General features: G+C 58.7%; 53 protein-coding genes (1 of these 53 running past the window's edge). 26 read left to right on the top strand and 27 right to left on the bottom strand.

The window, feature by feature from the left end; translation table 11 throughout:
- Positions 1–772, bottom strand: partial view of a uroporphyrinogen decarboxylase gene (hemE, locus tag AC1ROR_RS18430; protein ID WP_498590306.1) — the 5' portion only. It extends 263 nt beyond the left edge of the window; 772 of the gene's 1,035 nt are visible here — the first part of the coding sequence; it begins with the start codon at positions 770–772; its stop codon lies beyond the left edge, outside the window.
- Positions 773–1,182: 410 nt separating this feature from the next.
- Here hemE and AC1ROR_RS18425 point away from each other — a divergent pair, with 410 nt between their 5' ends.
- Genes AC1ROR_RS18425 through dnaQ form a run of 5 tightly spaced genes read left to right on the top strand, consistent with a single transcriptional unit; the run spans position 1,183 to position 4,787 of the window.
- Entirely contained in the window at positions 1,183–2,004 is an 822-nt protein-coding gene (locus tag AC1ROR_RS18425; protein ID WP_498590305.1) for a pyruvate, water dikinase regulatory protein, read from the top strand.
- Between the two features lie 31 nt (positions 2,005–2,035).
- Positions 2,036–2,635: a Maf-like protein gene (locus tag AC1ROR_RS18420; RefSeq protein ID WP_498590304.1), complete on the top strand. Its 600-nt coding sequence runs from the start codon at positions 2,036–2,038 to the stop codon at positions 2,633–2,635.
- A complete protein-coding gene (locus AC1ROR_RS18415) occupies positions 2,628–3,488 on the top strand; it encodes a shikimate dehydrogenase (protein WP_498590303.1) in 861 nt (286 codons plus the stop codon). The genes AC1ROR_RS18420 and AC1ROR_RS18415 overlap by 8 nt, the downstream gene beginning before the upstream one ends.
- On the top strand, positions 3,488–4,096 hold the full coding sequence (coaE, locus tag AC1ROR_RS18410) for a dephospho-CoA kinase (protein ID WP_498590302.1): 609 nt from the start codon (positions 3,488–3,490) through the stop codon (positions 4,094–4,096). Before AC1ROR_RS18415 ends, coaE begins: the two co-directional genes overlap by 1 nt.
- The gene (gene dnaQ, locus AC1ROR_RS18405) at positions 4,089–4,787 is read left to right on the top strand and encodes a DNA polymerase III subunit epsilon (protein ID WP_035221965.1); all 699 of its coding nucleotides are present in this window, start codon (positions 4,089–4,091) and stop codon (positions 4,785–4,787) included. Before coaE ends, dnaQ begins: the two co-directional genes overlap by 8 nt.
- A 102-nt stretch (positions 4,788–4,889) precedes the next feature.
- On the opposite strand, the gene secB is transcribed toward dnaQ, so the two are convergent.
- Both secB and AC1ROR_RS18395 read right to left on the bottom strand, forming a co-directional pair.
- Positions 4,890–5,372 carry a protein-export chaperone SecB gene (secB, locus tag AC1ROR_RS18400; RefSeq protein WP_035221967.1) on the bottom strand — a complete coding sequence of 161 codons (483 nt, stop codon included), beginning with the start codon at positions 5,370–5,372 and terminating at the stop codon, positions 4,890–4,892.
- 102 nt (positions 5,373–5,474) lie between these two features.
- Positions 5,475–6,023 (bottom strand): FxsA family protein, encoded by a 549-nt coding sequence (locus AC1ROR_RS18395; RefSeq protein ID WP_080836346.1) that lies wholly within the window; start codon positions 6,021–6,023, stop codon positions 5,475–5,477.
- Between the two features lie 141 nt (positions 6,024–6,164).
- On the opposite strand from AC1ROR_RS18395, the gene AC1ROR_RS18390 reads away from it, so the two are divergent.
- From AC1ROR_RS18390 to gyrB, 5 genes are all read left to right on the top strand, one after another.
- On the top strand, positions 6,165–6,863 hold the full coding sequence (locus AC1ROR_RS18390; RefSeq protein WP_498590301.1) for a Tim44/TimA family putative adaptor protein: 699 nt from the start codon (positions 6,165–6,167) through the stop codon (positions 6,861–6,863).
- Positions 6,860–7,972, top strand: coding sequence for a murein transglycosylase A (gene mltA / locus AC1ROR_RS18385; RefSeq protein ID WP_498590300.1), 1,113 nt, complete (start codon positions 6,860–6,862; stop codon positions 7,970–7,972). The genes AC1ROR_RS18390 and mltA overlap by 4 nt, the downstream gene beginning before the upstream one ends.
- Positions 7,969–8,538 carry a Smr/MutS family protein gene (locus AC1ROR_RS18380; RefSeq protein WP_498590299.1) on the top strand — a complete coding sequence of 190 codons (570 nt, stop codon included), beginning with the start codon at positions 7,969–7,971 and terminating at the stop codon, positions 8,536–8,538. Before mltA ends, AC1ROR_RS18380 begins: the two co-directional genes overlap by 4 nt.
- Positions 8,535–8,900: a helix-turn-helix domain-containing protein gene (locus tag AC1ROR_RS18375; protein ID WP_003492812.1), complete on the top strand. Its 366-nt coding sequence runs from the start codon at positions 8,535–8,537 to the stop codon at positions 8,898–8,900. Before AC1ROR_RS18380 ends, AC1ROR_RS18375 begins: the two co-directional genes overlap by 4 nt.
- A gap of 156 nt (positions 8,901–9,056) precedes the next feature.
- Entirely contained in the window at positions 9,057–11,492 is a 2,436-nt protein-coding gene (gene gyrB, locus AC1ROR_RS18370) for a DNA topoisomerase (ATP-hydrolyzing) subunit B (RefSeq protein WP_035221980.1), read from the top strand.
- 105 nt (positions 11,493–11,597) lie between these two features.
- On the opposite strand, the gene AC1ROR_RS18365 is transcribed toward gyrB, so the two are convergent.
- Complete coding sequence (locus tag AC1ROR_RS18365; protein ID WP_498590298.1) at positions 11,598–12,200, bottom strand: nitroreductase family protein; 603 nt, start codon at positions 12,198–12,200, stop codon at positions 11,598–11,600.
- 128 nt (positions 12,201–12,328) lie between these two features.
- Here AC1ROR_RS18365 and AC1ROR_RS18360 point away from each other — a divergent pair, with 128 nt between their 5' ends.
- The 8 genes from AC1ROR_RS18360 to AC1ROR_RS18325 all read left to right on the top strand — a co-directional run bounded on the left by AC1ROR_RS18360 (position 12,329) and on the right by AC1ROR_RS18325 (position 20,582).
- Positions 12,329–13,171 (top strand): fumarylacetoacetate hydrolase family protein, encoded by an 843-nt coding sequence (locus AC1ROR_RS18360; protein ID WP_498590297.1) that lies wholly within the window; start codon positions 12,329–12,331, stop codon positions 13,169–13,171.
- A 123-nt stretch (positions 13,172–13,294) separates the two neighbouring features.
- Positions 13,295–14,527, top strand: a complete 1,233-nt coding sequence (locus AC1ROR_RS18355) for a polyhydroxyalkanoate depolymerase (RefSeq protein ID WP_498590296.1) — start codon at positions 13,295–13,297, stop codon at positions 14,525–14,527.
- A gap of 68 nt (positions 14,528–14,595) precedes the next feature.
- Positions 14,596–15,363, top strand: coding sequence for a M48 family metallopeptidase (locus tag AC1ROR_RS18350; RefSeq protein WP_498590295.1), 768 nt, complete (start codon positions 14,596–14,598; stop codon positions 15,361–15,363).
- Between the two features lie 102 nt (positions 15,364–15,465).
- Positions 15,466–16,128, top strand: coding sequence for a phosphoribosylanthranilate isomerase (locus tag AC1ROR_RS18345; RefSeq protein ID WP_498590294.1), 663 nt, complete (start codon positions 15,466–15,468; stop codon positions 16,126–16,128).
- A 1-nt stretch (position 16,129) separates the two neighbouring features.
- Positions 16,130–17,350: a tryptophan synthase subunit beta gene (gene trpB / locus AC1ROR_RS18340; protein ID WP_003521170.1), complete on the top strand. Its 1,221-nt coding sequence runs from the start codon at positions 16,130–16,132 to the stop codon at positions 17,348–17,350.
- A 4-nt stretch (positions 17,351–17,354) separates the two neighbouring features.
- A complete protein-coding gene (gene trpA, locus AC1ROR_RS18335) occupies positions 17,355–18,194 on the top strand; it encodes a tryptophan synthase subunit alpha (RefSeq protein WP_080853285.1) in 840 nt (279 codons plus the stop codon).
- Positions 18,195–18,221: 27 nt separating this feature from the next.
- Positions 18,222–19,118, top strand: a complete 897-nt coding sequence (gene accD, locus AC1ROR_RS18330; protein WP_035221996.1) for an acetyl-CoA carboxylase, carboxyltransferase subunit beta — start codon at positions 18,222–18,224, stop codon at positions 19,116–19,118.
- Between the two features lie 84 nt (positions 19,119–19,202).
- Complete coding sequence (locus tag AC1ROR_RS18325; protein WP_498590293.1) at positions 19,203–20,582, top strand: bifunctional folylpolyglutamate synthase/dihydrofolate synthase; 1,380 nt, start codon at positions 19,203–19,205, stop codon at positions 20,580–20,582.
- Positions 20,583–20,629: 47 nt separating this feature from the next.
- Here AC1ROR_RS18325 and trxA read toward each other — a convergent pair whose 3' ends face one another.
- The 12 genes from trxA to chvI form a co-directional block, all read right to left on the bottom strand.
- Positions 20,630–20,950: a thioredoxin gene (trxA, locus tag AC1ROR_RS18320; protein WP_003492832.1), complete on the bottom strand. Its 321-nt coding sequence runs from the start codon at positions 20,948–20,950 to the stop codon at positions 20,630–20,632.
- Positions 20,951–21,026: 76 nt separating this feature from the next.
- Positions 21,027–24,581, bottom strand: a complete 3,555-nt coding sequence (addA, locus tag AC1ROR_RS18315) for a double-strand break repair helicase AddA (RefSeq protein ID WP_498590446.1) — start codon at positions 24,579–24,581, stop codon at positions 21,027–21,029.
- Complete coding sequence (addB, locus tag AC1ROR_RS18310) at positions 24,574–27,759, bottom strand: double-strand break repair protein AddB (RefSeq protein ID WP_498590292.1); 3,186 nt, start codon at positions 27,757–27,759, stop codon at positions 24,574–24,576. Before addB ends, addA begins: the two co-directional genes overlap by 8 nt.
- Complete coding sequence (locus tag AC1ROR_RS18305; RefSeq protein ID WP_498590291.1) at positions 27,756–28,493, bottom strand: nucleotidyltransferase family protein; 738 nt, start codon at positions 28,491–28,493, stop codon at positions 27,756–27,758. Before AC1ROR_RS18305 ends, addB begins: the two co-directional genes overlap by 4 nt.
- 23 nt (positions 28,494–28,516) lie before the next feature.
- The gene (gene tsaE / locus AC1ROR_RS18300) at positions 28,517–30,022 is read right to left on the bottom strand and encodes a tRNA (adenosine(37)-N6)-threonylcarbamoyltransferase complex ATPase subunit type 1 TsaE (RefSeq protein WP_498590290.1); all 1,506 of its coding nucleotides are present in this window, start codon (positions 30,020–30,022) and stop codon (positions 28,517–28,519) included.
- On the bottom strand, positions 30,019–32,601 hold the full coding sequence (locus tag AC1ROR_RS18295) for a sensor histidine kinase (RefSeq protein WP_498590289.1): 2,583 nt from the start codon (positions 32,599–32,601) through the stop codon (positions 30,019–30,021). Before AC1ROR_RS18295 ends, tsaE begins: the two co-directional genes overlap by 4 nt.
- Before the next feature lie 208 nt (positions 32,602–32,809).
- Positions 32,810–34,210, bottom strand: coding sequence for an adenosylhomocysteinase (gene ahcY / locus AC1ROR_RS18290; RefSeq protein ID WP_035222009.1), 1,401 nt, complete (start codon positions 34,208–34,210; stop codon positions 32,810–32,812).
- 129 nt (positions 34,211–34,339) lie between these two features.
- Positions 34,340–34,615, bottom strand: coding sequence for an HPr family phosphocarrier protein (locus AC1ROR_RS18285; protein ID WP_003492846.1), 276 nt, complete (start codon positions 34,613–34,615; stop codon positions 34,340–34,342).
- A gap of 11 nt (positions 34,616–34,626) precedes the next feature.
- Positions 34,627–35,028, bottom strand: a complete 402-nt coding sequence (locus tag AC1ROR_RS18280) for a PTS sugar transporter subunit IIA (RefSeq protein ID WP_035222011.1) — start codon at positions 35,026–35,028, stop codon at positions 34,627–34,629.
- A 119-nt stretch (positions 35,029–35,147) separates the two neighbouring features.
- Complete coding sequence (locus AC1ROR_RS18275; RefSeq protein WP_498590288.1) at positions 35,148–35,618, bottom strand: HPr kinase/phosphorylase; 471 nt, start codon at positions 35,616–35,618, stop codon at positions 35,148–35,150.
- Positions 35,608–37,398 (bottom strand): two-component system sensor histidine kinase ChvG, encoded by a 1,791-nt coding sequence (gene chvG / locus AC1ROR_RS18270; RefSeq protein WP_498590287.1) that lies wholly within the window; start codon positions 37,396–37,398, stop codon positions 35,608–35,610. Before chvG ends, AC1ROR_RS18275 begins: the two co-directional genes overlap by 11 nt.
- A 56-nt stretch (positions 37,399–37,454) precedes the next feature.
- Complete coding sequence (gene chvI, locus AC1ROR_RS18265; protein ID WP_080600208.1) at positions 37,455–38,183, bottom strand: two-component system response regulator ChvI; 729 nt, start codon at positions 38,181–38,183, stop codon at positions 37,455–37,457.
- Positions 38,184–38,521: 338 nt separating this feature from the next.
- On the opposite strand from chvI, the gene AC1ROR_RS18260 reads away from it, so the two are divergent.
- The 3 genes from AC1ROR_RS18260 to lysM all read left to right on the top strand — a co-directional run bounded on the left by AC1ROR_RS18260 (position 38,522) and on the right by lysM (position 41,216).
- Positions 38,522–40,132: a phosphoenolpyruvate carboxykinase gene (locus AC1ROR_RS18260; RefSeq protein WP_498590286.1), complete on the top strand. Its 1,611-nt coding sequence runs from the start codon at positions 38,522–38,524 to the stop codon at positions 40,130–40,132.
- 112 nt (positions 40,133–40,244) lie between these two features.
- A complete protein-coding gene (gene arfB, locus AC1ROR_RS18255; protein WP_498590285.1) occupies positions 40,245–40,679 on the top strand; it encodes an alternative ribosome rescue aminoacyl-tRNA hydrolase ArfB in 435 nt (144 codons plus the stop codon).
- Between the two features lie 84 nt (positions 40,680–40,763).
- Complete coding sequence (gene lysM / locus AC1ROR_RS18250; protein WP_035222026.1) at positions 40,764–41,216, top strand: peptidoglycan-binding protein LysM; 453 nt, start codon at positions 40,764–40,766, stop codon at positions 41,214–41,216.
- A 49-nt stretch (positions 41,217–41,265) separates the two neighbouring features.
- Here lysM and coaA read toward each other — a convergent pair whose 3' ends face one another.
- Genes coaA through hisB form a run of 7 tightly spaced genes read right to left on the bottom strand, consistent with a single transcriptional unit; the run spans position 41,266 to position 45,886 of the window.
- Positions 41,266–42,267, bottom strand: coding sequence for a type I pantothenate kinase (gene coaA, locus AC1ROR_RS18245; protein WP_208612399.1), 1,002 nt, complete (start codon positions 42,265–42,267; stop codon positions 41,266–41,268).
- Positions 42,264–42,587 (bottom strand): phosphoribosyl-ATP diphosphatase, encoded by a 324-nt coding sequence (locus AC1ROR_RS18240; protein WP_498590284.1) that lies wholly within the window; start codon positions 42,585–42,587, stop codon positions 42,264–42,266. The genes coaA and AC1ROR_RS18240 overlap by 4 nt, the downstream gene beginning before the upstream one ends.
- Positions 42,588–42,602: 15 nt before the next feature.
- Positions 42,603–43,379, bottom strand: coding sequence for an imidazole glycerol phosphate synthase subunit HisF (gene hisF, locus AC1ROR_RS18235; protein ID WP_035222031.1), 777 nt, complete (start codon positions 43,377–43,379; stop codon positions 42,603–42,605).
- Positions 43,376–44,119, bottom strand: a complete 744-nt coding sequence (gene hisA / locus AC1ROR_RS18230; protein ID WP_498590283.1) for a 1-(5-phosphoribosyl)-5-[(5-phosphoribosylamino)methylideneamino]imidazole-4-carboxamide isomerase — start codon at positions 44,117–44,119, stop codon at positions 43,376–43,378. Before hisA ends, hisF begins: the two co-directional genes overlap by 4 nt.
- A 1-nt stretch (position 44,120) precedes the next feature.
- A complete protein-coding gene (hisH, locus tag AC1ROR_RS18225) occupies positions 44,121–44,771 on the bottom strand; it encodes an imidazole glycerol phosphate synthase subunit HisH (RefSeq protein WP_498590282.1) in 651 nt (216 codons plus the stop codon).
- Between the two features lies 1 nt (position 44,772).
- Positions 44,773–45,267: a DUF2628 domain-containing protein gene (locus AC1ROR_RS18220; RefSeq protein ID WP_498590281.1), complete on the bottom strand. Its 495-nt coding sequence runs from the start codon at positions 45,265–45,267 to the stop codon at positions 44,773–44,775.
- Between the two features lie 22 nt (positions 45,268–45,289).
- Positions 45,290–45,886 carry an imidazoleglycerol-phosphate dehydratase HisB gene (gene hisB / locus AC1ROR_RS18215; protein ID WP_035222041.1) on the bottom strand — a complete coding sequence of 199 codons (597 nt, stop codon included), beginning with the start codon at positions 45,884–45,886 and terminating at the stop codon, positions 45,290–45,292.
- A gap of 201 nt (positions 45,887–46,087) precedes the next feature.
- On the opposite strand from hisB, the gene hslV reads away from it, so the two are divergent.
- From hslV to AC1ROR_RS18195, 4 genes are all read left to right on the top strand, one after another.
- Positions 46,088–46,612, top strand: coding sequence for an ATP-dependent protease subunit HslV (gene hslV, locus AC1ROR_RS18210; RefSeq protein ID WP_498590280.1), 525 nt, complete (start codon positions 46,088–46,090; stop codon positions 46,610–46,612).
- 75 nt (positions 46,613–46,687) lie between these two features.
- Positions 46,688–47,995 carry an ATP-dependent protease ATPase subunit HslU gene (gene hslU / locus AC1ROR_RS18205; RefSeq protein ID WP_035222046.1) on the top strand — a complete coding sequence of 436 codons (1,308 nt, stop codon included), beginning with the start codon at positions 46,688–46,690 and terminating at the stop codon, positions 47,993–47,995.
- A 197-nt stretch (positions 47,996–48,192) separates the two neighbouring features.
- Positions 48,193–49,158, top strand: coding sequence for a DUF1402 family protein (locus AC1ROR_RS18200; protein ID WP_498590279.1), 966 nt, complete (start codon positions 48,193–48,195; stop codon positions 49,156–49,158).
- Between the two features lie 121 nt (positions 49,159–49,279).
- Positions 49,280–51,448: a malate synthase G gene (locus tag AC1ROR_RS18195; protein ID WP_498590278.1), complete on the top strand. Its 2,169-nt coding sequence runs from the start codon at positions 49,280–49,282 to the stop codon at positions 51,446–51,448.
- Between the two features lie 76 nt (positions 51,449–51,524).
- Here AC1ROR_RS18195 and AC1ROR_RS18190 read toward each other — a convergent pair whose 3' ends face one another.
- Positions 51,525–52,238, bottom strand: coding sequence for a L,D-transpeptidase (locus tag AC1ROR_RS18190; RefSeq protein WP_080836382.1), 714 nt, complete (start codon positions 52,236–52,238; stop codon positions 51,525–51,527).
- A 183-nt stretch (positions 52,239–52,421) separates the two neighbouring features.
- Here AC1ROR_RS18190 and AC1ROR_RS18185 point away from each other — a divergent pair, with 183 nt between their 5' ends.
- A complete protein-coding gene (locus AC1ROR_RS18185) occupies positions 52,422–52,907 on the top strand; it encodes an MmcB family DNA repair protein (protein ID WP_142174383.1) in 486 nt (161 codons plus the stop codon).
- Positions 52,908–52,966: 59 nt separating this feature from the next.
- Here AC1ROR_RS18185 and AC1ROR_RS18180 read toward each other — a convergent pair whose 3' ends face one another.
- The 3 genes from AC1ROR_RS18180 to hrpB form a co-directional block, all read right to left on the bottom strand.
- The gene (locus AC1ROR_RS18180; protein ID WP_003492893.1) at positions 52,967–53,554 is read right to left on the bottom strand and encodes an ActR/PrrA/RegA family redox response regulator transcription factor; all 588 of its coding nucleotides are present in this window, start codon (positions 53,552–53,554) and stop codon (positions 52,967–52,969) included.
- Positions 53,555–53,619: 65 nt separating this feature from the next.
- Positions 53,620–54,927, bottom strand: coding sequence for a two-component system sensor histidine kinase ActS (gene actS / locus AC1ROR_RS18175; RefSeq protein ID WP_142174401.1), 1,308 nt, complete (start codon positions 54,925–54,927; stop codon positions 53,620–53,622).
- Positions 54,928–54,956: 29 nt separating this feature from the next.
- Positions 54,957–57,443 (bottom strand): ATP-dependent helicase HrpB, encoded by a 2,487-nt coding sequence (gene hrpB, locus AC1ROR_RS18170; protein WP_498590277.1) that lies wholly within the window; start codon positions 57,441–57,443, stop codon positions 54,957–54,959.
- Positions 57,444–57,671 lie beyond the last annotated feature (228 nt).

Here is a 57,671-nt window from a genome sequence, read left to right as displayed (position 1 = left end):
CACCCGTCTTGCGGCGATAATCCTTCAGAAGATAACCCGCCCCCTTGGCGAAAGCGATGATCTTTGCGGACGGACGACGGGCGCGCACAGAGGCAATAATCCGCGCAACCGGTTTTACCGCATATTCCTCGAATTCCTTCTCGCCGAGCACGCCAGCCCAGGAATCGAAAATCTGAACCGCATCTGCCCCAGCATCGATCTGCGCCACCAGATAGTCTGCAGAAATATCCGCGAGGAAAGCGAGAAGCTTCTCCATCGCAACCGGCTCCTGATAACCGAAGAGCCGCGCTGGCGCCTGGTCAGGCGTTCCGTGCCCAGCAATCATGTAGGTGGCAACCGTCCAGGGCGCGCCGCAAAATCCAAGAAGGGTCGTCTCATCCGGCAATGTCGTGCGCAGGCGGGACACAGTCTCAAAAACCGGCGAAAGATGCGCAATGACATTCGCAGCATCCAGCCTGTCGATACCATTGACATCGATCGGGTCCATCGCCGGACCCTTGCCTTCGCTGAAGGATACGTTCCGATCAAGTGCGTCCGGTATCACCAGAATATCGGAAAAGAGAATGGCGGCGTCGAGCCCGAACCGACGAATGGGCTGAAGGGTCACTTCGGTCGCCAGTTCGGGATTATAACAGAGATCGAGGAAACTGCCGGCGGTCTTGCGCGTTTCCCTGTACTCGGGAAGGTAACGCCCTGCCTGCCGCATCAGCCATATGGGCGGCGGTGTGACCGTTTGCCCGTTCAACACCTTTAAAACCTTGCGCTCGCTCATTCCACCCAACTTCTCAAAAAATAAAATCAAAGAGATTTAAAAGATTTTCTATTTCTTAGAGTCTGTGGGTAGCAAGGATTAAAATCATTCCAGTCGAAATGCCGCAGTCGAGGAGTGTGACTGGTCTTTTCGGATATCATTTGATAGCCAGTTCTCCGACAACAGGGAAAACTAAGATTTATTGAATGATTTCATTTATTTACCGCCTATGCGGAAAATATCCAGATCTGTGGATAGCCTGGGGAAAATTCTGGACAAGTCTTCATTCTTCCAACAATTCACAGGCACGCCGATGGTGATTGAAGCCACTTGCGGATTGTGGAAAAACACCACCTTATTCACGTCGCGGCTCGGCCTTCAGGACAATTCGGAAGTTTGTCCCGGTTTATCAACAGCGGGAGAAAAACAGCGTGGAGAACAAAAAAAGCTTCTTCCATTTGCACCTGATTTCGGACTCGACGGGAGAGACTCTCATGTCGGCGGGTCGCGCCGTCTCGGCTCAGTTTCATGCCTCCATGCCCGTGGAACATGTTTATCCGATGATCAGGAACCAGAAGCAGCTCGCCCAGGTGGTCGACCTTATCGACAAGGAACCCGGCATCGTCCTCTATACCATCGTTGACCAGCAGCTGGCTGAGTTCCTGGACTTACGCTGCCATGCGATCGGAGTACCCTGTGTCAACGTCCTCGAGCCGATCATCGGCATTTTTCAGACCTATCTCGGTGCGCCTTCCAGACGGCGGGTCGGAGCGCAGCATGTCTTGAATGCGGATTATTTCGCACGGATCGAAGCGCTCAATTTTGCCATGGATCATGATGATGGGCAGATGCCGGAAACCTATGACGAGGCCGATATCGTCATTATCGGGATCAGCCGCACATCGAAAACACCGACCAGCATCTATCTCGCCAACAGGGGAATAAAGACCGCCAATATACCCGTCGTTCCGAACGTGCCTCTGCCTGAAAGCCTTTATGCGGCGACAAGGCCACTGATCGTCGGCCTCGTTGCAACATCTGATCGCATATCGCAGGTGCGTGAAAACCGTGAACTTGGCGTCACCGGCGGATTTGACAGCGGGCGTTACACGGATCGCGCCACCATCATGGAAGAGCTGAAATATGCGCGGTCGCTCTGTGCCCGCAACAATTGGCCACTGATTGATGTTACGCGACGCTCCATCGAGGAAACGGCCGCGGCCATTCTTGCCCTTCGTCCGAGGACACGATAATCCGGATCGCACCATTCGGAGCAGACAGTCGATGAAACAAGAATTGATCCTCGCCTCGTCCAGCGCATCACGCCAGATGCTGATGCGCAATGCTGGGCTGACATTCTCGGCGATTCCCGCGGATATAAACGAGCGCGCGCTCGATGAAGAACTGGAAAGAAATGGCGCCAGTCCCGAGGACGTGGCACTCGAACTTGCCAGGGCCAAGGCGCTTGCGGTCAGTGCGCTCTATCCATCAGCACTGGTTCTTGGATGCGACCAGACAATGGCGCTTGGCACCCGTGTTTATCACAAACCGAAAACCATGGCGGAAGCCGAGGCGCACCTGCTGTCATTGTCCGGCAAAACTCACCGGCTGAACAGTGCGGCCGTTCTTGTCCGGGGAGGGGAAGTGTTATGGCAGACTGTCTCCTCCGCCGAACTCTCCGTACGGAATCTGAGCACTGAATTTATCTCCCGTCACCTGCAACGGGTCGGGGAAAAAGCCTTGAGCAGCGTTGGCGCCTATCAGCTCGAGGGTGAGGGAATCCAGCTATTTACTTCAATCGAGGGGGATTATTTCACCATTCTCGGTCTTCCGCTTTTGCCCCTATTAACGAAACTGCGCGACATGGATGTCATCGATGGCTGATTCACGTGAAACATTAACCATAAATGCCTTCGTTGCCGGTTACCCGATCAAGCATTCCCGCTCGCCGATCATCCATTCCTATTGGCTGAAGAAATTTGGCATTTCCGGCTCCTATAAGGCCGTGGAGGTCACGCCGGACGACTTTCCCAATTTCATTGCGACAATAAGGGCGCAGGGGCCGGGGTCCGCCGTCGGCGGAAATGTCACCATCCCGCACAAGGAAGCCGCCTACAGGCTCGCGGATAGTCCTGATGAGGTGGCTGAAGAACTGGGTGCCGCAAACACCATCTGGATGGAAGAGGGCAAGCTTCGCGCCACCAATACAGATGGCTACGGTTTTGTCTCCAATCTCGATGAGCGCCACGCGGGGTGGGATAAAACTGACCGGGCAGTGGTGTTCGGAGCTGGCGGCGCCAGCCGCGCCGTGGTCCAGTCCTTGAGGGACCGCGACATTGCTGAAATCCATATTCTGAACCGCACGGTGGAGCGGGCCCGGGAACTGGCAGACCGTTTTGGCCCCCGAGTCTTTTCCCATCCGCAGGGCGCACTTCACGAGGTCATGCAGGGTGCCGGCCTTTTCGTGAACACCACGTCGCTCGGAATGGATGGGAGCGAAGCGCCAGACCTCGATTTCTCACCGCTCGCAGAAAATGCCGTCGTGACGGATATCGTTTATGTGCCCTTGATAACGCCCATCCTCCAGATGGCGCAAGCGCAGGGCGTTGCGACTGTTGACGGGCTTGGCATGCTTCTTCACCAGGCTAAACCCGGCTTCGAGAGATGGTTCGGCCAGATGCCGGAGGTGGACGAAACCCTCCGCTCCCTCATCATCGCGGATATGGAAAAACATTGATGATTGTCATCGGTCTTACCGGCTCGATCGGAATGGGAAAAACAACGACGGCAAAGCTGTTTGCTGAAGAAGGCGTTCCAGTTCTCGATTCCGATGAGGTCGTGCACGCGCTTTATCGGGCGGAAGCCGTTGGCCTGATCGAAACCGCTTTCCCGGGTACGACCTTTTCCGGTGCGGTGGATCGCCAGAAGCTCGGCGAGGTTCTGCGGGAGAATCCGGCTAATTTTGGCAAGCTCGAAGCGATTGTCCATCCGCTTGTCCGGGAGAAACAGGAAGCCTTTCTCGCAAATGCTAGGGAAGAAGCTCGGCAGTTCGCCCTTCTCGATATTCCCCTGCTGTTTGAAACCGGGGCTGAAGAGAGGGTCGATAGAATAGTGGTCGTCAGCTGCGCCCCTGACATACAGCGCCAGCGCGTTTTATCCCGGCCGGGCATGACGGAAGAGAAGTTTGAAATGATCCTCGCCCGGCAGATGCCAGATGCTGAAAAGTGTAAACGCGCCGATTTCGTCGTCGATACCGGAAATGGTGTCGAAGCAGCGCGGGATCAGGTAAGAGGAATCTTGCAAAGATTGGCCGCCGGTTCGGGCCACGGAGAAAACAATGCGTGAGATCATTTTCGATACGGAAACCACGGGCCTTGAGTCGAAACTGGACCGTGTTATCGAAATCGGCGGGATTGAGCTGATCAACCATTTCCCAACCGGGAAAACGCTGCATCTCTACATCAGCCCGGAAGACCGCAAGGTTCACCCCGATGCGCTTGCTGTTCACGGCATTACCGACGACTTCCTGAAAGACAAGCCGAAATTCGCCGATGTCGTCGACCAGATCCGTGATTTCTTCGAGGGTGCTCGCTGGGTGGCGCATAATGCGACATTCGATATGGGCTTCATCAACGCTGAATTCGCCCGTCTGGGCATTGAGCCGGTCGCGGCCGATCTGGTGACGGACACGCTTTCGCTCGCCCGCCGCAAGCACCCGATGGGACCAAACTCTCTCGATGCGCTCTGCCGGCGTTACGGTATCGACAATTCCCACCGCACCAAACACGGCGCGCTCCTCGACTCCGAACTGCTTGCGGAAGTCTACATCGAGATGATTGGTGGGCGTCAGACGGCGCTCGGTTTCGGTTCGGCGGCCAAACAGGAAACGGTCGTCATCGAGGATGACGTACCGCTTGAGCCGCTACAACGGCCAAGCCCTTTGCCCTCGCGACTGGATGCGGAGACCGTCGCGGCTCATGGCAAACTTGTTCTCGGCATGGGCGACAAGGCGATCTGGAACCGTTACCAGAATTGACGCCTGCCTGGACGCTGAAATGGAAAATGCGGTCAAAGAAAAACCCGGGCGAATAACCCGGGTTTTGTTTTGTCAGAGATTCTGAAACGCGATATGCGCCGTTCAGTTCGGTACGGCCTGAACCTTGGCTCTCGCCTGTTCTTCGGCAACGCGCTGAGCGAACATCTGCGCGAAATCGATCGGATCGATCATCAGCGGCGGGAAGCCACCGTTGCGGGTGACATCCGCGATGATCTGGCGCGCGAAGGGGAACAGCAGGCGGGGGCATTCGATGAACAGCACCGGCAGCATATGTTCCTGCGGGAAACCGGCAATGCGGAACACGCCGCCATAAACCAGCTCGGCCGCAAACAGAACCTTGTCGCCATCCTTGGCTTCCGCATTCAGCGCCAGAACAACGTCAAAATCCGAACCCGAGATCGGGTTTGCGTTGACATTGACATTGATGTTGATCGACGGCGCGTTTTCACGGGCCTGAAGCGAACGAGGAGCGCCCGGATTTTCGAAGGAAAGATCCTTGATGTACTGGGTAAGAATATTCAGGGAAGGACTTACTGCGCCCTGTGCACCATTTTCAGCGGTCATTACGTTTCCTCGCGGCGTGAATTCGTGGAAGGCGGTCTATCATTTCGACCCGAGCCTTACAACCCTTCGCGAGCCGGCCCCGGCGTCCGTTCCGCCGCGCCTTCAGGGTTTGGGCAGGTCGCGATCATCCGGCTTGCTCGACCAGGGAGAATCCTTTGGCCCTTCGCGGTGAAACTCTTCCTCGTCGAGGTCTACGACCTTGGAATTCCCGCTCTGTCTTTGATCATTGCGGAACCCGGAAAAATCGCCGGGCTGAGGACCGGACTGGCTGCCGGACTGGCGAAACGACCCCGCAACCACGACACGCGGCCCGAAGGCTTTCCAGAAAAAGCGCCGCACCGTTTTCGACAACAGCAGAAGGCCGAGGATGTCGGTGATAAAACCGGGAATGAAAAGCAGGATACCGGCGACAACCCGCATGGCGCCATTGACCAGTTCATCTGCCGGCTGGGCACCGGTACGTCCGGCGGCCTGGAGATTTCTCACCATGCCGATGCCACCGAGACGCAGGATCAAGAGCCCGAGAAACGACGTGAACAGGACGAGCGCCAATGTCAGCCATAAACCAATCGCCTTGCCGACAATGATGAAGCCGGCAATTTCGAGGATGGGCATCATCAGGATGACGATGGGGAGAAAGGAAAAACGCATCTTCTAGCCTTGCGTGTGCATCTCTGGCAGATTGCCGGTTCGCGAGAACACCGATGATTGAATCTGCACATTTGAATGATGGTAAGATGCAGACTATATGATGGTGTGGTTTTCGAATTTAAATGGCGGTTTTGGTGAAAGATGGGCTTTAGCGACTTTATCACATTGTTTTTTCTCGTTGCAGCGGTGCTGATCTTCTTTCAGCTGCGTAGCGTTCTCGGTCGCCGAACGGGCAATGAGAAGCCGCCATTCGATCCCTATAGCCCGCGCGACGTCGCGAAAGGTCCCGTCACGGACGATAACAAGGTCGTGACCCTGCCGAAGCGCGGCGAGGCGGAGGATGAAAACCGCTTTGCCGAAGCTGATGCCCTTGCGCCCGCGGACTCGGCATTGAATACCTCCCTCAGAGAGGTGATGACCAAGGATCCGACATTCCGCCCGAAGGAGTTCCTGAACGGCGCTCGTATGGCCTATGAAATGATTGTCATGGGTTTTGCCGATGGCGACCGCAAGACGCTGAAGAACCTTCTGTCGAAGGAGGTTTTTGACGGTTTCGATGCAGCCATTTCCGAGCGCGAAAGTCGCGGCGAGGTCGTGAAGTCCACCTTCGTCGGCATCGAAAAGGCCGATATCACCCAGGCGGCCGTCCGCGATTCCGAAGTGCAGATCACGTTGAGGCTGGTCAGCCAGCTCATTTCGGCCACCTATGATAAAGATGGCAAGCTGGTGGATGGCGATCCGGACGCGGTTGCGGAAGTGGATGACATCTGGACCTTCTCGCGTGACATTCGTTCGCGCGATCCGAACTGGAAGCTGATCGCTACCGAATCCGAGCAATGAGCACGCCTTTTTCAATCGACGAAGTGTCTTTCCGCGATCTGCCAGGGTGGCGGGAGGACGATCCCAGCGAGCTTTTTGCAGCCATGGGAACGATCCTGTCGCATCTGCGTAATGCGAAACCCTACAGGACCGGCGCGCTCGGCGTCACCGCTGGGGAACTGGTTTCACTTCTGGAAGCCGCCGAAGGCTTCGAAGCGGATAGCCCCGAACAGGCGCGCCGCTTTTTCGAAACCAATTGCGTTGCCTTCAAGATTTCTCCTGCTCAGGGAAAGAGCGGTTTTGTTACCGCCTTTTACGAACCGGAACTGGAAGTGTCTTCCACCCCGGACGAAATCTGGCGTTATCCAATCTATCGCAGGCCACCGGAACTGGTGGATATCGGCGACGATAATCGTCCCGCCGGTTTCGATCCGACCTATGCTTTTGGCAAAGAAGGCGAAGACGGGATTTCCTATTTTCCCGACCGTCGCGCCATGGATGAAGGATATCTGGAGGGCAGGGGTCTTGAGATCGCCTGGGCGAAATCAAAGGTCGACCTGTTCTTCGTCCACGTTCAGGGCGCCGCCCGTCTGGTGTTTCCAGATGGTGCGGTAAAACGGGTAACCTATGCGGCGAAAGCCGGGCATCCGTTTTCGCCGATAGGCCGGCTGCTTCTGGATCGCGGAGAACTCGATCCCAAAACCGTCTCGATGCAGACGATCCGCAAATGGCTCGCCGATCATCCCGACGACGTGGATGGCGTGCTCTGGCATAACCGCTCCTATATTTTTTTCCGGGAAGCGGATGTTGCCGAAGAGGATATGGGACCCATTGCCGCCGCCAAGGTGCCGTTGGTCGCCGGCCGGGCGCTTGCGGTGGACAGGCTCATCCACACATTCGGTTTTCCCTTTTTCATCCATGCGCCGTCATTGACCCATCTGGATGACGGAAAACCATTCGCCCGGCTGATGCTGGCGCTCGATACGGGGTCGGCCATCGTCGGACCGGCGCGCGGTGATATTTTCACCGGCTCCGGTTTCGAAGCCGGTGAACTTGCCGGTACGGTGCGCAACGACGCCGATTTTTATATACTGCTGCCACGTGTTGCTGCGGAAAGGTATCGGCGATGAAGGGCAGTCGAAAGCTTGGCAAGGAAGAACGCATCCTGTGGGGTAAGGTCGCACGGACAGCGCGGCCGATTTCCGGCAGGCTGGAGGATTTGCTGGCTTTCGACGATCTCGAGGAAACCCCGGCCGAGCCTGTGGTTCCGCAAACGGGCAAGGGTCTCTTTCCGCGCATGCTCGCAGAGCCGGCGGAGGTGCCGCCCGCTTCGCCGGACAAGAAACCCCGAATTCATCAGCCGCTGGAAAAACCGGTCAAGCGCAAGCTCACCCGCGGCAGGCTGCCGCTGGAAGGGCGGATCGATCTGCACGGCATGTTTCAAAGCGAGGCCCATGCGGTTCTGCTTGATTTTCTGCTGCGCGCACATGAACGTGGTCTCCGGCATGTGCTGGTCATTACCGGCAAGGGCCGTTCCATCGGCAGCGACGGCGCGCTGAAGAGGGCGGTACCCATGTGGTTCTCCAAACCCGAATATCGCCATTTGATTTCGTCCTACGAGGATGCATCTGCCAATCATGGCGGCGACGGCGCGCTCTACGTGCGGCTGGCACGCCGCAGGGGTGACAAATCATGACGCCCTTTGCCGAGGCGGTGCGACAGCTTCGCGAACGCAAGGGCGTAACGCAGAAGGAAATGGCGGCGGCCATCGGCGTATCGCCAGCCTATCTCTCGGCACTGGAGCACGGCAAGCGTGGCAAGCCGAGCTTTGATCTGCTTCAGCGCATTGCCGGATATTTCAATATTATCTGGGACGAGGCGGAGGAATTGTTCTTTCTCGCCGGCTCGTCCGACCCGAAAGTGGTGATCGACACGATAGGCCTTCCGCCGCAATATACGGCTTTCGCCAATCGTCTGGCGCGGGATATTCGCAAGCTGCCGCCGAGTATGATAGAGGAACTGTCAGCGGTGCTGCAAAAAAGCCGTTCTTGCGATTGAAACCCCTCTATCCCCTGCTTTATGCAGCATCCGGAAGCATGCGGCCTTTGGGATTGGGTGTAGAATTTCTATAGTCGCATGTCGGATTTGAGTGATTCGCTGGCTTCAGGCCTTCTCACTGAAAACTTGGCCAGGAAAACTTTGGAAAGAGTACTTATGACCGAAACATCGTCAAGCGAAGTCGGCGCAAACACGGAATATGGAGCCGATTCGATCAAGGTCCTCAAGGGTCTTGATGCCGTGCGCAAACGGCCCGGCATGTATATCGGCGATACCGATGACGGTTCCGGCCTGCATCACATGGTCTACGAAGTGGTCGACAACGCCATCGATGAAGCACTCGCGGGCCACGCCGATCTGGTGACGGTGACGCTGAATGCCGACGGATCGGTGACGGTGACGGATAATGGACGCGGTATTCCGACCGACATCCACTCCTCCGAAGGCGTTTCCGCAGCCGAAGTCATCATGACCCAGCTGCATGCGGGCGGAAAATTCGACCAGAACTCCTACAAGGTTTCCGGCGGTCTGCACGGCGTGGGCGTCTCGGTGGTGAATGCGCTTTCCGTCTGGCTGAAGCTCAGAATCCGCCGCAATGGCAAGCTGCACGAAATCGGCTTCACCCACGGTGTCGCCGATGCGCCGCTCTCGGTCATCGGTGAATATGAAGGCCGCTCGGGAACGGAGGTCACTTTCCTGGCCAGCCCGCAGACCTTCACCATGACGGACTACGATTACGGCACGCTGGAGCATCGCCTGCGCGAACTCGCATTCCTGAATTCCGGCGTGCGCATCCTGCTCACCGACAAGCGCCATTCCGATATCAAGCAGGAAGAGCTGCTATATGACGGCGGGCTTGAAGCCTTCGTCCGTTATCTCGACCGTGCCAAGAAGCCGCTGGTGGATAAGCCTGTTGCCATCAAGGGCGAGAAGGACGGTATCACTGTCGAGGTCGCACTGTGGTGGAACGACAGCTACCATGAAAACGTGCTCTGCTTTACCAACAACATTCCCCAGCGCGATGGCGGCACCCATATGGCCGGTTTCCGTGCGGCGCTGACACGCCAGGTGACTTCTTATGCCGAAACATCAGGCATCCTGAAAAAGGAAAAGGTAAGCCTGCAGGGTGAAGACTGCCGTGAAGGTCTGACGGCCATTCTCTCCGTCAAGGTTCCCGATCCCAAGTTTTCCTCGCAGACGAAGGACAAGCTGGTTTCGTCCGAAGTGCGCCCGGTCGTGGAAAGCCTCGTCAACGAGGCCCTGTCTACCTGGCTGGAAGAACATCCTTCCGATGCAAGGATCCTTGTCGGCAAGGTCGTGGAAGCGGCCGTCGCCCGCGAAGCCGCCCGCAAGGCGCGCGAACTGACGCGTCGCAAGGGTGCGCTCGATATCGCCTCTCTGCCCGGCAAGCTAGCCGACTGCTCCGAGCGCGATCCCGCGAAATCTGAACTCTTCCTCGTCGAGGGTGACTCCGCCGGCGGTTCGGCCAAGCAGGGCCGCTCGCGCGAAACCCAGGCCATCCTGCCGCTGCGCGGCAAGATCCTGAATGTCGAGCGCGCGCGTTTCGACAAGATGTTGTCCAGCCAGGAAATCGGCACGCTGATCACCGCGCTTGGCACGTCGATCGGCAAGGACGAGTTCAACGCCGACAAGCTGCGTTACCACAAGATCATCATCATGACGGACGCTGACGTTGACGGCGCCCATATCCGTACCCTGCTTTTGACCTTCTTCTTCCGCCAGATGCCGGAACTGATCGAGCGCGGCCATCTCTATATCGCCCAGCCACCGCTTTATAAAGTGACGCGCGGAAAGTCCGTGCAGTACCTCAAGGATGAGAAGGCGCTGGAAGAATACCTCATTTCCATGGGTCTTGAGGAAGCATCGCTGACCCTCGGCACCGGTGAGGTTCGCGTTGGCGCCGATCTTCGCGAAGTTATTCTCGATGCGCTGCGCATGCGCTCGCTGATCGATGGTCTGCATTCCCGCTACAGCCGCTCGATTGTGGAACAGGCCGCCATTGCCGGCGCGCTCAACCCCGAGCTTTCGGCAAATGCGGCGCGTGCCGAGGAAACGGTTGCCGAAGTTGCCCGCCGTCTCGACATGATTGCGGAAGAAACCGAACGTGGCTGGACTGGTACGGTGCTGGATGATGGCGGACTGCGCTTCGAGCGCATGGTTCGCGGCGTCAAGGAAGTTTCGACGCTGGATATGGGTCTCATCGGTTCGGCCGATGCCCGTCACATCGATCAGCTTGCAGCCCGCACGCGCGACATCTACGTGACGCCGCCGGTTCTGCAACGCAAGGACGGCACCATGGAACTGCCAGGTCCGCGTGCGCTTCTGGATGCGATTTTCGCTGCCGGCCGCAAGGGGCTTTCCATGCAGCGTTACAAGGGTCTTGGCGAAATGAATGCCGAGCAGCTTTGGGAAACGACGCTTGACGCCAATGTCCGCTCGCTTCTGCAGGTCAAGGTCAATGATGCGACCGATGCCGATGGCCTGTTTGCCCGCCTGATGGGTGACGAGGTGGAGCCGCGCCGTGACTTCATTCAGGAAAATGCCCTGAGCGTTGCCAACCTCGACATTTAATACTGTGGAGCGTCTCACGTAACGATTCACGTGAAACGAAACTTTAGCAAAAGGCCCGGCGGTCGTTTTCCGCCGGGCCTTTTTGTTAATATGGATGCTCGGATATCAATCGGCCTTACCGGTAAAACGCCCCTTGAAAGCGACGTCCGAAAGGGGAAGGCGCTTGCTCGGCACTTCCCGTTCCGCCAGATCATCGGGAAGAACGGTCTTGTCGGTCAGCGTGCCGATGGCAACCGCCGCCTCCACCTTGTACCCATCAGGAATATTGAGCTTTTCCACAATCTGGTCTTTGAATATGCCGGCCATGCCATGGGCATGGTAACCGAGCAGATGCGCCTGCATGGCGAGCGAAAACCATGCTGCACCCGCATCGAAGGAATGGGTCGCCGACGGTTTTTTCTCGCCTTCGCGCGAGACATTGTGGTCGCGGGAAATGACGAAAAGCAGCACGGAGGCATTTTTCGCCCAGCGCTGGTTTCCTTCCATCAGAAGTTCCACGAAGAGAGGCCAGTCCTCGCCATCTTTGTGTGCGTAGACAAACCGCCATGGCTGATGATTGGATGCCGAGGGCGCCCAGTGCGCCGCATCGAGAATGGTCAGCAGATGCTCTTGCGGCATGGCATTGCCGTCGAAGGCGCGCGGAGACCAGCGATCGAGGAAAAGTTGATCGACGGGATATTCTGATTGTCGGGAATTGCTGTTCGTCACGGGCCATGTCCTTTTGATTGCCGGGAGAGAAAAGGTATTTTTCGAAAGTCGGAGCAGTCAAGGGGTGACAAGTATGAATGCATCGTTCATATATGCATCACCTTGTCAGACAACCGGGAGAGAGTTCCATGAAATTGATGCGCGTTGGCCAGCCTGGCCAGGAAAAGCCTGCGATCCTCGACGCGGAAGGAAAAGTCCGCGATCTGTCCGCCCACGTGAAAGACATTGGCGGCGACGCCATCTCTCCCGAGGGCCTCCAGAAGATTGCCGCCATCGATCTTGGCACTCTTCCGGTCCTCAACGAAGAGCGCATCGGCGCCTGCGTTACGGGAACCGGAAAATTCATCTGCATCGGCCTTAACTTCTCCGACCACGCCGCTGAAACTGGTGCGACCGTACCGCCGGAACCGGTCATTTTCATGAAGGCGACCTCGGCGATCGTCGGTCCGAACGATGACGTCGTCATTCCGCGCGGTTCCGAAAAGACCGACTGGGAAGTCGAGCTTGGCGTGGTCATCGGCAAGACGGCAAAATATGTTTCGGAAGCCGATGCTCTCGATTACGTCGCCGGTTATTGCGTCTCGCATGATGTTTCCGAACGTGCCTTCCAGACGGAGCGTGCCGGGCAGTGGACCAAGGGTAAGTCCTGCGACACTTTCGGTCCGATCGGCCCCTGGCTTGTCACGAAGGACGAAATCACCGATCCACAGAACCTCGGCATGTGGCTGAAGGTGAACGGGCAAACGATGCAGGATGGTTCCAGCAAGACCATGGTCTACGGTGTCGCCCATGTCGTTTCCTATCTCAGCCAGTTCATGTCGCTACATCCCGGTGACGTCATCTCCACTGGCACACCTCCCGGCGTTGGCATGGGCCAGAAGCCGCCGCGTTATCTCAAGACCGGCGATGTCGTGGAACTCGGCATTGAAGGCCTCGGTTCCCAGAAGCAGACTTTCGTCGCCGACATCTGATCGCAAAGGCGTTCAACGGAAAGTGAGGCGCTGGCGGGAAACCGCCAGCGCCTTCGATTTTGTGCACCTGCGAAAAGCTGCTATGGTTGAAAAAAGAGCGTGATCGCGAGGGAGGCGTCATCAGTGTTCTACCACCTCTATGAAATGAACCATGCGGCCATGGCGCCGCTGCGCGCCGGTGCCGACATGATGCGCCAGGCTTGCAACAATCCGCTCAATCCGCTTTCCAGCACGGCTTTCGGAAGAAGCCTCGATGCCGGTTTTGAAGTCTTTGAGCGCATGACGCGCCGTTACGCAAAACCGGAATTCGCTCTCGGCAGTACGATTGTCGATGGCCAGACCGTCAATGTTGTCGAAGAGACCGTCTGGTCGCATCCGTTCTGCAATCTGCTTCATTTCAAGAAGGAACTTGATCCAGCCCGCCAGTCCGGTCCGAAGGTGCTGCTGGTGGCGCCGATGTCCGGCCACTATGCCACTTTGTTGCGGGGGACGGTGGAGGCCCTGCTGCCTTCGGCGGATATCTACATCACCGATTGGGCCGATGCCCGCACGGTGCCGGTGAGTGAGGGCACTTTCGATCTCGACGATTACATCAGCTATGTCATCGAGATGCTGCGCGCAATCGGGCCGGGGGCGCATGTGGTTGCCGTCTGTCAGCCATCTGTGCCGGTGCTGGCCGCCGTCTCGTTAATGGAGGCGGATGGGGATAAATTCGCGCCGGCATCCATGACGCTGATGGGCGGTCCGATAGACACCCGCATCAATCCCACAGCCGTTAATGATCTTGCCAAGGCGAAACCCATTGAATGGTTCCGCGACAATGTCGTCATGCAGGTGCCGTGGCCGCAGCCCGCTTTTGGCCGTAATGTCTATCCCGGCTTCCTGCAACTCTCCGGTTTCATGTCGATGAACCTCGATAAGCACATGACAGCGCATAAGGATTTTTACCTCAACCTCGTCAAGAATGATGGCGATTCCGCTGAAAAGCACCGCGAATTTTACGATGAATATCTGGCCGTCATGGATCTGACGGCGGAGTTCTATCTGCAGACGGTGGAAACGGTCTTTATCGACCATGCGCTTCCGAAGGGGAACATGCTTCACCGGGGCAGGGCGGTCGATCCTGCGGCCATTCGCAACGTCGCATTGTTTACGGTGGAAGGCGAGAACGACGATATTTCCGGCGTTGGCCAGACAAAGGCGGCCCATGATCTCTGCCGGAACATCCCTGAAGACAAACGCGCCCATTACATGCAGCCGGATGTCGGGCACTACGGCGTTTTCAACGGTTCGCGCTTCCGCAAGGAAATCGTGCCGCGCATGCTGGACTTCATCCGCAAACACCAGACAGCTTAAGGGCAGACGGCGGGCCATGCCGCGCATTTGCATGGCCAAGCGACGGACGAATCGGTTATGAAGAGTTCATGTTTTCGCTCCTCAGAAAATCCTTGAAGTCGCCGGCCCCAAAGAAGGTCGCGCCGAGCCAGCGCACCGTTGCGGTGGCGGGCAGGCAGGTGCCGATTACGGTCAGGGAAAATCCGCGCGCCACGCGCATTACGCTGCGCATCGAACCGGGTGGCAGGGCACTGAAACTGACGATCCCGATGGGTTTGCATCACCGCCAGGTGGATGATTTTCTCGAGAGGCATCAGGGTTGGCTGGAAGGCAAGCTTGTGAAATTCAGCCCAGACGACGGTTTGCGTCCGGGTGCGACCATCGATATTCGTGGCATATCTCACCGCATTGACCATACTGGCAGCCTGCGAGGGCTGACACATGTCACGAAAGACGCCGATGGGGTGGCCGTTCTGAAGGTCAGCGGCGCGCCGGAACATCTGAGACGACGGATAGCGACATTCCTCAAAAAGGAAGCGAAGGCGGATCTGGAACGGCTTGTGGCTGTTCATGCCCGCACCGCTGGCCGGCCGGTGCGCTCCATCAGCATGAAGGATACGCGCAGCCGCTGGGGCTCCTGTTCCCATGATGGAAATTTGAGCTTCTCATGGCGTATCGTCATGGCCCCCGAAAAGGTCATCGACTATCTCGCCGCCCACGAGGTTGCGCATCTGAGCGAAATGAACCACGGCCCGAAATTCTGGGCATTATGTGAAAAGCTCTGCCCGCACACGGAAGAAGCCAAGAGCTGGCTGAAACGCCATGGTTCCAAACTCCACGCCATCGATTTCGATTGAAACCTGCAGCGCGGATCGCCATCTGGATTCACGTGAAACATTCCATCGGAAATGGATGCGATTTGGCTCGACTCTTGTCGCATTTCATGTCAGGTCGCGGGTATGAAACCGGATATCAAGATTTGCGGATTGAAGACACCGGAAGCGCTGGAGCGCGCCGTCAGGCGTGGTGCGTCCCATGTCGGTTTTATTTTCTTTGAAAAAAGCCCGCGCAACATCGAGCCCGATATTGCCGGCAGGCTGGCGGAAGGTGCCCGTGGCGCCGCCAAGGTGGTTGCCGTCACCGTCGATGCCGACAATGATTATCTCGATGAAATCGTCGATCTCGTCAAACCGGACATCCTGCAGCTACATGGCAATGAAAGCCCGGAACGGCTACTGAATATCAAGGCGCTGTATGGCCTGCCTGTCATGAAGGCGATTTCCATTCGCGATGCCGCTGATCTTGCCAAAATCGACCCTTATATTGGAATAGCCGACCGTTTTCTGCTGGACGCCAAGGCGCCCGCCAATTCCGAGCTTCCGGGCGGCAACGGCGTCTCCTTCGACTGGACCATCCTGCGATCACTTGACGGAAGTGTGGATTACATGCTTTCCGGGGGATTGAACAAGGACAATGTCGCTGAGGCGCTGGCGGAGACCAGGGCAAGCGGACTAGATTTATCGTCCGGTGTGGAAAGCGCGCCGGGCGTCAAGGATCTGTCCATGATCGACGCATTTTTCGATGTGGTGAATGATTGGTCGAAAGGCCCAAAGGGAGCTTGAAGTGAACGACGCGCCAACACCCAATTCTTTTCGCGCTGGTCCCGATGAGGACGGCCGTTTCGGCATTTACGGAGGTCGCTTCGTTGCCGAAACGCTGATGCCGCTCATTCTGGATTTGCAGGCGGAATGGGACAAGGCCAAGACCGATCCCGCGTTTCAGGCGGAACTCAAGCATCTCGGCGCGCACTATACCGGTCGTCCGAGCCCGCTTTATTTTGCGGAACGCCTGACGGCGGAACTTGGCGGCGCGAAGATCTATTTCAAGCGCGAAGAGCTGAACCACACTGGCTCGCACAAGATCAACAATTGCCTTGGCCAGATCCTGCTTGCCAAGCGCATGGGCAAGACCCGCATCATTGCCGAAACCGGTGCCGGCCAGCACGGCGTTGCCTCCGCTACCGTCGCTGCACGCTTTGGCCTGCCCTGCGTCGTTTATATGGGCGCGACGGACGTTGCCCGTCAGGCCCCGAATGTGTTCCGCATGAAGCTTCTCGGTGCCGAAGTGAAGCCGGTCACGGCCGGCCACGGCACCCTGAAGGATGCCATGAACGAGGCCCTGCGCGACTGGGTCACCAATGTCGAGGATACCTATTACCTGATCGGCACCGCGGCCGGCCCGCATCCCTATCCGGAAATGGTCCGCGATTTCCAGGCCGTCATCGGCGAGGAAGCCAAGGCGCAGATGCTGGAGGCGGAAGGCCGCCTGCCGGATCTGGTCGTCGCGGCTGTCGGCGGTGGCTCTAACGCCATCGGTATCTTCCATCCTTTCCTCGATGACAAGAATGTCCGCATCGTCGGCGTCGAAGCCGGCGGCAAGGGTCTTTCGGGTGATGAGCATTGCGCTTCCATCACCGCCGGTTCGCCGGGCGTGCTGCATGGCAACCGCACCTATCTGCTGCAGGATGAGGACGGTCAGATCAAGGAAGGTCATTCCATCTCCGCCGGCCTCGATTATCCCGGCATCGGCCCTGAACATTCCTGGCTGAACGATATCGGCCGCGTGGAATACGTACCGATCATGGACCATGAGGCGCTGGACGCATTCCAGATGCTGACCCGCCTTGAAGGCATCATTCCGGCTCTGGAGCCGAGCCACGCCCTGGCCGAGGTCATCAAGCGCGCACCGAAGATGGGCAAGGATGAAATCATCCTGATGAACCTCTCCGGTCGCGGTGACAAGGATGTCCACACCGTCAGCAAGTTCCTTGGAATGGATGTATAAGATCATGACTGCACGTATGGACAAGCGCTTTGCCGATCTGCGCGCTGAAAATCGCCCGGCCCTGATTACCTATTTCATGGGCGGCGACCCGGATTTCGAAACCTCGCTCGGCATCATGAAGGCCCTGCCGGAAGCTGGTGCCGACGTCATCGAACTCGGCATGCCCTTTTCCGACCCGATGGCGGATGGTCCGGCCATTCAGCTGGCCGGTCAGCGTGCGCTGAAGGGCGGCCAGACGCTGAAAACGACGCTCGATCTCGCCCGCGAGTTCCGCAAGGGAGATGACGCGACGCCGATCGTGATGATGGGCTATTACAATCCGATCTATATTTACGGCGTCGAAAAATTTCTGGACGACGCAATCGCGGCCGGCATCGATGGCCTGATTGTTGTCGATCTGCCGCCGGAAATGGACGATGAACTCTGCATCCCCGCACTTGCGCGCGGCATCAACTTCATCCGTCTGGCGACGCCGACGACGGATGGCAAGCGCCTGCCTGCCGTCCTTAAAAATACCTCAGGTTTCGTTTATTACGTCTCGATGAACGGTATTACCGGTTCAGCGCTTCCCGATCCCTCGTTGATCTCGGGCGCTGTCGGTCGTATCAAGGCGCATACGGAACTGCCGGTCTGTGTCGGTTTTGGTGTCAAGACGGCCGATCATGCCAAGGCGATCGGTGCTGTGGCGGATGGCGTGGTGGTTGGTTCCGCCATCGTCAACCAGATTGCGGGCAGCCTGACCAAAGACGGGCAGGCGACCGCCGATACCGTACCGGCCGTTACGACGCTGGTAAAAGGACTTTCAACGGGCGTGCGTGCATCGCGCCTTGCCGCTGCGGAATAAGCGCGCGGCCCAGTCAGGAGTAGACAGTTGAACTGGATCACCAATTACGTACGGCCCCGGATCAATTCCATGCTTGGCCGCCGTCCGGAGGTTCCCGAGAACCTGTGGATCAAGTGCCCGGAAACGGGCGAGATGGTCTTCCATAAGGACCTCGAGGACAACAAGTGGGTCATTCCGGCTTCCGGTTACCACATGAAGATGCCTGCAAAGGCGCGTCTCGTCGATCTGTTCGATGGCGGCGTCTATGAGGCTCTGCCGCAGCCCAAGGTGGCGCAGGATCCGCTGAAGTTCCGCGATTCCAAGAAATACACCGATCGCCTGCGCGACAGCCGGACGAAAACCGAGCAGGAAGATACCATCCTTGCCGGCGTCGGCCTGCTGAAAGGCCTGAAGATCGTTGCCGTCGTGCATGAATTCCAGTTCATGGGCGGTTCTCTCGGCATTGCGGCGGGCGAAGCCATCGTCAAGGCATTTGAGCGCGCCATTTCCGAGCGCTGCCCACTCGTGATGTTCCCGGCCTCCGGCGGCGCCCGCATGCAGGAAGGCATTCTGTCATTGATGCAGCTGCCGCGCACCACCGTTGCGGTGAACATGCTCAAAGAAGCGGGAATGCCTTACATCGTGGTTCTGACGAACCCGACGACGGGTGGTGTCACTGCCTCCTATGCCATGCTGGGCGATGTGCATATCGCTGAGCCAGGTGCCGAAATCTGCTTCGCCGGCAAGCGTGTGATCGAGCAGACCATCCGCGAAAAGTTGCCGGAAGGCTTCCAGACCTCGGAATACCTGCTGGAGCACGGCATGGTCGACATGGTGATCGATCGCCGCGAAATTCCCGATACGCTCGCCAGCCTTCTCAAGATCATGACGAAGGCGCCTGCGGCGGAAGCAAACGCGGTCGTTCCGCTTGCGGCTTCGGCCTGATAAAAATATCTCCCCCGAAGGCGACAAATCGCTTTCGGGGGATGCTATACGTTGCATGATTTCATCTCGAATGCGGCGGACAAAATGGCCAAGACAACGCCTGAAAGGCGGACAGAAGACATGACGAAGCCCGCAATCGGCGAGGCCGAAAAGATCATCGAAGAGCTGATGCAGCTTCACCCCAAGGGTTTTGATCTTTCTCTGGATAGAATTTCCCGTCTTCTCGAAAAACTCGGCAATCCCCACAAAAGGCTGCCGCCGGTCATTCATGTCGCAGGCACCAACGGTAAGGGTTCGGTTACGGCCTTCTGCCGTGCATTGCTGGAGGCCGCAGGCCTTTCCGTCCACGTTCACACCTCTCCGCATCTCGTCAACTGGCATGAACGCTATCGCATCGGCGTTTCCGGCGAAAAAGGCCGTTATGTCGACGATGCCGTCTTTGCGGACGCGTTGCGCCGCATCGAAGCCGCCAATGGCGGCCAGATGATAACGGTTTTCGAAATCCTGACTGCTGCCATGTTCGTGCTCTTTGCGGAACAGCCAGCCGATGCGGCCGTTGTCGAGGTCGGCCTGGGTGGTCGCTTCGATGCGACGAATGTGATCAATAATCCCGCCGTGTCCGTCATCATGCCGATCTCGCTGGATCATCAGGCCTATCTCGGTGACCGTGTGGAGCTGATTGCTGCCGAAAAGGCCGGCATCATGAAGTCGGGTTCTCCCGTCGTCATTGGCCACCAGGAATACGACGCGGCGCTGGAAACTCTGGTTGCCACAGCGGAGCGGCTCGGTTGCCCGGTCTCAGTCTACGGGCAGGATTTTTCCGCCCATGAAGAGTTCGGCCGCATGGTCTATCAGGATGAGTTCGGCCTGACCGATGCGCCGCTGCCGCGGCTTCCCGGCCGTCACCAGCTTGCCAATGCCGCCGCCGCGATCCGCGCCGTCAAGGCTGCCGGTTTTGAAGTGACGGAACGGATGATCGAAAAGGCCATGACCTCGGTGGAATGGCCCGGCCGTCTTCAGCGCGTCCTGACCGGAAAGATCGCTGAAATGGCCCCGAAGGATGCGGAAATCTGGATTGATGGCGGCCACAACCCGGGCGCCGGCGAAGTCATTGCCGAAGCCATGGCAGGGTTTGAAGACAAGGCATCACGCCCGCTCTTCATCATTGCGGGCATGATCAACACCAAGGATCCAGTGGGCTATTTCAAGGCTTTCGCCGATATCGCCGAATATGTCTTCACAGTGCCGATCGGCGGCACCGATGCGGCGATCGATCCGGTCGTGCTCGCCCACGCCGCCTTCGATGCGGGCCTTGTGGCCGCCCCTACGTCGTCGCTTACCGAAGCGCTGGATGAATTGTCACGCCGCTTCGATCCCGAAGGGCCGGCACCGCGCATTCTGATCGGCGGTTCGCTTTATCTTGCCGGAAATGCGCTTGCCCTGAACGGTACGGTTCCCCAATAAAAAAGCCCGGCAAATATGCCGGGCTTTTTTCATTCCATAGAAATTACTTATGCGGCGCCGGAAATCCAGGCGGAAAGCGCTGTCTTGGGAGCAGCACCAACCTTGATATCTGCCACTTCGCCGCCCTTGAACATGGCGAGCGTCGGGATCGAGCGAACGCCGAATTTGGCGGCCAGTTCCGGGTTCTCGTCGATGTTGAGCTTTGCAACCTTGACCTTGCCGGCAAGCTCCGAAGAAATTTCTTCAAGGCTCGGGGCGATCATCTTGCAAGGGCCACACCATTCGGCCCAGAAATCCACCACAACGGGTTCGGCGGATTCGAGGACTTCGGACTGGAAGTTGGCGGCATCGACTTTTACGGTAGCCATATCTGGCTCTCCTTTCAGCTAAACTTTTCCGCTATGATGTGATGCGGGCGCGGCGAAATTTCAATGCCCCGGTATCTCACTTTGTCTTTATTGCGGCAAGGGCCTGCTTCATGGCATCGTCATCAACCGTCACAAAAGCAGCATTTTCCGTGTAGATCAACGCGCAGACAAATTCCTTGCCGGGATAAAGCGGTGCGAGGATTTCGCGATAAATGGCAAGCTGCGCCGTGTGGGAAAAGGGTATTTCGCGCGCCTCGCGCGGCGGGACGCGGTTGGTCTTGTAATCGACCAGAATGACCCGGTCGCCATCCACCGCCAGACGGTCGATACGGCCGGAAACGGCATAATGCTGCCTGCCGATCGTCATGGTTCCCATGATGGCAACTTCAGCGCGACTATTCGGCGAAAACGCCGGTTGCACCGCCGGTTCGGACATGACCCGCAAAACAGCCCGTATCAGGTGCTCGCGCTCCTTGGCCGGCCAGAAACGGGCCGCGCGTTCCGCATAACGGCGGGCTGCCTCTTCCCGTTCACTCTCGGCAAAATCGGGAAGGGCCTGCAGCATGCGATGCACCAGCCGGCCGCGCTGCAGCGCGAGCGAGGAGACATCGGCCTTTTCGCCGAACAGCGGCGAACGCACGGCAAGGTCGTCGGCGCCATCATCGATGATGGTGCCCGCACCGGAAGGGCTGAGCGGCCTCGGCAGTGGGGGCAGGGCAGGCAAGGGGGCAAGAAGTCCCGCCGGAAGAGCGTATTCTTCTTGCCCTTGCGGTTCCGGCGCTCTTTGCGGGGCAGATGCCGGGCGAGCCTCGGATTTGCGCCAGACAAGCCCCTGCCATTCCTCGCCATCCGCCATGAACTGTTGCGGCTGGCAATGATCCTGATTATCAGCCAGCGCCGCCTTCACGATGGCATGCCAGCATTCGGGATTTTCTTTCTGTCCGCGATAGCCGCAAACCACCAGATGATCGGCAGCACGCGTCATCGCCACATAAAGCAGCCGGCGATATTCGTCTTCGGCGGCCGTCTTCAGGCGGTCCTCGTCGGCGCGAATGAGATGGTTGGAAAAGCCGCTGCCGGGTAGCCAGACGGGGAAGGCGTCCCCATCCGCTTCGATGAAGCGTAGTTTCGGCACATGGCTGTGGTTGAAGGCTTTCGAACCGCCATCGACGACAAAAACCACCGGCGCTTCAAGACCCTTGGAAGCGTGCACGGTCATGATGCGTACTTCGCCGCGATCCTTGTCCTGCTCGCGCTTCACTTCCGGCGAATCCGTTTCCAGAACGGAGAGGAAGGCCTGCAGGCCGGGCAAACCGGTTCTTTCATGATCGAGTGCAAAGGACAGGAACTCGTCCAGAACATCGCTCGCCTCGTTGCCGAGCCGGCCGAGAAACTTCTTGCGCCCATCGTGCAGTGTCAGGACCGCGGCGAAGAAGTCATGCACCGTCGCCGTTTTTGAAAGCGCGATGAAGTTTTCCAGCTTGTTGACGACGACCGAGAAGCGGCTGTTTTCCTCTTGAGAAAGCGTTTGCAGTCTTTGCCACACGCTCTCCTTCTCGGATCGCGTGGCGGCGATATCGAACACGTCGTCTTCGGAAAGATTGAAAAGCGGGCTCTTCAACAGCGCAGCGAGGGAAAGATCATCCTCGGGCAACACGACAAAACCGCCAAGCGCCAGAAGATCCTGCACGGCGATATGGTCGGTCAGGCGGAGACGGTCGGCACCGGCAACGGGAATGTTCTTGCGTCGTTTCAGCTCACGGGTCAGTGCGTTGACGAAGGCGTGGCGTTTTCTGACCAGCACCAGAATGTCGCCCGGCTCGACGGCGCGTTCAACGCCTTTTTCAATGACGGTCTCGTTCCCGATCATCCCTGCGATGCGCGCCGCGATCCGGCGGGCGACGATGGTGGCCGGTGCGCTTTCTCTCAACGCATCGAAGGGTGCAGTCCAGTCATCTTCATCCTCGGCGGTTTCCGACGCCACCATATCCCAGACTTCCACGGTACCGGGATGGCCAGCGCGGTTGGAACGGTGTTCGACAGGCTCGTTATCGGCGCTGAGGCCGCTGGCATTCTTGGGGTCGGAGAAGACCTGATCGACGGCGGCCAGCACATCTTCCGTGGAACGGAAGGACAGTGGCAGGCGGATGCGGTGAAACGCCTGCTCCACCGAATCGACGCGCCTTTTTGTCTCGTCGCGTTCCTGGGAGAACCGTTCCGGCCGGGCACCCTGAAACGAATAGATCGACTGCTTTTCGTCGCCGACGGCAAAAAGCGTGCGCCGGCCCATGCGGGCGCTCTCGCCGGAAAAGAAATCCGCCGCCAGCGACTGGATGATCGACCATTGCACCGGGCTGGTATCCTGCGCCTCATCGACGAGAATATGGTCGATACCCTGATCGAGCTTGTAATGCACCCAGGCGCCTGCGGTATCGCGGTTGAGGAGATTGGCGGCGCGTTCGATCAGATCTTCGAAATCGAGCTGGCTTCGCTGCTTTTTCAAATCCTCGAAATCGGCGATCAACCGCTCGGCCAGAACAAGGGCGCATTTTGTCGCCGCCAGCATCCTCATCAGACGATAGCGGTTGCGGCAGGCGACGACATGGTCCCGCGCCAGCGTCAGCGCGTCGAGGAGATCAGGTGCCGATTTCTGCATGCCTTTGTTGATGACATAGGCATCGGATTTTTTCTCACCCTTGGCCGTCAACAGCGCGGCCTCGATGAATTCCATACGCCGCACGGGATCCGCCTGCCGTTTCGCTTCCCTGAGCGCATAAGCGACATCGATGACGCGCGATCCGCCCACTTCATCGGCAAGCGTCAGATAGGTATCGAGGGGAAGCCCCGAAAGACCGGGCAGGGGCCAGAACGCCGCCGCCGCCGTTTCCTCGGTTTCGTCCCGTTCGATCTGCATTGCCTGCCGCAATCGCGCATCGATGCTACCGAACTGACTTGCTTCAAGCAGAAAACTTCGAAGGGCACTACGATTGGCGATGATGGCGGAGAGCAGCGATTCCAGCCCGCTTTCATCTGCAAGATCAAGCACATAGGCGAGAGATTGGGCGAGCTCCGTGTCGCCCTCTGTCGAAACTGCCGTCAGAAGAGAGCGGCGTGCCTCAGCCAGCAGGGTGGTTGCAGCGCGGTCATCGAGAACGGAGAAGTGGCCGGCGACATTGGCTTCCAGCGGAAACTGATGCAGCAGCGCCTCGCAGAAAGCGTGGATCGTCTGGATTTTCAGCCCGCCCGGCGTTTCCAGCGCCTTGGCAAACAGCCGGCGCGCTTCGGCAAGCTTGAGCCGATCCGGTGCCTTTCCTTCGATGGCGGCGATGCGGTCCTTGAGATCGTTATCCGGCAATGTCGCCCATTCCGCCAGACGGTCGAAGACGCGGCTCGACATTTCGGATGCGGCGGCCTTGGTATAGGTGAGGCACAGGATCGCAGAGGGTCGGCACCCTGCCAGAAGCAGGCGGATGACGCGCTGGGTCAGAACATGGGTCTTGCCGGAGCCCGCATTGGCCGAAACCCAGGCGGAACTGGCCGGATCGGAGGCGAGCCGCTGCCGGTTGCTTGTCCAGTCAATCCAGCTTTGAGGCGTGTCCGTGGCGGGCCCGTGATCGACAGGATCAATCATCGTCGCCATCTCCCGGTTCCGCTGTCGACCATTCCGAAACGCGGGCGAGGTGGTCATATTCCCCGCCGTAGGACTGTTGCTCCTCCGGTACCAGCCGCGAGGCAAAACCATTCTCGCCCTCGCGTAGCGAACGCACGAATTTGGCCAGCTGGTCGATGGATTCGGTCGCCAGTTCGATTGCCGATTTCGGTGCTTTCTTGCCGCCCCGGCTGGAATGCTCGTTATTCACCTGGTCGGCAAAAAAACGCTCCCCTGGGCGCAGGCGAACATAGATCAGGTTTTCCGGCGTCTGCGAACCGGCCTCGCGGAAGGCGCCGCGCATGAGTGCTGCCGCTTCCAGCGCAAGCTGCGGGTCGAGCAGCGCGCGTGCCTGATTGACCGAAGGCGCAAGTCCCGTTTTGTAGTCGATAATATCCGCCTGACCACCGGTCTTGATGTCGATGCGGTCGGCAATACCGGTCAGCCTTATACCCGCCTCGGGGATTTCCTGTCCGGCACGCGCTTCGAAAAAGCTGTGGCGGATGGACGGATAACGTTCCTTCTCCCAGTCGATGAAGGCGCGCGCCACGGCCTCGAAACGCGGCCGCCAGATGACATCGATATGCAGGGGAAGGTCCTGCGCATCGAAACTCTCATCCAGAATACGCTGCATGGCTTCAAGCGAGGCAGGTGTGCCGGGAATATGGCCCTCGCGGGAATAGCGCTCGATGATCGCATGGTAGAGCGTGCCACGGTCAGCGGCGTTAGGATCGCGGTTGAACGGATGGAGAGGATCGAGCCGCAGGATACGCCGCGCATAAATTGCGTAAGGGTCGCGGCGCAGCCAGCCCACCTCGCTGAAGGAATAGCTTTTCGGCTGCAACTCGGCCGGTGGTTTCGGGGCGGGGCGCTTTGCCGCTTCCTGGTCGATGCTGGCATCCATCAGGGCCGCCCAATGGCGATAGGTCTCCCCGCGCTTCTTCAACTGGCTGGCAAAATCCTCGCCGCCCAACGCCAGAAGCCGTTGCAGCCAGCGAGAGGCGACGGCAGGTGTGGAACCCTGCCGCAGGGCGCGCGTGTAAAAAATCTGTCGGGTGCCGTTCGCCATCTCGAAATCATGCGCCAGCTGGCCGATGCGTCGTTCCGGCGGCTCCAGCCCGATGGCTGTCTTCATGTTGCGGGATAGAAACGGATTATTTGCCGTCTGGCCCGGCCAGAGCCCTTCGTTCAGGCCGCCGATGACGATGGTATCGACACTCTGCAATCTTGCTTCAAGTGCGCCAAAAATGAAAATGCGTGGATGGCGCATGGATCGCGGCTTGATTGATTCTCCGGCCACGAGTGCCGCGAATATATCGACCCATTGCGGCCCGTCGGCATCGAGAACGTCGCCGCTTTCCATCAATTCGCCAAACAGGCCGGAAAGTTTGTCGCCAGCCTCGCCGGACCAGAGCGCGGCAAGATCGTTGTTGTCATCCGCGCAGATGGCTTCGATCACGCGGCCCGTCCGCGCCGCCCAATCGGAAAGTGGCAATTTATCCGTGAAGGACCGGCCTGACCGGTCGCGGCGGACGAATGTAGCGCCGAGCGGGTCTATCGAAAGAGTGATCCTGCGCGCCAGATCGCGCGCGGCATCCACGCTTCCGTCAGGCAGTGCGAGCCGCCATGCGGGCGGGTGCCGGTCATCGCGCTGTGCGGCCAGTTGCGCATCGACAATCGCTTCAAGATTGCCGATTTCGGTTTCGACGCGGCCTCCTCTGAGTGCGATCAACTCCAGCGCTTTTGACGCTTTCGTAAATGCCGCCTCTGAAAGCCCGAAGCGGCTGAGCGGATGTTTCAGGAGAGAAATAACCGGTACCGGGTCTCCAGGTCTGAGGATCGCTTCCAGCACCAATTGCGTCAGTCCCGCCTGTGGCGTGGCGGATAGTGGCGTGCCGGCCGAATCGTCCGCTTCAATGCCGAAACGCTGCAACTCGGTCGCCACGCGCCGCGCCAGTCCGCGATCCGGCGTTATCAGTGCTGCCTGAGAGGGGCGGCCAGCGCCCGGTGTTTCAAGCGCCAGTCTGAGCGCCACAGAGATTGCGGTTGCCTCTTCGCGTTCGTTGGCCGCCTCTATCAGGGTTGCTGCTGCGAAGGCATCCTCGAAAAAGTCGGGTTGCCTGTCCTCGCGCCAGCGGTTCCAGTCACTTGTGGATTTGGCCGGTGCGAGTGCGGCCGAAAACACCGCCGCGCGCCTTTCGAGATCACTATCGATGGCTCCGATCTGAATGACGTCGTCACGCAGGATGCCGAGCTTCTGCAACAGCATGTAGAGCCCATATTGCGAGTGGGTGCGGCTCGAAGGATCGGTGGGGTCCTCGGCAATCGCTTCCCATTGTTCCTCCGGCATCGAAAGATCGAGGCCGGGAAGTACGACGACGCCCTGGGGCAGAGAGGCGACGGAGGCAATGAGGTCTGCCGCGGCCGGAATGGAACCCGTGGAGCCGGCAACGATGATCGGTCCGGTATCCGGCAAATTGGCAAGCCGGTTCGCTTCCGCCCTCAATATGCCGTTGCGATGCCGGCCTGCGGAAGAACGGTTGAGTTCGGCAAGGCGGGCTGGCCAGAAAATACTGGCGATCTTCAGGAAATCCGCGGTCAGCTGCCACCATTGGGCGTGATCACCGGTATCGAGATGTTGAAGAGCCTCCCATTCCTTTTCTTCCGTATCCATCGCATCGATCACTTCGCCAAGCGCGCGCGCCAGCCATATGGCGTCGGCGGGGCTGGCGGGTGCAACGAGCGGCGAATCGGAATGGATCGCCCGGATGGCATCCGGCAGGCTGTTGCGCCATGCCAGAATGAGGCGCGCCAGCTCGATGAGCCGGCCGGTGCCGGAAATAGGCGGCGCCAGATCCATGATTTCAGGGTTTTCGATCTCGAAAAAGCCGCTGTCGTCATCCGTTTCGCCGAGCGGCCGGATCAGCGGCAGAATGGCGGAGCGGCCACCCAGGAGATCGACGAATTCGGAGCGCAGCACGCGGGCGGAGCGCCGCGTCGGCACATAGATGGTCACCTTGGCGAGTGAAAGCGGATCGGCCGGATCGTATTTATAGCCTGATGTCAGTGTCCCGTCACACAGCGTTTCCGCGAGCGTTTTGAGGAACGGTGTTCCCGCAGCGATCGTCAGGACGCGCTTTTCGTGGTGGGAGAGCGTCATGCAGAGCGTTTTTCCCTGAATTGCCGGATGATGTTTTCGGCATCGTCAATCGCATCAGGCGTGCCGACGGTGATCCAGTGGCCGTCCAATGAAAGTCCGAAAAGCCGGTCTTTTTCGATGGCACGGTCGAAATAAATATTGAGGTTGAAGGCGTCCGCCGGCGCATCATCGAGCAGACGCGAATCCATGGCGATGGCGCCGGCATAAACCACGGGGTTCGGGTCACCGTCGCGATATCGCGCCAACGTCGCGTCACTGGAGAGATTGAAATCCCTCTTGCCGTTATGCCCGGTGGTGCGGTCCATGTCGACGCAGAGCAGGGCCATATCCATGCGTGCGGGATTGAAGAAATGCCCGAGCTTGCGCAGATTGCTGACGGCGTTCAGCTGTTCACCAATCCAGAAAAGATCGGCGTTCATGACTAAAACTGGACCGGGCTCCAGGAGCTTGAGACCCTTGGCAAGTCCGCCACCGGAATTCATCAGTTGCGAGCGCTCGTCGGAAATAAGGATTTCGGCGTCGGTGCGGTTTTCGAGATGGGCAATCATCAGTTCGGCGTGGTGATGCACGTTGACGACAATTCTTTCCGCCCCGGCTTCGACAAGGGCGTCGAGCGCGTAGTCGATCATCGGCTTGCCGGCAATCTTGACGAGCGGCTTCGGAATTGTATCCGTAATCGGGCGCATCCGCGTGCCGAGCCCTGCGGCCAACACCATCGCATTCTTGATCGTCATCGTGGTCAACCGTTTTTCAGTCTTTAAAATTCCATGCCCATACGGACGCACCAGTCTCTGAGCGGCGCAAGTTCGGGATGCGAAAGCGCCGTAGCGAGATAGCGAAGCGTCCTCGGCATATGTTTCATATAACCGGGTTTGCCATCGCGTTCCAACAGCCTTACCCAGATGCCGGCCAGCTTGCAGTTCCGCTGCGCCGACATGATGGCGAAAGCCTTGAGAAAGGACGCCTCATCGAAAGACGGCTCGATTCGTCTATTGTCGAGATAGCGCGAAAGCAGGCGTGCCTGCAGCTCGGGCGAAATGGTGACCCGCGCATCCTGCACGATGGAGGCGAGATCGTAGGCCGTCGGCCCGATCATCGCATCCTGAAAATCGATCAGGCCGACCTGTCGGACGCCGGAATTCTGCTGTTGCCAGAGAATGTTCGGCGAATGAAAATCGCGCAGCAGAAGCCCCGTTTCGCACCCGCCAAGCGCATCGATCAACTCGTCCCACAGGGCGTAATAATCGCTCTTCTCGCCATCGGACAGTGGTTTGCCGCGTTTGTGGGGCAGATACCATTCTACCAGCAGAGAGACTTCGATCTTCATCGCCTGCCGGTCGAAGGGAGGAACCTCGTAGGTGCTGCCGTCACCCACCTGCAGCACGTCAGGCTGCGGAGATTGATGAAGGGCGGCGAGGCAGGCGACGCTTTGCAGATAACGTTCCTCTATCGGCGCTCCGTCCGGCGCAAGCACGCCATCCCGCCCAAGGTCTTCCAGCAGGAGAATACCCTGATTGATATCCGCCGCGAGAATCTCCGGTGCGCAAAAGCCGCTGTTTCGCAGATAATTGCCGATCGCGACGAAAGAACCTGCATCCTGAGCAAGATGGGCGATTTCCGCATAGGTCTTACCGTCCGCAATGATCGCCCCTTTCAAGGGACGTCGCCAATCCATCAGGATGAGGTCCGGACCGTCGGTGGAAATGGTCTCATAGGCGCGTGTAGACGCATCGCCGCTCAGAAAACGGCGGGCCGCATCGCCTTTGCCGTTTTTCGTTAGGAATTCGCGAATGGCGAAAACACGCTCGAGCCGCGCTTTGAGTTTTGCCGGGGCCTCGATGACGGCCAGACGGCCTTCACCCGAATGTGTCAGCGTGAGGGTGATGGTCTGCTCTGGCGGCAGAACCTCGGCGGCGATATCCGGCCATTCGATCAGGCAGATGCCGTCCTCCAGCATTTCGTCGATGCCAAGCTCATCCAGTTCCGAAACATCCGAAAGCCGGTAAAGATCGAGATGAGCGACAGGAGTACGAGCGGAATAGGTCTGGATGATCGTGAAGGTGGGGCTTGGAACCTCGAGATCGGGCTCATCCGCCATTGCCCGGATAAAGGCGCGGGCGAGGGTGGATTTGCCGGCACCGAGATCGCCGATGAGCGCGAGGCAATCGCCAGCCTTCAAAGCCAGAGCGAGGTCCTCACCCAACCGGATGGTATCTTTTTCTCCCTCTAGGGAAATGGTGATCGGCAAGATGTCTTCGCTCATTCTGCAGCGATGGAATGCGGGCGTGTGCCGGAAGGGATGCGGCAGGTGACGGTGGTGCCGTTGCCCGGCCGGCTGTCGATGCTGACGGTGCCGTGATGGAGGCTGACGAAGCTTTCCACGATGGAAAGGCCAAGCCCTGCGCCGGTCCGCCGCCCGCCATTACCGCGCGTCTCGAAGCGGTCGAATACGCTCTTCAGCATGTCTTCCGGAATGCCCGGCCCCTTGTCCGCCACCGAGAACAGGAAGTCACCTTCACTACGCTGGCAGGAAAGCTGAACGGCAGAGCCTTCCGGCGCGAAGTTGATCGCATTGGTCAGGAGCTTGATGAGGATCTGCTTCAGGCGCTGATGATCGGCCACCAGACTGCCAAGATGGGCAGGGGCGATGATCTCGAGCGAAATGCCGCTCTCCTGCAGCCGGTCGGCAATCTGCACCGAAACGTCTTCGAGCAATTCGTTCAGATCGTTTTCCGAATAATTCAGCTGCATGATGCCGGCATCAACGGTCGCGAGATCGAGAATATCGTTGACGATGGTGAGCAGAACCGAGGATGAGGTGGAAATATGGTCGAGATATTCCGCCTGCCGTTCCGTCAATTGTCCGAGACCCGGCGTTTTCAGAAGGTCGGTGAAACCGATGATATTGGTCAGCGGCGAGCGCAATTCGTAAGAGACATGCTGCACGAAATCGTTCTTCAGCTCGTCGGCCTTGAGCAGCGCGTCGTTCTTTTCCTTGAGTGCCCGCTCGGCGCGCACGCTGTCAGTCATGTTGACGAAGGTCAGCATGGTCTGCGCATCCGGCAGCGGGATGATGGCGAAGTCGAGCACGAGACCTGAGAGCAGCTCCAGCGTGCCCTGTTTGGACGGACGTTCATCGTCGAAGCTGGTGATGAACTGGCTGAAGGCGCGCCAGCCGTCCGGCCTGTCATAGGATGGTGTGCAGGCCGTCTCAATGGCGCGGATATGCGTTCCCGTCTCAGCCTGTTCAGCAGTCACGCCCCAGAGCGCCCGGAACGCCGGATTGGAAAGGCGAATGCGGCCATCCGCACCGAACACGGCGACACCTTCTGCCAGATGGTCGATGGTTTCGCCCTGCACCTTTACCAGCGTGTTGTAACGCATCTGCAGATCGACCTGCTCGGTCAGGTTTTCGAATACCCAGGTTGCGCCACCCTGCGGATGGGCGGTCGCGATGACCCGCAAGGTCTGGCCGTTGGGCAGATGCCAGAGATCGGTCTTGGTATCGAGTGAGCGGTAGACGGAGAGCGCCGTCTCCTTCCAGTTCTTCCAGTTCAGCTGCTCGGGCAATTTGCCGGCGGTCCTTAGCCTGTCCAGGAGCTCGGAATTATCAGGCCCGGATTCGAGGAAAACCAGATCGAAACCCCACAGGGTGGCGAAAGCCTGGTTGTAGAATTGCAGCCGCTGCCGGCCGTCGAAAATGGCGACGGGCGTTGCCAGATGATCGAGCGTTTCGGCGTGGCTTTTCAGAACCCGCTTGAGTTCTTCGCCAATCGTCTCCGCTTCGGTGGCATCAATGGCGATGCCGGCCGAACCGCCCGCCGTCTTGATATCGACGACATCGAAGAAGGTGCGGTTTCCGGAAACGACTGTCGAAATACGGTCGTGATAGGGTGATTCCGGCGTCGCAGCCGCGCGTATCTTCTGCCGGGTGACAGTGTTCAGAAGCTCGCGTTTCTCATGAACGGCCTGTTCGGCATCACGCGCATCCACCGCCTGCGAATAGGCATGGTTGACCCAGGTGAGCTCGCCTTCGCCATTGCGCCGCCAGACGGGTTGCTCAATGGAATCCAGAAGTTCCTGAAACGTGGAGACAGAGGCAATCAGGCGCTCGCGCTCCACCTGCAATTCGGCAAGCTCAGCACGCAGATTGTTAAGCGCGATGAAACGCGCAAAGGCATTGCCGCCGGAAACCCGGCCTTGAACTTCAATGACCTCGCCGCGCTGCGTCTCAATGGTCAGATCGAAACTCTGCGCATGGCTGCGCAATTTTTCCAGCGATTTTTCAAGCTGGCTTGCGGATGAGGGTTTCAGCCAGCGCCCGAAGGCCAGAAAATCATGGTCGGCCTGTGGCGCGCCCGTTTCCACCGGCAATTGCCCGAGAAATTCGGGACGCTTGTCAGCACCGTCCCAGATGACGATGCGTCGGCTTTTGTCCGAAATCAGCGCTTCGTATTTAGCGATCTTGTGGTGGGACTGGGCAAGTGCTTGACGGTATTCGCTGCTTTCCGCCTCTATATTGCCGCGCTGGCGCACCAGCCAGACGACGGAGAACAGCGTTGCCGAAAGCATGCCGACAAAGAGCGAATAGGTGATGGTTTCCCCGGACGAAAACAGCCGTGCACCCGTCTTGGCTACAATACCGTCCTGCGCCAGTGCCGCACTTGCAGAGCCAGCCAGAACCGTACCCGACATCAGGACGGGAAGCCGTGAAAAGCCTGTCCGAACCGCACTGACGACCCGCTGGCAACGCGCAAGAGCCGCGCTCAATGCCACGCCAGCATGCGTGTTTTCAACGCGTTGAACTGTCTGCTCGCGCAGATCCGAATTGTGAACCGTCATCCCCGGTCTGTCTCCGTCCTATGTGCCGCATCTTCGACAAGACATCCCATTTCGTCCCCGCCGCCCTTTGGCGTGTCCGAATCAAGTCTGATGACAATACCGCCTTCATAAATCTGCGGAAAGGGAGCGCGCAAAAAAGATGCCGCGCGCTTTGTCAAGCGCGCGGCATCTATATATTGTGTAATTTCGGTGGATATTAACTATGAAATTAATATCTGTAGTGTTCCGCCTTGAACGGACCCTGCTTGGAGATGCCGATATAATCTGCCTGCAGGTCGGTCAGTTCCGTCAGGCGCACGCCGAGCTTCTCGAGATGAAGGCGTGCGACCTTCTCGTCGAGGTGCTTCGGCAGCACATAAACTTCGTTCTTGTATTCGCCCTGCTTGGTGAAGAGCTCAATCTGGCCCAGCACCTGGTTGGTGAAGGACGCAGACATGACGAAGGACGGGTGACCGGTGGCGTTGCCGAGGTTCAGCAGGCGGCCTTCGGAAAGAAGAATGATGCGGTTGCCCTTCGGGAACTCGATCATGTCGACCTGCGGCTTGATGTTCGTCCACTTCAGGTTACGCAGCGATGCGACCTGAATCTCGTTGTCGAAGTGGCCGATATTGCCGACGATCGCCATGTCCTTCATCTCGCGCATATGCTCGATGCGGATGACGTCCTTGTTGCCGGTGGTGGTGATGAAGATATCCGCCGACGAAATGACGTCTTCCAGGCGAACGACTTCAAAACCGTCCATGGCGGCCTGCAATGCGCAGATCGGATCGATTTCGGTGACCTTCACGCGGGCACCGGCGCCCTGCAGCGATGCTGCCGAACCCTTGCCCACATCGCCGTAACCGCAGACCACGGCGACCTTGCCGGCCATCATCACGTCGGTTGCGCGGCGAATGCCGTCGACGAGCGATTCCTTGCAGCCGTATTTGTTGTCGAACTTCGACTTGGTGACGCTGTCATTGACGTTGATGGCAGGGAAGGGCAGCAGGCCCTTCTTGCTGAGGTCGTAAAGACGGTGAACGCCGGTCGTCGTTTCTTCGGTAACGCCCTTCAGCGCGTCGCGCTGCTTGGTGAACCAGCCGGGCGAAGCCTTCAGGCGCTTGTTGATCTGCGCGAAGAGGATCTCTTCTTCTTCGGAGCCGGGATTGGAAAGAACGTCCTCACCGGCTTCGGCGCGCGCACCGAGCAGGATGTACATGGTGGCGTCGCCGCCATCATCGAGGATCATGTTGGAGAGACCGCCATCGGTCCACTGGAAAATCTTGTCGGTATATTCCCAATATTCCGTCAGGCTTTCACCCTTGACGGCGAAGACCGGAATGCCGGCTGCTGCAATGGCCGCTGCCGCATGGTCTTGCGTCGAGAAAATGTTGCAGGACGCCCAGCGGATATCCGCTCCGAGTTCCTTGAGGGTCTCGATCAGAACGCCGGTCTGGATCGTCATGTGAAGAGAACCGGTGATGCGTGCACCCTTCAGGGGCTTGCTCTCGCCGAATTCCTTGCGGCAGGACATCAGGCCAGGCATTTCGGTTTCGGCGATGTCCAGTTCCTTGCGGCCGAATGCGGCAAGATTGATATCGGCGACGATGTAGTCCTTCTCAAGGCTCATGAGGTTCTCCAGATCAGAAATGCCGCGCCTGTCAGCCCGGCTTTTAAACGTAGCAGGGGTTTAGCAGGCCACAAACGATCTGGCAATGATGATATAAAGAAGTCTTTATGTCTTTATATGGGGGATAGGTTAGGCTTCTTCGCCGAAGCGGTCGGCGACAAGTGCCTCGAGTGCGGCAAGCGCTTCTTCCGCCTGGTTGCCGCTTGCCTCGACATAAACGCTGCAGCCGGGGCTGGCCGCCAGCATCATGAGACCCATGATGGAGGTGCCGCCAACGGTCATGCCATCCTTGGAAACCGTAATCGTCGCGTCGAACCCCTCGACCATCTGCACGAACTTCGCGGATGCCCGGGCGTGGAGACCGCGTTTGTTGATGATCGGTAATTCCCGGGAGAATGGCGACATGGGCTGACTTCTCACTTGCCGCTCAAAACGCGGCTGGCGACGTTGATATATTTGCGGCCGGCGTCAGATGCATCCTGGAGCGCCTTGTCCATGTTGTCTTCGCTGCGAACGCCGGCGAGCTTTATCAGCATGGGAAGATTGACGCCGGCGATGACTTCGACATTGCCGTTATTCATGACGGAAATCGCGAGATTCGAGGGCGTGCCGCCGAACATATCCGTCAGGATAATGACGCCATTGCCATCATTGGCGCGTGTGACGGCGTCGATGATATCCTGCCGGCGCTGATCCATGTCGTCTTCGGGACCGATACAGACCGTCTCGATCAATTTCTGGGGACCGACGACATGCTCCAACGCATGGCGAAACTCCTCAGCCAGCTTGCCATGGGTGACAAGCACTAGTCCGATCATGAAATGCTCCCTTGCACACGCACTCTCATTGCCGACTATCGCAACGCGGCAATCCTGTCCATCGGTGGGATTTCATCTTGATGAGGAAAATGCGAATCGCAAGCCTAAAATCGCCCGAATCACGGTCGCTTCACATTCGTTTTAAAAAGATTTTGAGCAAGTGCAGCAAATTTTCCATAGGGCGTAAGACTGGAAAGCGGAATGCGCAGAAGCGGAAGATGCCCGCCGCAGGGTAGCAACACCACCTCGTCATCTTCGGGAAGTCTGGGATTTTCGGGTGAAAGAACTGTCGTGACGGCGAAATCTAGTGGCGCACTCGCAACGCTTTTGATTGAAACAATGCCGCTGCCGCGCAGTTCCAGCAATCCGGCGATCGCTTCCGGCCGCTCCGCAATGATGGTTTCGCCGTCGCGATACACGAAAATCTGATCGTCCGCGATCAGTGCTGCCGTCAATCCGCAGCGTTCAGCCTCGACCAGGAAGCTGAAGGCAAGCTCGCTTTTGCCGCTGCCGGAGGGTCCGGTGAAGAGGATGCCGGTCTTGTCTACGACGATGGCGGTAGCGTGCAGGTTGAAGCGTTCAGCGTTCATGGGTCTCGGCCGCCGGCAGCGACAGGGTGAAGCGCGCGCCGGAAATCACACCGTATTTGTCGACGACATTTTCCGCCCTGAGGCTGCCGCCATGGGCTTCGGCGATCTGGCGGCTGATGGAAAGGCCAAGGCCGGAATTCTGCCCGAAGCCTTCGCTGGCCGGCCGGTCGGTGTAGAAGCGCTCGAAAATCCGGTCGATATCTTCTGCCTGAATGCCCGGTCCGTTGTCTTCCACCTGCACAAGGCAACGATCCTTGTGGCGGGAAAGGCGCACAGTGATGCGGCCGCTTTCCTCCGCGACGAAAGAGCGCGCATTCTCGATGAGGTTGGTAACGATCTGGCCTATGCGAAGATCGTGGCCATTCACCACGAAAGAGATCTTGGTACCTGCCTTCCGGTCGACGACATAGTCGATCGTCACGCTTTTCTTTTTGGTGCTTATCTGGCGGGATATATCCACCAGACCCTTCATCAGCACATCGAGATCAAGCGGCGAAGCATCGGCGCGCGCCAGCTCGGCATCGAGCCGCGACGCGTCCGAAATATCGCTGATGAGGCGGTCGAGGCGGCGCACATCGTGGAAAATGATCTCGGTCAGACGCTGCTTGGACTCTTCGGTCTTGGCGCGCGGCAGCGTTTCAACGGCGCTGCGCAGCGACGTCAGCGGGTTCTTGAGCTCGTGGCTGACATCGGCAGCAAAACTTTCGATCGCATCGATACGGTCGTAGAGTGCGGTCGTCATTTCACGCAACGCTATCGAGAGGTTGCCGATCTCGTCCTGACGCGCTGAGAAATCCGGTATTTCCTCACGGGTCCTCGCCCCGCGGCGCACGCGGATCGCTGCAGCCGACAGCCGCCGGAGCGGCGTGGCGATGGTGGAGGACAGGAGCAGAGACAGCACGATATTGACCAGCGTGGCGATGCCGAACACACGCATGATCGCAAGGCGTTCCGCATGCACGATCTTGTCGATATCGCCCGCCTGCGTCGAAAGCAGCAGCACGCCAAGCACAGCCCGGAAGCGCTGCACCGGCACGGCGACCGAAACGATCAGCTCGCCCTTTTCGGTCACGCGCACCACAGCACCACGAACGCCGGTCAGCGCATTCATCACCTCCGGATAGATGGAGCCGTCGCCGCCCGGCGCTTCTTTGTATTGCGGTAGGCTGCTTGGTTGCAGCATGCGGTTGAACATGCTGGTGAACCATTCGCCCCAGGTCTGGGTTTCCGGTGTCACCGGCGGCAGATCGAAGCGCAGGACCTGTCCGCGCGAATAAAGATGGCGGGAATCGAGAAGCAGGTTGGCATCGGCATCGAACAGCCGGGCGCGGGTGCGGGTCGGCGAAATCAGCCGGCGCAGCACCGGGGCTACTCGTTCCGGATTGATCGGAAAACTCAGGTCCTCGTCATTGGGGGCAGGAGTAATGCTCTGCCCCGCCTGCAATTCGAGAAGCTTTTCCGGATTGATGGTGATCGAGTTGGTGTCAACCGAGGCGGAGGCGGAAATGGCGCCGGCGATGATTTCGCCCTGCGTCAGAAGGCTTTCCACCCGCGCGTCGATCAGCCCCTCGCGGAACTGGTTGAGGTAAAGAATGCCACCGACCAGAACCACGGTCGCTGCAACGTTGAAGAACAGAATACGGCGCGTGAGGCTGGAAAACACCGCATTGCCGAAAATGCGCCGGATGATCGTCAGCGGATGGATACGATGGCGGCGTTCGCTGCCGCGTTCTTCGGCATCGTCACTATCCGAGACGGTTTCCGGCGTTTTCTTCAACACGTATTTAAGTCCTCGCCACCACTTTTCGGGTGGTCTCTTCCGATTTGCGTGCCGATTCAGGCCGCTTCGCGGAAGCGATATCCTACGCCATAAAGCGTTTCAATCATATCGAAGTCGCCGTCGACCAGTTTGAACTTCTTGCGAAGGCGCTTGATGTGGCTGTCGATGGTGCGGTCATCCACATAGACCTGCTCGTCATAGGCGGCATCCATCAGCGCGTCGCGGCTTTTCACCACGCCCGGCCTCTGTGCAAGCGAATGCAGGATGAGGAATTCAGTAACGGTGAGCGTTACCGGTTCGCCCTTCCAGGTGCAGGTATGGCGTTCCTGGTCCATGGCGAGCTGCCCGCGTTCAAGCGTGCGCGCCTGCTGGTCCGCAGTCGGTTTCGCCGCGCCGCCACCGGCAACGGGGGAGGCGTCGCGGCTGCTGGCGCGGCGCAGGATGGCCTTGACGCGCTCCACCAGAAGACGCTGCGAAAAAGGCTTTGTGATGAAATCGTCAGCGCCCATCTTCAGGCCGAACAATTCGTCGATCTCTTCGTCCTTGGACGTCAGGAAGATAACGGGAATATCCGATTTCTGGCGAAGACGCCGCAAAAGCTCCATGCCGTCCATGCGGGGCATCTTGATGTCGAAAATGGCGAGCTGCGGCGGGCGGGCGATCAGCCCGTCAAGCGCGGACGCGCCGTCCGTATACGTTTCGACCCGGTACCCTTCGGCTTCGAGCGCGATCGATACCGAAGTGAGAATGTTCCGGTCATCGTCGACAAGCGCGATAGTCTGCATGTAGTTGGTCTCCATCGTCATTTTCTCGTAACTCCCGACATTCACCCAGCCAAGGTTGTGCGCCGTGAGCCACTCTCTTGAGTATAAAGGTGGAACAAATTGTGGCAAAGGAAATCTCGCAGCCAAATCCGCAGCGCGATCAGGGGATTTCGGTGAAAACGCCGCAGCCGGATTTTAATGCGTCTTCAACCGATTTAAAAAGAAATAAAATCTTTTAAATCGATTAATATATTGAAATCACTAAGTTTTTTAAAGTTCGGCTCTTGCGTTTCTAAAAGCCGCCACGTATTTTCCGAGGAAATTTCAACGTCCTTATCGTCACTAACAAGGAACGCGTCATGAACGAGCTTGGGGTTCATAATCCTGCCAATGGAGTTGCAGAACTCGGACTGGGCGAGGCCTCCCGCGTCTTTTATAACCTCAATGAGAGCGAATTATACGAAGAGGCGATCCGCAACGGCGAGGCTGAACTGACCATCGATGGTGCGCTGCGCGCCGTCACCGGTCAGCATACGGGCCGCTCGCCGAAGGATAAGTTCGTCGTTCGTGATGCCTCCACCGAGAACACCATCTGGTGGGATAACAACAAGCCGCTGTCGCCGGAGAATTTCGAGTTGCTGCGTCAGGACATGCTGGCTCACGCCGCCGGCAAGACCCTTTATGTTCAGGACCTGATCGGCGGCGCCGATGAGGAAAATGCGCTGCCGACACGCGTCGTCACCGAACTTGCCTGGCATTCGCTGTTCATTCGCAACCTGCTGATCCGTCCGAAACGGGAAAAACTGGCGGGTTTCAAACAGAAGCTGACCATCATCAACCTGCCAAGCTTCAAGGCTGATCCGGCCCGTCACGGCGTCCGTTCGGAAACCGTCATCGCCTGCGATCTGACCAACGGTCTCGTCCTCATCGGCGGCACGTCCTATGCCGGTGAAAACAAGAAGTCGGTCTTCACGGTGCTGAACTACCTGCTGCCGGCCAAGGGCGTCATGCCCATGCATTGCTCGGCCAATGTCGGTCCGCAGGGTGATTCCGCTGTGTTCTTCGGCCTTTCCGGTACCGGCAAGACCACGCTTTCGGCAGATCCCGCACGCACGCTGATCGGGGATGACGAGCACGGCTGGGGCGAACACGGCATCTTCAATTTCGAAGGCGGCTGCTATGCCAAGGCGATCAAGCTTTCGGCCGAAGCCGAGCCGGAAATCTACGCCGCGACCCGCCGTTTCGGCACGGTTCTCGAAAACGTCGTGCTGGACGAAAACCGCGTTCCCGACTTCAACGACAATTCGCTGACGGAAAACACCCGCAGCGCCTATCCGCTGCACTTCATTCCGAATGCATCGGAAACGGGCATTGCCGGCCATCCGAAGACGATCATCATGCTGACGGCGGATGCTTTCGGCGTGCTACCGCCGATCGCCCGGCTGACACCGGAACAGGCCATGTACCACTTCCTCTCCGGTTACACCGCAAAGGTTGCCGGCACGGAAAAGGGCGTGACGGAGCCGGAAGCCACATTCTCCACCTGCTTCGGCGCACCCTTCATGCCGCGTCACCCGGCGGAATATGGCAATCTGCTGCGCGAGCTGATCGGCAAGCATGGCGTCGATTGCTGGCTGGTCAACACCGGCTGGACCGGCGGTGCCTACGGCATCGGCAAGCGCATGCCCATCAAGGCGACCCGCGCGCTTCTGACGGCCGCCCTTACCGGTGAGCTCAAGGGTGCCGAATTCCGCACCGACGCGAATTTCGGTTTCGCCGTGCCGCTGTCGCTGGATGGCGTCGACAGTGCGATCCTCGATCCGCGTTCGACCTGGGCCGATGGCGCAGCTTACGATGCGCAGGCGAAGAAGCTGGTTTCCATGTTTGTCACGAACTTCACCAAGTTCGAAGATCACGTCGACAGCAAGGTTCGCGACGCTGCACCGGGCCTTTTGCTCGCAGCTGAATGAATGAAGCCTCATTTGTGAGGAGGAGGGGACCCGGCCTTGTGCCGGGTTCTTTCGTTTGGCCTGCTGTTTTCATTTTTTGCGATCTGTGGCATCACCGGCGCGGAGAAAGATCATGGCCAGCGACGCGCTTTACATCAGCAACCGTATCACCATCGCCGGCTGGGAGCTGACGGAGCAATTTGTGCTGGCCGGCGGTCCGGGCGGCCAGAACGTCAATAAGGTCTCGACGGCGGTCCAGCTGTTTTTCGACATTGCCAATTCACCCTCCCTGCCTGACCGGGTGAAGACCAATGCCCTACGGCTGGGCGGCAGGCGTGTTTCGAAAGACGGCGTGCTGATGATCGAGGCGAGCCGGTTTCGCAGCCAGGAGCGCAATCGCGAAGACGCGCGCGAAAGGCTCAAGGAACTGATACTCGAAGCCGCCGCGCCGCCGCCGCCCGTGCGCAAGGCTACCAAGCCAACCAAGGGTTCCGTCGAGCGCCGCCTCAAGGCAAAGTCCGGACGTTCGGATGTCAAGAAAATGCGCGGCAGGCCGTCAGGTGAATAGGCTTTGGGCCGGCGAAATGTTTCGCCCTTGTCATAGAGCCTCAAATATCGTCTGGTAAGCCTCCCTACAACCAAGGAGGGTGCTATGGGTCTGTTCAATTTCATCAAGGAAGCGGGAAAGAAGCTTGGTATCGGCGGCGGCGATGATGCTCCCGATGTCGAAGCGGTCAAGAAGGAACTCGCTTCTCACGATCTCGGCACGGACAAGGTTCAGGTCGAGGTGGTGGACGACAAGGTCGTCCTGAAGGGCGAAGTGGCCGATCAGTCGGTTTTCGAAAAGGCGGTCATCGCGGTTGGCAATACGCTCGGCATTTCCAAGGTCGAGGCTGGCGAGCTGAAGGTGACTGAGGCGCCGGCGAAGGAACCCGTCTTTTATACGGTCAAGAAGGGCGACAACCTCTGGAAGATCGCAGAGGCCCAGTACGGCAAGGCCAATGGCGCGAAGAACAATATCATCTTTGAAGCCAACAAGCCGATGCTGACCCATCCAGATAAAATCTATCCCGGTCAGGTCCTGCGTATTCCTGAGCTTGCGTAATAACGGGTTTTAACTATCGCAATGGAGATGCCGCGTTGCGCGGCATCTTTCACAACTTGCGAAGCGCCACCGTGTCGATCAGGTGGTTCTTCCCCTTGCGCAAGATAAGGTCAGCGCGTGGGCGCGTGGGTACGATGTTCTGACGCAGGTTCTTCAGGTTGATATTCTGCCAGAGACCCTCGGCAATGCTGAGCGCCGCTTCCTCGCTGATCGATGCATAACGGTTGAAGAAGGAATTCGGGTCGCGGAAAGCGGTTTGCCGCAGATTCATGAACCGGTTCACATACCAGTTGTGAATGAAGTCCTCATCCGCATCGATATAGATCGAGAAATCGAAGAAATCCGACACGATGGGCACGATCCGCCCGCCTGCAGGTAGATCACGCGATTGCAGGACGTTGATGCCTTCGAAGATCAGAATATCGGGCTGGTCGATGACGGTGAATTCGTTCGGCAGCACGTCATAGGTCAGGTGCGAATATCGTGGCGCTTTCACATTGGGCTGGCCCGCCTTGATTGCCGAGAGGAAACGTAAGAGCGCACCGATATCGTAGCTTTCAGGAAAGCCCTTGCGCTCCATCAGGTTCTCGCGTCGCAGCACCTCGTTCGGGTAAAGAAACCCGTCGGTGGTGATGAGATCGACTTTCGGGCTGGAGGGCCAGCGGGCCAGAAGCTCCTTCAGGATACGCGCCGTCGTCGATTTTCCAACCGCCACCGACCCGGCAATGCCGATGACAAATGGCGTCTTGTTGACATCCCCCATGTTGAGGAAGCGGTTGCGCTGCTCGAACAGCAGCTGCGACGCCTCCACATGCGAAGACAGCAGGCGCGACAGCGACAGATAGATGCGCCGCACTTCGTCCAGATCGATCGGGTCGTCCAGCGAACGCAGCCGCTTGACCTCGTCGGCGGAAAGCGTCAGTGGCGTATCGGCACGAAACTTCGACCATTCTTCCGAACTGAAGAAGTGGTAGGGCGAATATTCATCCGGTCGGAAATGATCGAGTGTGCTCGGCATGCCTCTCTCCCCGCTGCCTGCCCCGACATTCATGAGTTAGGCCTCGCTGCCTTTTCGGCAAGGCCGGTTTGACCCGTCCGGCGCTCCAGTTCGGCAAAAACGTCGTTTAGAGGAATGTCGGCGATCTTCAACACCACCAGCAGATGGTAAAGCAGATCGGCCGCCTCGTTCTTCAGCCCGTCGCGATCCTTCGCGATAGCGGCGATAACGGCTTCGACAGCCTCTTCGCCCAGTTTTTTCGCCGCACGCTCCTGGCCGGAAGCAACCAGCTTGGCCGTCCAGGATTCGTCAGGAGAGGCAGCGGCGCGTGTCGCGACGATGCGTTCCAGATCGGAAAGGGAAAATGCGCTCATAGGAAGTTCCTGCAATCAGTCGAGACGCATGGCGATGCCATGCTCGGCCATATAGGTCTTGGCTTGCCCGATCGAATAGGTACCGAAGTGGAAGATGGAGGCGGCGAGCACCGCAGTCGCATGGCCATCACGCACACCTGCCACCAGATCGTCCAGCGTGCCGACGCCGCCCGAGGCGATGACGGGCACGCGAACCTGATCGGCAATGCTGCGCGTCAGGCCAATATCGTATCCGCTCTTGGTGCCGTCGCGATCCATTGAGGTAACCAGCAATTCGCCGGCGCCGCGTTCGACCATCTTGATGGCGAATTCCACGGCATCGATCCCGGTCGGCTGGCGTCCACCATGGGTGAAGATTTCCCAGCGGCCGGCTTCACCTTCTTTCGAAACCCTTTTGGCGTCGATGGAGACGACGATGCACTGGTTACCGAACTTGTCGGCCGCCTGAGCGACGAAATCGGGATCCTTCACCGCTGCGGAATTGATGGAGACCTTGTCGGCACCACAGAGAAGCAGCTTGCGGATGTCCGCGACGGCGCGGACACCGCCGCCGACGGTCAGCGGCATGAAACAATGGTCGGCCGTGCGCGATACGACATCAAAGATCGTGTCGCGATTATCCGAGGAGGCGGTGATGTCGAGGAAGCAGAGTTCGTCCGCTCCCGCCGCATCATAGGCTTTCGCCGCCTCGACCGGGTCGCCGGCATCGATCAGGTCAACGAAGTTCACGCCCTTGACGACACGGCCGTCTTTCACATCCAGGCAGGGAATAACGCGGGCTTTGAGGGTCATGCGTTTACCTCCTTCGCAGCCTTGATGAGGGCAAGCGCCTCAGTGGGATCGATGCGACCGTCGTAAAGGGCGCGGCCGGAAATCGCGCCCTCGAGCTTTGCGGCATCGGGCTGCAACATGCGCTTGATGTCATCGATGGAGGCGAGACCGCCCGAGGCGATGACCGGGATCGACACGGCATCCGCCAGTTCCAGCGTCGAAGCCCAGTTGATGCCGGCCAGAATGCCGTCGCGATCAATATCGGTGTATATGATGGCCGCGACGCCGGCACCTTCAAAGCGTTTGGCGAGTTCGATGACGCCGAGTTCGGACGCCTCTGCCCAGCCCTCAACAGCGACCTTGCCGCCCTTGGCATCGATGCCGACGGCGACCTGGCCGGGGAAACGCTTGCAGGCTTCGATGACCAGAACCGGGTCGCGCACCGCAACGGTGCCGAGAATGACACGGGCAAGCCCACGGCTGAGCCATGCTTCGATATGATCGAGCGTGCGGATGCCGCCGCCGAGCTGCACCGGGTTTTTCGTGGCTTTCAAAATGGCGTCGACCGCCTCGCCGTTGACTGTCTGGCCGGCAAAGGCGCCGTTGAGATCAACGACATGCAGCCATTCGAAGCCCTGATCCTCGAAGGCTTTCGCCTGCGCGCCGGGGTCCTCGTTATAGACGGTGGCCTGCTCCATATCGCCGAGTTTCAGGCGAACGCACTGGCCGTCTTTAAGGTCGATTGCGGGAAAAAGAATCATGTCAGGGCTTCCAGCGCAGGAAATTGGAAATCAGGGCAAGGCCGAGCGTCTGGCTTTTTTCCGGGTGGAACTGCGCGCCCGCCATATTGTCACGACCGACGAAAGCCGTCATCGCGCCACCATAATTGGTGGTGGCGATGACATCCGGCGAATGCTTTGCCGCCAGATGATAGGAATGTACGAAATAGGCGTGCAATCCGTCCGCGCCGGTCTTGATGCCGTCGAATAGCGGGTGGGCATGCCGGATTTCCAGCGTGTTCCAGCCGATCTGCGGAATCTTCAGGCCTGGATCGGACGGCGTCATTTCCACGACGTCGCCTTCGATCCAGCCGAGCCCGGTGCTGACAGTCTTTTCCAGCCCGCGCGAGGACATCAGCTGCATGCCGACGCAGATGCCGAGGAAGGGATGGGCTTTTTTCTCGACGGCTTCAATGAGCGCTTCATGCATGCCGGGAACGGCATCGAGGCCTGCACGGCAATCCGCATAGGCGCCGACACCAGGCAGAACGATGCGGTCTGCCGAGGCGACATGATCCGGCCTGTCGGTCAGGTCGATGGTTGCATTGATCCCGGCTTCGCGGGCGGCACGCTCGAAAGCTTTAGTGGCCGAACGCAGATTGCCCGAACCGTAGTCGATGATCGCGACACGCATGTCAGCGCCTTCCATTCAAGTCGAAAAGAAACGATCCGGCGGGATCGTTGACGAAGTTTTTATCGCCGCTCCTTTGCGGCGAAGGTGACCAGACCGGCCGTGAAAGCTGTTCCGTCGTCGCACTGTTTTCGCCGAGACCGGAGAAATATATCTCTTCGGCACTCGAAAGATCAGGGGCGGAAACGATGGATGTCATCTTCCAGCCTTTACGGACAAGATGCCGGGCCAAGAAATTGCGTCCCTCCAGTGCCGTGATGAGGGCGATGGCGAAGCCAGACAAAATGCCCGCCGGTTCGAATCCGGGTAACATTGATGCCTGCCCGGCCAGAAGAAGGGCGATGAAAACGACGGTTGCGGCGAGCCACAGCCGGTTTACCGCAAGCCACAGCCAGGGCGCGATCAGCGCCAGCCAGACAAAACGGTCTGCAATGAAGCGGGTCGTCTTGTGGTCCCTGTCCGGCCCGTTGGGGGCTTCCAGAACGAGATAGCTTGTCATGGGCTTCCTGACAGCTTTGGCGTCAGGCCAGCATGCCCTTCGTGGAGGGAACGCGGCCTGCCTGCCGGGGGTCGATCTCGGTTGCCGTGCGAAGAACGCGGGCAACGGCCTTGAAGCAAGTTTCGGCGATATGATGATTGTTGGCGCCGTAATGGTTCAGGATATGCAATGTGATGCCGGCATTCTGCGCCAGCGCCTGAAAGAATTCACGCACCAGTTCCGTATCGAAGGTGCCGATCTTCGGCGCGGAAAAATTGACGTTCCAGACGAGGAAAGGCCGGCCGGAAATATCGACGGCGGCCTTGGTCATCGTCTCGTCCATGGCAAGATCGAGCGAGGCATAACGGGCAATGCCGCGCCGGTCGCCCAGCGCCCTGGCAATCGCCTGGCCGATGGCGATGCCGGTATCTTCCACCGTGTGATGGTCGTCGATATGCAGGTCGCCCTCTACCTCGATCTCCATGTCGATCAGCGAATGGCGGCTGAGCTGGTCCAGCATATGGTCGAAAAATCCCACGCCGGTGGAAATTTTCGATTTGCCGGTGCCGTCGATATCCACGCGCACCGAAACCGAGGTTTCGTTGGTCTTGCGGATAATCTCGCCTTTACGTTCTGCCATTTTGGCCGCTCCGTGGAAATGTTGCCGTTCCTTATCAGCACGGGACACAAATATCCAGTTGTTCCATCGTCTTGCCTGGCCTGCATAAAACTGCGCGTGGCAAGGATGATTGCAATCGCGAAAAGCAAACTTACATAGAACTCGAGAAGGGCCGCATCCCGGCCCGTTAACAGCAGGCCCGGAAGGGCAGACAGGTGTTTGATGACAACGATTATTACAGTCAGAAAGGGCGGCAAGGTCGTCATGGCTGGCGATGGTCAGGTAAGCCTCGGCCAGACCGTCATGAAGGGCAATGCCCGCAAGGTTCGCCGCATCGGCAAGGGTGAAGTGATTGCCGGTTTTGCCGGCGCGACGGCCGATGCTTTCACGCTGCTTGACCGTCTTGAAAAGAAATTAGAGCAATATCCCGGCCAGCTCATGCGCGCCGCAGTCGAGCTTGCGAAGGACTGGCGCACGGATAAATATCTGCGCAATCTCGAAGCGATGATGCTGGTCGCCGACAAATCCACCACGCTTGCCATCACCGGCAATGGTGATGTGCTGGAACCGGAACACGGCGCAATCGCCATTGGTTCCGGTGGCAATTATGCCTTCGCCGCAGCCCGCGCGATGATGGACACGGACAAATCGGCCGAAGAGGTGGCGCGTAAGTCGCTCGATATCGCTGCCGATATCTGCGTTTATACCAACCACAATCTCGTCGTCGAAACTCTCGACGCCGAATAAGCTCAATTTCTCACCAAAGGGTCCTGTGGGCCGGGCCGGAATGGCCGGCCGGAACAGGAAAGCCGAGAGGATAGAATGACCACTTTTTCTCCCCGGGAAATTGTCTCGGAACTCGACCGCTTCATCATCGGCCAGCATGAGGCCAAACGCGCGGTGGCGATTGCGCTGCGTAACCGCTGGCGCCGCCAGCAGCTCGATGAGAGCCTGCGCGACGAAGTCATGCCGAAAAACATTCTCATGATCGGGCCGACCGGTGTCGGCAAGACGGAGATTTCGCGCCGCCTCGCCAAGCTGGCCGGTGCGCCCTTCATCAAGGTCGAGGCGACGAAATTCACCGAAGTCGGTTATGTCGGCCGCGATGTCGAACAGATCATCCGCGATCTGGTCGAGATCGGCATCGGCCTCGTGCGTGAAAAGAAGCGTGCCGAAGTACAGGCCAAGGCGCATCAGAGCGCCGAAGAGCGGGTGCTCGATGCGCTGGTTGGCGCAACCGCATCGCCCGGTACGCGTGAAAGCTTCCGCAAGAAGCTGCGCGACGGCGAACTGGACGACAAGGAAATCGACATCGAGGTGGCGGATAGCGGCTCGGGCATGCCCGGTTTCGAAATTCCCGGCATGCCGGGCGCCAATATCGGCGTTCTCAACCTGTCGGAAATGTTCGGCAAGGCCATGGGCGGACGCACCAAGAAGGTGCGCACGACAGTATCGAAATCCTATGCCGATCTCATCCGCGATGAATCCGACAAGCTGCTCGACAATGAAATGATCCAGCGCGAAGCGGTGAAATCGGTCGAAAATGACGGCATTGTCTTCCTCGACGAAATCGACAAGATCGCCGCCCGCGACGGCGGCATGGGCGCCGGCGTGTCGCGTGAAGGTGTGCAGCGCGATCTCCTGCCGCTGGTCGAAGGTACGACGGTTTCGACGAAATATGGACCGGTGAAGACCGACCACGTTCTCTTCATCGCATCGGGCGCTTTCCATGTGGCGAAGCCGTCGGATCTTCTGCCGGAGCTTCAGGGCCGTCTGCCGATCCGTGTGGAACTGAAGCCGCTGACCAAGGAGGATTTCCGCCGCATCCTGACGGAGACGGAAGCAAGCCTCATCCGCCAGTACAAGGCGCTGATGGCGACGGAAGAACTCGACCTCGATTTCACCGATGACGCGATCGATGCGCTGGCTGATGTGGCGGTTCATCTCAACTCTTCGGTTGAGAATATCGGGGCGCGCCGCCTGCAGACGGTGATGGAGCGGGTTCTGGACGAGATTTCCTTCAATGCACCGGATCGCGGCGGTTCCGCCGTCAAGATCGATCAGGACTATGTCAAAAAACATGTCGGCGATCTTGCTGCCGATACGGATTTGTCCCGCTATATTCTTTGAAGACTATAGAGATTAAAGATACGGGAGTGCGGCCATATTTGCCGCACTCTTTTATTTTATCTGCCTCATCTCGCATTCAGCCCGCATTTTGTTTATGGGAAGGGCTGCATTCCGGTTGGAACCGCTTTCGTGGAATGGTCCGGTTTTCCTCAAGTGTTTCGAAGGGAAGCCGCAGGCTTGAGAAAAGGCATTCGCTCGTGCGCAAAACTCTTCTGGCATTTGCCGCTGCTTTGACGTTCACCGTCGTCTCGTCTTCTTATGCCGAGGCTGCGACGGTCGTTCCACCGGGCAATCGCAATGCCGAACAGCCGGGCGTTCCTGGGGCTTCTGCGCGCAGGACCAAGGCGTCCAACAGCTCTTTCGACCGTAAATATCAGAAGGTGATCGACCTTCTGTCCTCTGACAAGGCGCTGATCGCCAAGATCAAGTCGACTGCCGGACGCTACGGTATCGATCCGATCCATATGATCGGCGCGATCGTCGGCGAGCACACTTATAATGTCGACGCCTATGACCGGCTGCAGTCCTATTACGTCAAGGCGGCCTCTTATGCGGGCAACAGCTTCCGTTTCGGCTATAAGGACGAAACCATCGCGCAGTTTCTAGCCCATTCGCAATTTGCCAAATGCCAGTCGAAAAAGGATTCCTACAGTCTCTGGAACTGTCGGGAAGATCTCTGGGAAGACAGTTTCCGTGGCAAGACGGTGGATGGCGTCGCTTATCCCAACAACCGTTTCAGCGCCGTATTCTTCCAGCCCTTTTATGCCGGGCAGACTTTCGGTCTTGGCCAGATCAATCCGCTGACGGCGCTGATGTTGTCGGATATGGTGTCGAGAACGTCGGGCTATGAGAAGCTGGATGAGAATGACGCTACCGCCGTTTACACGGCGATCATGGATCCTGACCGCTCGCTGGCCTTCATGGCCGCTTCGATCCGCAAGTCGATCGACGACTACAGATCGATTGCCGAGATGGATATTTCAAAAAACCCGGGCGTGACCTCTACCCTTTATAATGTCGGTGGTTCGCAGCAGCGCGCCACTGCCCTTGCCCAGAAGAACCGCCAGCGCGCCTCAGGTGGGGAGCAGCCGCTCCTGCCGGAAGAAAACTACTATGGCTGGCTTGTGAATGACCGCATCAAGGATTTGCAGGCGCTTTTGTAGAAAAAGACGATTATCGATCGTATTATTTCCAAAAAGGAAATAATATTTGGCTGCCTGCCGCAATTGACGAGCGCCCGCCTCAGCGTCCAATCTGGACGCATAGAATAATGAGGAGGCGCATATGAGCCGCACGGATAAATTCGGTCTTTCCATCGACGACAGGCTTTATGCCTTTTTGACGGACGAGGTGCTGCCGGGCACGGGTCTGGACAGCGAAACCTTTTTCAAGGGCTTTTCCAGCATTGTCCACGAGCTGTCTCCGAAGAACCGTGAGCTGCTTGCCAGGCGCGATTCCCTGCAGGAAAAACTGGATGGCTGGTACCGGCAGAATGGCGCTCCCCTGGATTTCGATGCCTATGAAGGCTTTCTGAAGGAAATCGGTTACCTTCTGCCGGAAGGTCCCGGTTTCAGGGTGGAAACCGGCAATGTCGACCCGGAAATTGCCCTTGTCGCAGGCCCGCAGCTGGTTGTTCCCGTCATGAATGCGCGTTATGCGCTGAACGCCGCCAATGCCCGCTGGGGTTCGCTTTACGACGCGCTTTACGGCACGGACGCCATTTCTGATGCCGACGGCGCGGAAAAGGGCTGGGGCTACAATCCGAAGCGCGGCGACAAGGTCATCGCCTGGGCGAGAAACTTCCTTGATGAATCGGCCCCGCTCGAAACGGCGGGCTGGTTGGATGTGACTGGCTTCAAGATCGTTGACGGCGCATTGCAGCTTGCAATCGGGGACGGCACGACCGGCCTCAAGGACGCCGCTCAATTCAAGGGCTTTACCGGTGAGGCGGCAAAGCCGGCAACGATTCTGCTTGGCAAGAACGGTTTGCACACGGAGATCGTCATCGATCCTTCGACCGAAATCGGCAGAGGCGACAGGGCAGGTATCTCGGATGTCATTCTCGAATCCGCCCTCACAACCATCATGGATTGCGAGGATTCGGTTGCCGCCGTCGATGCCGAAGACAAGGTGCTGGTCTATGGCAATTGGCTCGGCCTGATGCGCGGCGACCTGACGGAAGAGGTTTCGAAGGGTGGAAAAACCTTCATCAGAAGCCTCAATCCGGATCGTTATTATACCGCCCCCGATGGGTCGGCGCTCACTCTGCCAGGGCGCTCCCTGATGCTGGTGCGCAATGTCGGTCATCTCATGACCAATCCGGCAATCCTCGACAGGGATGGTCGCGAGGTGCCGGAAGGCATTATGGACGCTGTCGTCACGGCTCTGATCGCGCTTTACGACGTCGGCACGTCCGGGCGGCGGCAGAATTCCCGCGCCGGCTCCATGTATGTGGTCAAGCCGAAGATGCATGGGCCGGAGGAAGTCGCCTTCGCCAACGAGATTTTCACCCGCGTCGAACAGCTTGTCGGCATGGCGCCGAACACCATAAAAATGGGCATCATGGACGAGGAGCGCCGCACCACGGTCAATCTCAAGGAAAGCATCCGCGCAGCAAAGGACCGGGTCGTCTTCATCAATACCGGCTTCCTCGACCGCACGGGCGACGAAATCCATACCTCGATGGAAGCGGGTCCGATGATCCGCAAGGGCGATATGAAGCAGGCGGCCTGGATCGCGGCATACGAGAACTGGAACGTCGATATCGGGCTGGAATGCGGTCTCTCAGGCCATGCGCAGATCGGCAAGGGCATGTGGGCCATGCCGGACCTGATGGCGGCGATGCTGGAGCAGAAGATCGCCCACCCGAAAGCCGGTGCCAACACCGCCTGGGTGCCTTCACCGACGGCCGCGACGCTGCATGCCACACATTATCACAAGGTCAATGTTGCTGCCGTTCAGGAAGGCTTGAAAAGCCGCGGACGCGCGAAGCTCTCCGATATTCTGTCCGTGCCGGTCGCACCGCGTCCCAACTGGACGCCGAAGGAAATCCAGCGCGAACTCGACAATAATGCACAGGGTATTCTGGGATATGTCGTGCGCTGGGTCGATCAGGGCGTTGGTTGCTCCAAGGTGCCTGACATCAACAATGTCGGGCTGATGGAGGATCGCGCCACACTGCGTATCTCCGCGCAGCATATGGCGAACTGGCTGCGCCACGGCGTGGTGACGCAGGAACAGATCGTCGAGACGATGAAGCGTATGGCAGCTGTTGTCGATGCGCAGAATGCCGGCGATCCGGCCTATATGCCGATGGCATCCGACTTCGACCGATCGGTCGCATTTCAGGCGGCCGTCGAACTGGTGCTGAAGGGCCGTGAACAGCCGAACGGCTACACCGAGCCGGTTCTGCACCGCCGTCGTCTGGAACTGAAGGCCAAACAGGCGGCCTGAAGCCGTCAGCAGTCCTGAGAAACAAAAAAGCCGACGGGGAAATCCACGGCGGCTTTTTCTTGTCAGTATGTGATCTTTACTGGATCACGACGACCTTGGAGCTGCGGCCCGGACGGACGCGGCTGTAAAGATCCATGACGTCCTGGTTGATCATGCGGATGCAGCCGGAAGAGGCGGCGGTGCCGATCGAAGCCCATTCGGGCGAACCATGAATGCGGAACAGTGTGTCCTGTCCCTTTTCGTTGAAGAGATACATGGCGCGCGCGCCAAGCGGGTTGGTAAGACCCGGGCCCATGCCTGCCTCGACATATTTCGCGACTTCCGGCTTGCGGTCCGCCATTTCCTTTGGCGGATGCCACATCGGCCATTCCTGCTTCCAGGCGACATAAGCCTCACCGGCCCAGGCGAAACCGGCCTTGCCGACGCCGATACCGTAACGAACCGCACGGTTGCCGGACAGGATATAATAGAGGTAACGGTCGCGCGTATTGACGATGATCGTGCCGGGCCGTTCGCTGGTCTGGAACTCGACGATCTGGCGACGGAATTTCTCGTTCACACGATTGATCGGAATGGCCGGCAGCGCATAACCCGCATCAGTCACGGGGCCGTAAACATCATTGAAGATCTGCACCGTTTCGACCTTCGCCGGAACCGGGTCGGCGACCGGCACGGAGGCCGCGATCTTGCCGGATGTCGGCGCAGATGATTGGGAAGTGGTTTCGGCGCAGCCGGCCAGAGCCAGTGCTGCCGTCAGACCGAGTGCGGTCAATGGGGTACGGATGCGCATGTCGTTCTCGCGGAAAATTCGCCAAATTGTGCGAAGGAGTAGGCTTAATTGGATAAATCGGTTATTTTCCATTCAGCCGCTCTTGGCAAGCCGTTGCGCCGCCGCAAGACGGTTGTGCATTTAAAATTGCCGGTTGATTGCCTTTTTGCAACAATAGGCCAAACGCTTCAGCAGCCTTTATCCATGACTATTCTTTCCGTTACCAACAATAATCCGCTAATAGATGGTCGCCAGTCGGACAAGGCGATGCTGGTGCGCCGCGGCGTGCAGGTGCTTTTGCACGAGATGCGCCATTCGGTGCTGCCGGAACTGCCGCTTGCCAGCGGACGGCGGGCTGATCTCATCAGCCTGTCGGCAAAGGGCGAGATCTGGATCATCGAGATCAAATCCTCGATTGAGGATTTCCGCGTCGATCGCAAGTGGCCGGACTATCGTCTGCATTGCGACCGGCTGTTTTTCGCCACGCACCCGGAAGTGCCGGCCGAAATATTCCCCGAGGAATGCGGCCTTATCCTGTCGGATGGATATGGCGCGCATATGCTGCGCGATGCGCCGGAGCACAAATTGCCGCCAGCGACCCGCAAATCGGTGATGCTGGATTTCTCGAGAACCGCTGCAACCCGCCTGATGCTGGCGGAATGGACAACCGGCCGCAGCTTCGGCGAATAATGCCGGTTTCGGCACATTTTCCGGGCGCAAAACCGCTTCGCATTTTTACTGGAAATACCCTACTTCGGTGCGCGTTTTGCCAGAATGCGCTGCAATGTCCGTCGGTGCATGTTGAGCCGGCGAGCCGTTTCCGACACGTTGCGTTCGCACATTTCATAAACGCGCTGGATATGCTCCCACCGCACCCGGTCGGCCGACATGGGGTTCTCAGGAACTTCCGTCTTTTCACCCTTGCGCTGTGTGAGCGCATTAAAGACATCGTCCGCATCGGCGGGTTTTGCGAGATAGTCCAGCGCCCCGAGTTTCACGGCGGTGACAGCGGTTGCGATATTGCCGTAGCCGGTCAGCACCACGATCTGCGTATCGTCCCGGTTCTGCCTGATGGCTTCGATGACCTCCAGGCCGTTGCCATCCGCAAGTCTCAAATCAACGACCGCATATTTAGGCGGCGCAGCCTTGGAACGGGCAATACCCTCGCTGACCGTCTCGGCGGTGTCGACGGCAAAACCGCGTGTTTCCATCGCCCGCGCAAGCCGGCGCAGAAACGGGCCGTCATCATCGACGATCAAAAGCGATCTGTCGGGTCCGATCGGATCTTCGTCGTCCGTCGGTGCGCTGGTGGATGGGTTCTGGTCTTCTGTTTTCATGTTTCCGGCCTTCCGGCAACTTCGTCGGCTGTCTTCTTATCGCCGCTTCAACGTGGATGGTAAAGTCAACGGCTTCTTTTATCGTCCATAAGTGCCCGAGGCCAGACGATTGTGACCCGCGCGCCGGTTTCGCTTGAACCGCGATTTCCGAAAGTGACGGTGGCGCCGGACCTTTCCAGCAACGTCTTGGCGATGAAAAGCCCCAGCCCCAGACCACCGGCCCGCGTGTCGTTGTGACGTTCGGTCACATAGGGCTCGCCGATGCGGGCAAGCACGTCATGGGCATAACCAGGACCGTCATCCTCGATGACGACGACGACATTCTGCGAATCGTAATCCACGGTCAGGGTCACTTTTTCCCGCGCATAGTCCACGCCGTTTTCGATAAGGTTGCCCAGCCCGTAAATAATCCCGGCGTTGCGGATACCGACCGGCTCGTCGGCCCGGCTGTTCTTTTCCACGAGTTCAAGGCGAATGCCGAATTCCCGGTGTGGCGCCATCACCTCCTCGATCAGCGAGGAAAGCGGCAGGCGGCGCATATGTTCTTCATTGTCAGCGGAAAGCGATGTCAGGCGACGCAGAATATCGCGGCATCTTTCGCTCTGGCTGCGCAGCAGCGCTATGTCCTCGCCATACTTGTCATCATTGCCGAGTTCTCGCTCCATTTCCTTGGCGACGACGCTGATTGTCGCCAGCGGCGTGCCCAGCTCATGGGCGGCGGCGGCGGCCAGCCCGTCCAGCTGCGACAGGTGTTTTTCCCGCTCCAGCACCAGTTCGGTCGCAGCCAGCGCATCTGCCAACTGATTGGCCTCATGCGAAACGCGATAGGCATAAAAGGCTGCGAAGGAGGTGGTGGCAATGATCGCGACCCAGGTGCCGACATGCAGCAGAAGCTGGATCGGCAGCACCTCATCGGGATACCAGGGAACCGGAAACGGCGAAAACGCGATGGCTGTCGAGCAGATGACGGCAAAGGCAAGAAGAATAAGAGAATGCCGCAGTGGCTGCGAGGCAAAGGCGATGATGACCTGCACACAGATCAGCGGCGCAAAAGGATTGGAAAGGCCGCCGGTAATATAGATGAGCGCGGTCAACTGCAGAAGGTCGAAAGCAAGCAGCAGTGTCGCTTCCCAGGGCTCCAGACGATAGGTGGAGGGAAAACGGGCGGTGAGAAACAGATTGGCGAGCGCCAGAGCCGCGATCAAAAGGCCGCAGGCCAGAAGCGGCAAAGGGAAATTCAGCCCGAAAGCAACAAACAGGATCGTCGCGGTCTGTCCCGCAACCGCCAGCCAGCGCAACCATACGATGGTTTGCAGCCTTATCCTGCGGCTGGCGCGGCCAAGCCTCGTGGTTTCGATCGGATGGCCAGCCACCTTCGTCTCCTTCACCTTTGTCATCGTCGTCATGTTCCGCGCGGTTTTGCACGGCTGGTCGGCAATGCCGATGCCGGATCCTCCGGCCAGGGGTGGCGCGGATAACGGCCGCGCATGTCCGCCCGCACGTCCTTCCACGATCCCGCCCAGAAACCGGGAAGATCGCGTGTCGTCTGTATCGGCCTGTGCGCCGGCGAGGTCAATTCCAGAAGCAGCGGCAATCGTCCCTGCGCGATGGCAGGGTGGGCCGTCAGCCCGAAAAGCTCCTGCACGCGAATGGAAAGGGTCGGTTCGCTCGCATCGTAGCGAATGGGATGCCGCTGGCCCGTCGGCGCTTCGAAATGCGTCGGCGCGAGCCTGCCGAGATCGCGCGCCACCTCATAGGGCACCAGGGCTAAAAGCCCTTCTGAAAGGCTGCCGGCGCGGATGTCCTGAAGGCTGCGTGCGCCGTTCTGGAAAGGCACGAACCATTCATCCAGCCGTAAAAGCAATGCCGCATCGCTGACATCTGGCCAGGGTTCACCGATGCTGGCGTGCAGAAACCCTATCCTGTCGCGCAGCTGCTGGGTTTCTTTAGACAGGGGAAGAATGCCGATGCCGAATTCCCGAACGCCGTTGGCGAGCGCCTGCGCTGCCTGTTCACCTTCCGGGCGGGGCAGGGGCGTCTCGTCCAGAATAATGGCGCCAAGGCGCGTGACGCGGCGCGCACGCGCCTGACCGCTCGCCTTGTCGAAGAGCAGCTGGTCCTGCTGAACGATGAGGTGCGGCATCCGCTCCTCTATATCGGTCCTTTCGATAATAGCTGCCGCCAGGATGCGTGGCTGCGCCGCCCGCCCGGTAATATCGGCCACGACCAGCATCCTGCTTGCCGCAAGCCGTTCAGTTTCGGCGAGTTCGGCACCCCGGCCATTCGCCATCACATAACGGCCGCGTGCTCCACGCTGAAGCGCAATTCGGTCCGGATAGGCGTGCAGCAGCAACGGACCAGCCTCGCTTGCCTGTTCGGTTACCGCTTTCGCACCGCCAATCGTGTCGAACAGCCTCGATGCCAGCTTGCGCGCCGCCTGCGCCCTTTCGCTTCTGTCGGAAAGAAAGCGCCGTAGCCGCTCGTCGAGATCGGTATCGTTTCCGCCCAGCCCTTGTTCCGTCAGCATGACGGCAAGCATCGCCGCCTTTTTCCCTACACCCTCATCCGTTGCCGCTATCACCATGGCCGCCAGCCGCGGCGGCAGTGAAAGACCGCGCATCAGACGGCCTCGCTGCGTCAGCGCACCGCCTTGGTCGAGCGCACCCAGATTTTTGAGAAGCGCGACCGATTCCTTCAGAGCCGCTTCGGGAGGCGGATCCAGAAATGCGAGCGCGGAAGGATCGGGAACACCCCAATGGGCGAGATCGAGTGCGAGGCCGGAAAGATCGCTCGCCAGAATTTGCGGCGGCGTAAAAGCGTTGAGCGCCGCCGTCTGTCCCGAATGCCACAGGCGGATCGCGACGCCGGGTTCCGTTCGCCCGGCGCGGCCCGCCCTCTGGTCGGCGGAGGCCCGAGACACCCGTACCGTCTCAAGCCTCGTGATCCCGGTTGCCGGCTCGAAGACCGGCAGTCGCTGTAATCCACTGTCGATCACCACGCGCACGCCATCGATGGTAATCGAGGTTTCGGCAATTGAGGTGGCCAGCACGATCTTGCGCCGTCCGGGCAATGCCGGCCTGATCGCCGCATCCTGCTCCTGCTGCGAAAGATTGCCGTAAAGCGGGATGATATCCGTATCATCGGGAAAACGTCCCTCCAGCCGCGCGGCCGTTCGGGTAATTTCCGCCTGTCCCGGCAAAAAGGCGAGGATGGAGCCCGTCTCCGATCCATGGGCTTCGGTAATCGCCTTTGCGACTTTCTCTTCCACCGGCACACCCGACCACCGGTCCTCATAGCGGGTGTCGATCGGAAACGTCCGGCCAAGGCTCTGAATGACAGGGGCGTCACCCATTAACGCGCTGATGCGTTCCACATCGAGAGTGGCGGACATCACGAGGAGGCGCAGATCGTCTCGCAATCCAAGCTGGACGTCGAGAGCAAGCGCCAGCCCGAAATCGCCATCGAGCGAACGTTCGTGAAACTCGTCGAAAATCACCGTCGAAACGCCGGCAAGCTCGGGATCGTCAAGAACCATCCGTGCGAACACGCCTTCCGTCACCACTTCTATTCGTGTCCTTGAGGAGACGCGATTGTCGAGCCGCATGCGGTAGCCGACAGTTTGTCCTACATCTTCGTGAAGCAGCTCGGCCATGCGTCCGGCGGCGGCACGGGCGGCAAGCCGGCGTGGTTCGAGAAGAATGATCTTGCCGTCACCCCGCCATTCCTGCTGCAAGAGATGAAGTGGTACGAGTGTCGTTTTACCCGCGCCCGGGGGCGCCGAAAGAACGGCACGCTTCGCCCCAGCCAGGGCCTCGGCGATATCGCTGAGAACCGCAGTGACGGGAAGTTCGGGCAATTCGGTCTTTATGGGAACGGGCGTTCTGGTCATGCAAACAGGCCTGCGGCATCTGGGGTGGTGTTTGAGCGTCTCATAGGCCGTTTCTAATGCACGGCCCCGTGCTTTGACAGCCGTATATAAGGATCGGGCGAATGCTCCGCCGGCAAAATTGCGGTTCCCTGCGTGCCATTTGCGATGAGGCATGGAGCGGGGGCATCGAAGCACCTGGCGAAACCCTGGAAGATACCGCCAATTTTCCTGCTTTCGGGCCAATTCACG

Source organism: Agrobacterium sp. GW821-FHT14E08 (assembly GCF_058803865.1).
The sequence above is the reverse complement of the archived record's forward strand: the minus strand, read 5'-3'. Positions and strand labels throughout refer to the sequence as shown.

Coding starts and splice junctions, on each gene's coding strand:
- AC1ROR_RS18375 (WP_003492812.1), top strand. CDS start 8,535: ATGACGCCCTTTGCCGAGGCGGTGCGACAGCTTCGCGAACGCAAGGGC.
- AC1ROR_RS18325 (WP_498590293.1), top strand. CDS start 19,203: ATGGCCAAGACAACGCCTGAAAGGCGGACAGAAGACATGACGAAGCCC.
- coaA (WP_208612399.1), bottom strand. CDS start 42,267: ATGAATGTCGGGGCAGGCAGCGGGGAGAGAGGCATGCCGAGCACACTC.
- AC1ROR_RS18380 (WP_498590299.1), top strand. CDS start 7,969: ATGAAGGGCAGTCGAAAGCTTGGCAAGGAAGAACGCATCCTGTGGGGT.
- AC1ROR_RS18390 (WP_498590301.1), top strand. CDS start 6,165: ATGGGCTTTAGCGACTTTATCACATTGTTTTTTCTCGTTGCAGCGGTG.
- mltA (WP_498590300.1), top strand. CDS start 6,860: ATGAGCACGCCTTTTTCAATCGACGAAGTGTCTTTCCGCGATCTGCCA.
- AC1ROR_RS18295 (WP_498590289.1), bottom strand. CDS start 32,601: ATGACGGTTCACAATTCGGATCTGCGCGAGCAGACAGTTCAACGCGTT.
- AC1ROR_RS18415 (WP_498590303.1), top strand. CDS start 2,628: ATGGCTGATTCACGTGAAACATTAACCATAAATGCCTTCGTTGCCGGT.
- hslU (WP_035222046.1), top strand. CDS start 46,688: ATGACCACTTTTTCTCCCCGGGAAATTGTCTCGGAACTCGACCGCTTC.
- hisH (WP_498590282.1), bottom strand. CDS start 44,771: ATGCGTGTCGCGATCATCGACTACGGTTCGGGCAATCTGCGTTCGGCC.
- AC1ROR_RS18275 (WP_498590288.1), bottom strand. CDS start 35,618: ATGAACGCTGAACGCTTCAACCTGCACGCTACCGCCATCGTCGTAGAC.
- AC1ROR_RS18420 (WP_498590304.1), top strand. CDS start 2,036: ATGAAACAAGAATTGATCCTCGCCTCGTCCAGCGCATCACGCCAGATG.
- hslV (WP_498590280.1), top strand. CDS start 46,088: ATGACAACGATTATTACAGTCAGAAAGGGCGGCAAGGTCGTCATGGCT.
- hisF (WP_035222031.1), bottom strand. CDS start 43,379: ATGACCCTCAAAGCCCGCGTTATTCCCTGCCTGGATGTGAAAGACGGC.
- AC1ROR_RS18180 (WP_003492893.1), bottom strand. CDS start 53,554: ATGAAAACAGAAGACCAGAACCCATCCACCAGCGCACCGACGGACGAC.
- hisA (WP_498590283.1), bottom strand. CDS start 44,119: ATGATTCTTTTTCCCGCAATCGACCTTAAAGACGGCCAGTGCGTTCGC.
- AC1ROR_RS18220 (WP_498590281.1), bottom strand. CDS start 45,267: ATGACAAGCTATCTCGTTCTGGAAGCCCCCAACGGGCCGGACAGGGAC.
- AC1ROR_RS18350 (WP_498590295.1), top strand. CDS start 14,596: ATGTTTTCGCTCCTCAGAAAATCCTTGAAGTCGCCGGCCCCAAAGAAG.
- tsaE (WP_498590290.1), bottom strand. CDS start 30,022: ATGAGCGAAGACATCTTGCCGATCACCATTTCCCTAGAGGGAGAAAAA.
- AC1ROR_RS18190 (WP_080836382.1), bottom strand. CDS start 52,238: ATGCGCATCCGTACCCCATTGACCGCACTCGGTCTGACGGCAGCACTG.
- gyrB (WP_035221980.1), top strand. CDS start 9,057: ATGACCGAAACATCGTCAAGCGAAGTCGGCGCAAACACGGAATATGGA.
- ahcY (WP_035222009.1), bottom strand. CDS start 34,210: ATGAGCCTTGAGAAGGACTACATCGTCGCCGATATCAATCTTGCCGCA.
- AC1ROR_RS18360 (WP_498590297.1), top strand. CDS start 12,329: ATGAAATTGATGCGCGTTGGCCAGCCTGGCCAGGAAAAGCCTGCGATC.
- AC1ROR_RS18280 (WP_035222011.1), bottom strand. CDS start 35,028: ATGATCGGACTAGTGCTTGTCACCCATGGCAAGCTGGCTGAGGAGTTT.
- AC1ROR_RS18260 (WP_498590286.1), top strand. CDS start 38,522: ATGAACGAGCTTGGGGTTCATAATCCTGCCAATGGAGTTGCAGAACTC.
- AC1ROR_RS18195 (WP_498590278.1), top strand. CDS start 49,280: ATGAGCCGCACGGATAAATTCGGTCTTTCCATCGACGACAGGCTTTAT.
- AC1ROR_RS18395 (WP_080836346.1), bottom strand. CDS start 6,023: ATGCGTTTTTCCTTTCTCCCCATCGTCATCCTGATGATGCCCATCCTC.
- chvI (WP_080600208.1), bottom strand. CDS start 38,183: ATGCAGACTATCGCGCTTGTCGACGATGACCGGAACATTCTCACTTCG.
- trxA (WP_003492832.1), bottom strand. CDS start 20,950: ATGGCTACCGTAAAAGTCGATGCCGCCAACTTCCAGTCCGAAGTCCTC.
- trpA (WP_080853285.1), top strand. CDS start 17,355: ATGACTGCACGTATGGACAAGCGCTTTGCCGATCTGCGCGCTGAAAAT.
- AC1ROR_RS18185 (WP_142174383.1), top strand. CDS start 52,422: ATGACTATTCTTTCCGTTACCAACAATAATCCGCTAATAGATGGTCGC.
- addB (WP_498590292.1), bottom strand. CDS start 27,759: ATGACGCTCTCCCACCACGAAAAGCGCGTCCTGACGATCGCTGCGGGA.
- AC1ROR_RS18285 (WP_003492846.1), bottom strand. CDS start 34,615: ATGTCGCCATTCTCCCGGGAATTACCGATCATCAACAAACGCGGTCTC.
- AC1ROR_RS18240 (WP_498590284.1), bottom strand. CDS start 42,587: ATGAGCGCATTTTCCCTTTCCGATCTGGAACGCATCGTCGCGACACGC.
- coaE (WP_498590302.1), top strand. CDS start 3,488: ATGATTGTCATCGGTCTTACCGGCTCGATCGGAATGGGAAAAACAACG.
- AC1ROR_RS18345 (WP_498590294.1), top strand. CDS start 15,466: ATGAAACCGGATATCAAGATTTGCGGATTGAAGACACCGGAAGCGCTG.
- dnaQ (WP_035221965.1), top strand. CDS start 4,089: ATGCGTGAGATCATTTTCGATACGGAAACCACGGGCCTTGAGTCGAAA.
- hisB (WP_035222041.1), bottom strand. CDS start 45,886: ATGGCAGAACGTAAAGGCGAGATTATCCGCAAGACCAACGAAACCTCG.
- lysM (WP_035222026.1), top strand. CDS start 40,764: ATGGGTCTGTTCAATTTCATCAAGGAAGCGGGAAAGAAGCTTGGTATC.
- addA (WP_498590446.1), bottom strand. CDS start 24,581: ATGATTGATCCTGTCGATCACGGGCCCGCCACGGACACGCCTCAAAGC.
- hrpB (WP_498590277.1), bottom strand. CDS start 57,443: ATGACCAGAACGCCCGTTCCCATAAAGACCGAATTGCCCGAACTTCCC.
- AC1ROR_RS18305 (WP_498590291.1), bottom strand. CDS start 28,493: ATGACGATCAAGAATGCGATGGTGTTGGCCGCAGGGCTCGGCACGCGG.
- arfB (WP_498590285.1), top strand. CDS start 40,245: ATGGCCAGCGACGCGCTTTACATCAGCAACCGTATCACCATCGCCGGC.
- secB (WP_035221967.1), bottom strand. CDS start 5,372: ATGACCGCTGAAAATGGTGCACAGGGCGCAGTAAGTCCTTCCCTGAAT.